This is a genomic window from Streptomyces sp. NPDC001532 (assembly GCF_040298625.1).
Taxonomy (GTDB): Bacteria; Actinomycetota; Actinomycetes; order Streptomycetales; family Streptomycetaceae; genus Streptomyces.
Genome location: NZ_JBEPAL010000008.1, coordinates 170,573 through 225,525, shown reverse-complemented (window position 1 = coordinate 225,525; position 54,953 = coordinate 170,573). Strand labels below are relative to the sequence as shown.

54 protein-coding genes (2 of these 54 running past the window's edge) are annotated in these 54,953 nt (G+C 73.9%); 30 read left to right on the top strand and 24 right to left on the bottom strand.

The window, feature by feature from the left end; genetic code table 11:
- Positions 1-264 carry the 3' portion of a carboxymuconolactone decarboxylase gene (locus tag ABT232_RS11030; RefSeq protein WP_351838871.1) on the top strand. 93 nt of this gene lie to the left of the window's left edge, so only the last 264 of its 357 coding nucleotides appear in the window; its start codon lies beyond the left edge, outside the window; the stop codon is at positions 262-264.
- A 203-nt stretch (positions 265-467) separates the two neighbouring features.
- A complete protein-coding gene (locus tag ABT232_RS11025; protein ID WP_351838869.1) occupies positions 468-689 on the top strand; it encodes a hypothetical protein in 222 nt (73 codons plus the stop codon).
- A gap of 228 nt (positions 690-917) precedes the next feature.
- Here the strand turns inward: ABT232_RS11025 and ABT232_RS11020 are convergent, their stop codons facing one another.
- The 4 genes from ABT232_RS11020 to ABT232_RS11005 form a co-directional block, all read right to left on the bottom strand.
- Complete coding sequence (locus tag ABT232_RS11020) at positions 918-1,400, bottom strand: MSMEG_6728 family protein (RefSeq protein ID WP_351838868.1); 483 nt, start codon at positions 1,398-1,400, stop codon at positions 918-920.
- Between the two features lie 49 nt (positions 1,401-1,449).
- Positions 1,450-2,859 carry a phosphatase PAP2 family protein gene (locus ABT232_RS11015; RefSeq protein WP_351838866.1) on the bottom strand — a complete coding sequence of 470 codons (1,410 nt, stop codon included), beginning with the start codon at positions 2,857-2,859 and terminating at the stop codon, positions 1,450-1,452.
- A 280-nt stretch (positions 2,860-3,139) separates the two neighbouring features.
- Positions 3,140-4,333 carry an NAD(P)/FAD-dependent oxidoreductase gene (locus tag ABT232_RS11010; RefSeq protein ID WP_351838864.1) on the bottom strand — a complete coding sequence of 398 codons (1,194 nt, stop codon included), beginning with the start codon at positions 4,331-4,333 and terminating at the stop codon, positions 3,140-3,142.
- A gap of 124 nt (positions 4,334-4,457) precedes the next feature.
- Positions 4,458-5,405 carry an RNA polymerase sigma-70 factor gene (locus ABT232_RS11005; RefSeq protein WP_351838862.1) on the bottom strand — a complete coding sequence of 316 codons (948 nt, stop codon included), beginning with the start codon at positions 5,403-5,405 and terminating at the stop codon, positions 4,458-4,460.
- Positions 5,406-5,558: 153 nt separating this feature from the next.
- On the opposite strand from ABT232_RS11005, the gene ABT232_RS11000 reads away from it, so the two are divergent.
- The gene (locus ABT232_RS11000) at positions 5,559-6,440 is read left to right on the top strand and encodes a DUF72 domain-containing protein (RefSeq protein WP_351838861.1); all 882 of its coding nucleotides are present in this window, start codon (positions 5,559-5,561) and stop codon (positions 6,438-6,440) included.
- A 457-nt stretch (positions 6,441-6,897) separates the two neighbouring features.
- Here the strand turns inward: ABT232_RS11000 and ABT232_RS10995 are convergent, their stop codons facing one another.
- A complete protein-coding gene (locus tag ABT232_RS10995; protein WP_351838859.1) occupies positions 6,898-7,575 on the bottom strand; it encodes a hypothetical protein in 678 nt (225 codons plus the stop codon).
- 495 nt (positions 7,576-8,070) lie between these two features.
- Between ABT232_RS10995 and ABT232_RS10990 the strand changes: the two genes are divergently transcribed.
- From ABT232_RS10990 to ABT232_RS10965, 6 genes are all read left to right on the top strand, one after another.
- Entirely contained in the window at positions 8,071-8,286 is a 216-nt protein-coding gene (locus ABT232_RS10990) for a hypothetical protein (RefSeq protein ID WP_351838913.1), read from the top strand.
- 229 nt (positions 8,287-8,515) lie between these two features.
- Positions 8,516-8,719, top strand: coding sequence for a cold-shock protein (locus tag ABT232_RS10985; RefSeq protein ID WP_351838857.1), 204 nt, complete (start codon positions 8,516-8,518; stop codon positions 8,717-8,719).
- 178 nt (positions 8,720-8,897) lie between these two features.
- Positions 8,898-10,586 (top strand): DEAD/DEAH box helicase, encoded by a 1,689-nt coding sequence (locus ABT232_RS10980; protein ID WP_351838856.1) that lies wholly within the window; start codon positions 8,898-8,900, stop codon positions 10,584-10,586.
- Positions 10,587-10,663: 77 nt separating this feature from the next.
- Positions 10,664-10,951, top strand: a complete 288-nt coding sequence (locus ABT232_RS10975) for a CBS domain-containing protein (protein ID WP_351838855.1) — start codon at positions 10,664-10,666, stop codon at positions 10,949-10,951.
- Positions 10,952-11,227: 276 nt separating this feature from the next.
- Positions 11,228-11,500, top strand: coding sequence for an SCO5918 family protein (locus ABT232_RS10970; protein WP_351838853.1), 273 nt, complete (start codon positions 11,228-11,230; stop codon positions 11,498-11,500).
- A gap of 141 nt (positions 11,501-11,641) precedes the next feature.
- On the top strand, positions 11,642-13,963 hold the full coding sequence (locus ABT232_RS10965) for an esterase-like activity of phytase family protein (protein WP_351838852.1): 2,322 nt from the start codon (positions 11,642-11,644) through the stop codon (positions 13,961-13,963).
- A 48-nt stretch (positions 13,964-14,011) separates the two neighbouring features.
- Here the strand turns inward: ABT232_RS10965 and ABT232_RS10960 are convergent, their stop codons facing one another.
- The gene (locus ABT232_RS10960) at positions 14,012-14,740 is read right to left on the bottom strand and encodes a flavodoxin family protein (RefSeq protein WP_351838850.1); all 729 of its coding nucleotides are present in this window, start codon (positions 14,738-14,740) and stop codon (positions 14,012-14,014) included.
- Positions 14,741-15,241: 501 nt separating this feature from the next.
- Here ABT232_RS10960 and ABT232_RS10955 point away from each other — a divergent pair.
- The 4 genes from ABT232_RS10955 to ABT232_RS10940 all read left to right on the top strand — a co-directional run bounded on the left by ABT232_RS10955 (position 15,242) and on the right by ABT232_RS10940 (position 18,937).
- Positions 15,242-16,114, top strand: coding sequence for an ABC transporter permease (locus ABT232_RS10955; RefSeq protein WP_450871982.1), 873 nt, complete (start codon positions 15,242-15,244; stop codon positions 16,112-16,114).
- Between the two features lie 68 nt (positions 16,115-16,182).
- Positions 16,183-17,238 carry a taurine ABC transporter substrate-binding protein gene (locus ABT232_RS10950; RefSeq protein ID WP_351838848.1) on the top strand — a complete coding sequence of 352 codons (1,056 nt, stop codon included), beginning with the start codon at positions 16,183-16,185 and terminating at the stop codon, positions 17,236-17,238.
- Positions 17,225-17,989, top strand: coding sequence for an ABC transporter ATP-binding protein (locus ABT232_RS10945; protein ID WP_351838846.1), 765 nt, complete (start codon positions 17,225-17,227; stop codon positions 17,987-17,989). The genes ABT232_RS10950 and ABT232_RS10945 overlap by 14 nt, the downstream gene beginning before the upstream one ends.
- A 54-nt stretch (positions 17,990-18,043) precedes the next feature.
- A complete protein-coding gene (locus ABT232_RS10940) occupies positions 18,044-18,937 on the top strand; it encodes a TauD/TfdA dioxygenase family protein (protein ID WP_351838845.1) in 894 nt (297 codons plus the stop codon).
- A gap of 97 nt (positions 18,938-19,034) precedes the next feature.
- On the opposite strand, the gene ABT232_RS10935 is transcribed toward ABT232_RS10940, so the two are convergent.
- From ABT232_RS10935 to ABT232_RS10925, 3 genes are all read right to left on the bottom strand, one after another.
- Positions 19,035-19,715, bottom strand: coding sequence for a response regulator transcription factor (locus tag ABT232_RS10935; RefSeq protein ID WP_351838844.1), 681 nt, complete (start codon positions 19,713-19,715; stop codon positions 19,035-19,037).
- On the bottom strand, positions 19,712-20,983 hold the full coding sequence (locus ABT232_RS10930; RefSeq protein ID WP_351838909.1) for a sensor histidine kinase: 1,272 nt from the start codon (positions 20,981-20,983) through the stop codon (positions 19,712-19,714). Before ABT232_RS10930 ends, ABT232_RS10935 begins: the two co-directional genes overlap by 4 nt.
- 117 nt (positions 20,984-21,100) lie before the next feature.
- Positions 21,101-23,305: an MMPL family transporter gene (locus tag ABT232_RS10925; protein ID WP_351838842.1), complete on the bottom strand. Its 2,205-nt coding sequence runs from the start codon at positions 23,303-23,305 to the stop codon at positions 21,101-21,103.
- Positions 23,306-23,744: 439 nt separating this feature from the next.
- On the opposite strand from ABT232_RS10925, the gene ABT232_RS10920 reads away from it, so the two are divergent.
- From ABT232_RS10920 to ABT232_RS10910, 3 genes are all read left to right on the top strand, one after another.
- The gene (locus ABT232_RS10920; protein ID WP_351838840.1) at positions 23,745-24,719 is read left to right on the top strand and encodes a helix-turn-helix transcriptional regulator; all 975 of its coding nucleotides are present in this window, start codon (positions 23,745-23,747) and stop codon (positions 24,717-24,719) included.
- Positions 24,720-24,937: 218 nt separating this feature from the next.
- Entirely contained in the window at positions 24,938-26,536 is a 1,599-nt protein-coding gene (locus ABT232_RS10915) for a right-handed parallel beta-helix repeat-containing protein (RefSeq protein WP_351838838.1), read from the top strand.
- A gap of 56 nt (positions 26,537-26,592) precedes the next feature.
- Positions 26,593-26,859 (top strand): hypothetical protein, encoded by a 267-nt coding sequence (locus ABT232_RS10910; RefSeq protein ID WP_351838836.1) that lies wholly within the window; start codon positions 26,593-26,595, stop codon positions 26,857-26,859.
- Here the strand turns inward: ABT232_RS10910 and ABT232_RS10905 are convergent.
- Together ABT232_RS10905 and ABT232_RS10900 are read right to left on the bottom strand one after the other, a co-directional pair.
- Positions 26,849-27,925, bottom strand: coding sequence for a hypothetical protein (locus ABT232_RS10905; RefSeq protein WP_351838834.1), 1,077 nt, complete (start codon positions 27,923-27,925; stop codon positions 26,849-26,851). The two genes, ABT232_RS10910 and ABT232_RS10905, sit on opposite strands and share 11 nt — an antisense overlap.
- Positions 27,926-27,983: 58 nt before the next feature.
- Positions 27,984-28,652, bottom strand: coding sequence for a flavin reductase family protein (locus tag ABT232_RS10900; RefSeq protein ID WP_351838832.1), 669 nt, complete (start codon positions 28,650-28,652; stop codon positions 27,984-27,986).
- Positions 28,653-28,709: 57 nt separating this feature from the next.
- Between ABT232_RS10900 and ABT232_RS10895 the strand changes: the two genes are divergently transcribed.
- The gene (locus ABT232_RS10895; RefSeq protein ID WP_351838830.1) at positions 28,710-29,459 is read left to right on the top strand and encodes a helix-turn-helix domain-containing protein; all 750 of its coding nucleotides are present in this window, start codon (positions 28,710-28,712) and stop codon (positions 29,457-29,459) included.
- Positions 29,460-29,465: 6 nt separating this feature from the next.
- On the opposite strand, the gene ABT232_RS10890 is transcribed toward ABT232_RS10895, so the two are convergent.
- The gene (locus ABT232_RS10890; RefSeq protein ID WP_351838828.1) at positions 29,466-29,828 is read right to left on the bottom strand and encodes a DUF952 domain-containing protein; all 363 of its coding nucleotides are present in this window, start codon (positions 29,826-29,828) and stop codon (positions 29,466-29,468) included.
- A 136-nt stretch (positions 29,829-29,964) separates the two neighbouring features.
- On the opposite strand from ABT232_RS10890, the gene ABT232_RS10885 reads away from it, so the two are divergent.
- Both ABT232_RS10885 and ABT232_RS10880 read left to right on the top strand, forming a co-directional pair.
- Positions 29,965-31,410, top strand: a complete 1,446-nt coding sequence (locus ABT232_RS10885; protein ID WP_351838907.1) for a condensation domain-containing protein — start codon at positions 29,965-29,967, stop codon at positions 31,408-31,410.
- Between the two features lie 391 nt (positions 31,411-31,801).
- The gene (locus ABT232_RS10880; protein ID WP_351838826.1) at positions 31,802-32,341 is read left to right on the top strand and encodes a hypothetical protein; all 540 of its coding nucleotides are present in this window, start codon (positions 31,802-31,804) and stop codon (positions 32,339-32,341) included.
- 177 nt (positions 32,342-32,518) lie between these two features.
- On the opposite strand, the gene ABT232_RS10875 is transcribed toward ABT232_RS10880, so the two are convergent.
- Positions 32,519-32,995 (bottom strand): DUF7144 family membrane protein, encoded by a 477-nt coding sequence (locus tag ABT232_RS10875; RefSeq protein WP_351838824.1) that lies wholly within the window; start codon positions 32,993-32,995, stop codon positions 32,519-32,521.
- Between the two features lie 166 nt (positions 32,996-33,161).
- On the opposite strand from ABT232_RS10875, the gene ABT232_RS10870 reads away from it, so the two are divergent.
- Positions 33,162-33,650 carry a hypothetical protein gene (locus ABT232_RS10870; protein WP_351838822.1) on the top strand — a complete coding sequence of 163 codons (489 nt, stop codon included), beginning with the start codon at positions 33,162-33,164 and terminating at the stop codon, positions 33,648-33,650.
- A 1-nt stretch (position 33,651) separates the two neighbouring features.
- Here the strand turns inward: ABT232_RS10870 and ABT232_RS10865 are convergent, their stop codons facing one another.
- Positions 33,652-35,298 carry a glycoside hydrolase family 13 protein gene (locus ABT232_RS10865; RefSeq protein ID WP_351838820.1) on the bottom strand — a complete coding sequence of 549 codons (1,647 nt, stop codon included), beginning with the start codon at positions 35,296-35,298 and terminating at the stop codon, positions 33,652-33,654.
- Positions 35,299-35,549: 251 nt separating this feature from the next.
- Here ABT232_RS10865 and ABT232_RS10860 point away from each other — a divergent pair, with 251 nt between their 5' ends.
- A complete protein-coding gene (locus ABT232_RS10860) occupies positions 35,550-36,503 on the top strand; it encodes an LAETG motif-containing sortase-dependent surface protein (RefSeq protein ID WP_351838818.1) in 954 nt (317 codons plus the stop codon).
- Between the two features lie 24 nt (positions 36,504-36,527).
- On the opposite strand, the gene ABT232_RS10855 is transcribed toward ABT232_RS10860, so the two are convergent.
- Positions 36,528-37,502 (bottom strand): nucleoside hydrolase, encoded by a 975-nt coding sequence (locus ABT232_RS10855; RefSeq protein ID WP_351838817.1) that lies wholly within the window; start codon positions 37,500-37,502, stop codon positions 36,528-36,530.
- Positions 37,503-37,710: 208 nt separating this feature from the next.
- On the opposite strand from ABT232_RS10855, the gene ABT232_RS10850 reads away from it, so the two are divergent.
- Positions 37,711-38,490: a hypothetical protein gene (locus ABT232_RS10850; RefSeq protein ID WP_351838815.1), complete on the top strand. Its 780-nt coding sequence runs from the start codon at positions 37,711-37,713 to the stop codon at positions 38,488-38,490.
- Positions 38,491-38,548: 58 nt separating this feature from the next.
- Here the strand turns inward: ABT232_RS10850 and ABT232_RS10845 are convergent, their stop codons facing one another.
- Positions 38,549-39,277 carry a GAF and ANTAR domain-containing protein gene (locus ABT232_RS10845; protein WP_351838813.1) on the bottom strand — a complete coding sequence of 243 codons (729 nt, stop codon included), beginning with the start codon at positions 39,275-39,277 and terminating at the stop codon, positions 38,549-38,551.
- A gap of 75 nt (positions 39,278-39,352) precedes the next feature.
- Complete coding sequence (locus tag ABT232_RS10840; RefSeq protein ID WP_351838812.1) at positions 39,353-39,631, bottom strand: hypothetical protein; 279 nt, start codon at positions 39,629-39,631, stop codon at positions 39,353-39,355.
- Between the two features lie 124 nt (positions 39,632-39,755).
- Between ABT232_RS10840 and ABT232_RS10835 the strand changes: the two genes are divergently transcribed.
- From ABT232_RS10835 to ABT232_RS10825, 3 genes are all read left to right on the top strand, one after another.
- The gene (locus tag ABT232_RS10835) at positions 39,756-41,099 is read left to right on the top strand and encodes a helix-turn-helix domain-containing protein (RefSeq protein WP_351838810.1); all 1,344 of its coding nucleotides are present in this window, start codon (positions 39,756-39,758) and stop codon (positions 41,097-41,099) included.
- 67 nt (positions 41,100-41,166) lie between these two features.
- Complete coding sequence (locus tag ABT232_RS10830) at positions 41,167-42,174, top strand: permease (RefSeq protein WP_351838808.1); 1,008 nt, start codon at positions 41,167-41,169, stop codon at positions 42,172-42,174.
- Positions 42,171-42,851 carry a TIGR03943 family putative permease subunit gene (locus ABT232_RS10825; protein ID WP_351838806.1) on the top strand — a complete coding sequence of 227 codons (681 nt, stop codon included), beginning with the start codon at positions 42,171-42,173 and terminating at the stop codon, positions 42,849-42,851. The genes ABT232_RS10830 and ABT232_RS10825 overlap by 4 nt, the downstream gene beginning before the upstream one ends.
- On the opposite strand, the gene ABT232_RS10820 is transcribed toward ABT232_RS10825, so the two are convergent.
- The 4 genes from ABT232_RS10820 to ABT232_RS10805 form a co-directional block, all read right to left on the bottom strand.
- Positions 42,833-43,030 (bottom strand): DUF397 domain-containing protein, encoded by a 198-nt coding sequence (locus ABT232_RS10820; protein ID WP_351838804.1) that lies wholly within the window; start codon positions 43,028-43,030, stop codon positions 42,833-42,835. The two genes, ABT232_RS10825 and ABT232_RS10820, sit on opposite strands and share 19 nt — an antisense overlap.
- Positions 43,014-43,838 carry a helix-turn-helix domain-containing protein gene (locus tag ABT232_RS10815; RefSeq protein WP_351838802.1) on the bottom strand — a complete coding sequence of 275 codons (825 nt, stop codon included), beginning with the start codon at positions 43,836-43,838 and terminating at the stop codon, positions 43,014-43,016. The genes ABT232_RS10820 and ABT232_RS10815 overlap by 17 nt, the downstream gene beginning before the upstream one ends.
- 50 nt (positions 43,839-43,888) lie before the next feature.
- Entirely contained in the window at positions 43,889-44,953 is a 1,065-nt protein-coding gene (locus ABT232_RS10810; RefSeq protein WP_351838800.1) for a hypothetical protein, read from the bottom strand.
- A gap of 70 nt (positions 44,954-45,023) precedes the next feature.
- Positions 45,024-46,202, bottom strand: a complete 1,179-nt coding sequence (locus ABT232_RS10805; RefSeq protein ID WP_351838798.1) for a PP2C family protein-serine/threonine phosphatase — start codon at positions 46,200-46,202, stop codon at positions 45,024-45,026.
- Between the two features lie 252 nt (positions 46,203-46,454).
- Here ABT232_RS10805 and ABT232_RS10800 point away from each other — a divergent pair, with 252 nt between their 5' ends.
- Positions 46,455-46,805 carry a hypothetical protein gene (locus tag ABT232_RS10800; protein WP_351838796.1) on the top strand — a complete coding sequence of 117 codons (351 nt, stop codon included), beginning with the start codon at positions 46,455-46,457 and terminating at the stop codon, positions 46,803-46,805.
- A gap of 81 nt (positions 46,806-46,886) precedes the next feature.
- Here ABT232_RS10800 and ABT232_RS10795 read toward each other — a convergent pair whose 3' ends face one another.
- Positions 46,887-47,309: an SH3 domain-containing protein gene (locus ABT232_RS10795; protein WP_351838794.1), complete on the bottom strand. Its 423-nt coding sequence runs from the start codon at positions 47,307-47,309 to the stop codon at positions 46,887-46,889.
- A 180-nt stretch (positions 47,310-47,489) separates the two neighbouring features.
- Between ABT232_RS10795 and ABT232_RS10790 the strand changes: the two genes are divergently transcribed.
- A complete protein-coding gene (locus ABT232_RS10790) occupies positions 47,490-48,404 on the top strand; it encodes a hypothetical protein (RefSeq protein WP_351838793.1) in 915 nt (304 codons plus the stop codon).
- A 115-nt stretch (positions 48,405-48,519) separates the two neighbouring features.
- Here ABT232_RS10790 and ABT232_RS10785 read toward each other — a convergent pair whose 3' ends face one another.
- Positions 48,520-49,881, bottom strand: a complete 1,362-nt coding sequence (locus ABT232_RS10785) for an aminotransferase-like domain-containing protein (RefSeq protein ID WP_351838906.1) — start codon at positions 49,879-49,881, stop codon at positions 48,520-48,522.
- A gap of 81 nt (positions 49,882-49,962) precedes the next feature.
- Here ABT232_RS10785 and ABT232_RS10780 point away from each other — a divergent pair, with 81 nt between their 5' ends.
- Genes ABT232_RS10780 through ABT232_RS10770 form a run of 3 tightly spaced genes read left to right on the top strand, consistent with a single transcriptional unit; the run spans position 49,963 to position 53,117 of the window.
- Positions 49,963-50,748: an alpha/beta fold hydrolase gene (locus ABT232_RS10780; protein ID WP_351838791.1), complete on the top strand. Its 786-nt coding sequence runs from the start codon at positions 49,963-49,965 to the stop codon at positions 50,746-50,748.
- A gap of 44 nt (positions 50,749-50,792) precedes the next feature.
- Positions 50,793-51,137 carry a hypothetical protein gene (locus tag ABT232_RS10775; protein WP_351838789.1) on the top strand — a complete coding sequence of 115 codons (345 nt, stop codon included), beginning with the start codon at positions 50,793-50,795 and terminating at the stop codon, positions 51,135-51,137.
- 30 nt (positions 51,138-51,167) lie between these two features.
- Positions 51,168-53,117 (top strand): FUSC family protein, encoded by a 1,950-nt coding sequence (locus tag ABT232_RS10770; protein ID WP_351838787.1) that lies wholly within the window; start codon positions 51,168-51,170, stop codon positions 53,115-53,117.
- Between the two features lie 61 nt (positions 53,118-53,178).
- Here ABT232_RS10770 and ABT232_RS10765 read toward each other — a convergent pair whose 3' ends face one another.
- A protein-coding gene (locus tag ABT232_RS10765; RefSeq protein ID WP_351838785.1) for a PhoX family protein crosses the window boundary here: on the bottom strand, positions 53,179-54,953 show its 3' portion. 295 nt of this gene lie beyond the right edge of the window; the window shows 1,775 of its 2,070 coding nt (coding positions 296-2,070); its start codon lies off the right edge, out of view; its stop codon occupies positions 53,179-53,181.

Sequence of the window (54,953 nt, the reverse complement as noted above, 5' to 3'; positions counted from 1 at the left end):
ATCCAGGCCCGCATCGCCGCACTCGTGGCCATGGACGCGCCCGCGATCTCCTACCTGGCCCACATCGACCCCGCCATGAAGTCCGACTTCACGATCGAGCAGTTGCAGGACCTGCTGGTCGCCATCGCGCCCGTCGTGGGAACAGCACGCGTGATGTCGGCCGCCGGCCACATCGCCGAGGCCTTCGGCGTCGCGCTCGCGCTGGTCGAGAGCGAAGCCGTCGCAATGGCCCAGGCCGAAGCCGAGACCCGCAGCGATTCCTAGAGCACTACGGTCCGGAAGTCACAGCCGGCCTGCGACGGGCACCGCCTGTAACGGAGGCCGGCCGGGTCGGGGAAGTCACCTCAGGTCGTTTTTTGGTTGGCATTGTGTTGAAGTGCCAGGTCAGAGGCGTGACGTGAAGGCGGGGTTCCGGATCTGTGCCCGTGGCCACAGCGGGCGGGAGACGTGGCGGGTCATACTGAGCCATGACAAAGCCTGCGGCACCCAAGCGTCACCTGCCCACCAGCCCCTTCAAGGCCCCGGTCGCACCGGCCCCGAAGCACTTCGCCATAGGCGATCAGGTCACCCACGACGTGTACGGCCTCGGCCGGGTGGTCGGTATCGAGGACGGGATCGCGGCGCTCGTGGATTTCGGCTCGGCACAGATGCGGATCTTGAGCCCGTACGCCAAGATGACCAAGCTGTAGGTTCTCGCCGTGCCCGCTCGCGGCACGCCAGGTTCCGTCCGGGACCTGTAAGGAAAGGCAGACCTCTCATCGACTCGACGTCGCTGTTCTCCGCCCTGGAAGGGCAACCCCGCCGTTCCACCGCAGTACCGCCGCCCCCGGCGACCAATCCGTTCCAGGACCCGGACTTCGGGGAGGACGAGAACTTCTCACCGGAGGACGACGCCCAGGCGGCCGCCTAGGGGTCGTTCAGGCGTCTTCCCCGGCCGATCCCCTGTCCGACTTCGGCCAGACGTAGGGCAGGTCGTCCGGGACGCCCGGGAACGGTTCCGCGTACGTGTCCGGGTCCTTGCGGAGCAGGGCCGAGCGGTGGCTGCGGTGGAAGGGCTCGTCCCCGAGCCACGGGGGCAGTTCGCCCGCGGCCGCCAGGTGCTGCTGGTCGCGGATCCGTGTGCCGGGGCGGAACGCCTCGAGGTCGGCGATGAGGGTGGTCGCGCACGTGTCCTTGCGGCCCTGCTGTGACCACACCTTGCAGATCTCCAGGCCGTAGCGGACCAGGGCCTCCTCGTACCCCGCCCACATGCGTACGGCCGGGTGCCGGCGCCAGCCGTAGCCGGGTACGACGAGGCCGCGGAGCACCTGAAGCGCCTCGACGCGCTGCTTGCCGAGCCGGCGCGTGTCCAGCACCAGTGCGCTGGCCCGGAAGTCGGGATACGGCAGGAACGTCTGCATGCCTCGCCCCTCTCGGTCACCCCGCCGGGTACCCCTGTGCGGGAGGGGCCTACGCGTCCGCCGTCGCCTGGGGCGCGGTCCGCGGCTCGGGGGTCCGTGCCGCGGGTACGGCGCCGGCGGTGAGGGCGGTCTCCCGGTCCCAGCGGCGGGTGGTGCGTACGTAGCCGTAGATCACCGAGGCCGTGGCCAGGAGCAGGAGCGGGCCCGCGAGCCAGGGGTGCCGGGCCATCTCCAGGGGCAGGTAGCGGTACGACGCCAGGAGCGCGGCGAACACCGTCGTGCCGTAGGCGACCAGCTGGATGCCGGAGCGGTCCCAGCCGCGGTCCAGGGAGCGCAGCGCCGCCTCGATGGTGAGGACGAAGACGACGCCGGCGATGAGGTCCGCGCCGTAGTGGTAGCCGAAGCCGAGGGTCGCGCAGAGGGTGGCGATCAGCCAGAACGTGCCCGCGTACCGCAGGACGCGAGGGGCCTTGCGGGTGTGGAGGAAGATCGCCGTCGCCCAGGCCGTGTGCAGGCTGGGCATGCAGTTGCGCGGCGTGAGGGTGTCGAAGGGTATGGGGTGCGGGGCGGTGAGCTGCGGCGGCGTCGTCGGCCAGATCTTGGCCACCGCCCACTGCTCGGTGGGCCACGCGTCCGCCCAGATGCTGACCGACGCCCAGTGTTCGGTGCCGGTGCCGTAGGCGAAGATCGGGCCGACCACCGGGTAGATCATGTAGATCGCCGGGCCGAGGAGGCCGATCATCAGGAAGCTGCGCACCAGGTGGTGGCGGGGGAAGCGGCGCTCGACCGCCACGTGGCGCAGCTGGTACAGGGCGACGATGACCGCGGCCACCGGCAGCTGGCCGTAGACGAAGTCCAGAGTGTTGAAGCCGATCGAGCCACTGGCCTCGACGAGCCGGCCCACCACCCATGACGGGTCGCCCAGCGCGTGATCGGCGGTCGCCACGTACGGGTCGAGCACGTCCGGGCGGGTCTTCGCGGTGATGAGCAGCCAGGTGTCGCCGGTCTTGCGGCCGGTGATGAGCAGCAGGCCCAGGCCCACGCCCTTCAGCAGCAGCGCGCGTTCCCGGCCGGTACGGCGGGTGACGGCGATGACCGCGCAGCCCAGCATCACCCACAGCGCGCCGTTGCCGAACGGGTGGCCGCCGGTGACCTCGGTGCCGGTCGCCCAGCGGACCAGCAGGAAGGCGAGGTCGACACCGATCGCGGTGGCGAGCGCGATGAGCCGCTGGCGCCAGGTGAGCACCACCATCATCAGCGCCATGCTGGCGTACAGCAGACCGCCTGATTTCGGCGGGAACAGCACCTCACGCGCCTGGTTGGTGACCGGTCCCGGCAGGCCGTAGTGGCGTGCGGCGCTCTCCAGCGCGACGAGGAATCCGAGCGTCACGACGCCCGCCGTGGCCCACAGCACGGTTCTTCCTGTTATTCGCGAAAACACCCGCGATGCGTGAGTCATCAATGATTTGACCGCTTTTTCGGTGAGTGGTGGGCGGATAGAGGCGGATAGGGGCGTTCGTCGCGAAGTTCGAACATGTTAGCGGAGTGGAAACGGCGGGCGACGGCATGGCGGAGACGAACGGCCCCCGGGGAAAAGTTCCGGGGGCCGTTCGGTGTCAGGGGTGGCGAGTGCGCGTCGAGTGAGGGCAAGGGGTGGGTGACCGGCGGGCGGGACCGGGCGGTCGCAGATGGTGTTCGGGGATCGGTTTCCCGGGTGGGCCGGCCGGCCTCCTGAGGGGTCAGGAGGTGGCCTCCGCCGGGGTGGCCGGCCGGGTCGGCCGCTGGACGACGCGGCGGCGGCGGGACGGCACGGGCAGCGGGTTGGCGACGCCCCAGGCCGCGCCCTTGCAGATCAGTTCCTTGTAGGTGGCGGCCAGGCGTCCCGTCAGGGCCGCGCGGACCGCGCGGTCGTCGGCGGTCACGTACTGGATCAGGCCTTCCTTGCGGCCCAGCGAGATGCACTGGTTGAAGTAGCGCAGCGGCACGTTCGGGAGCTTGCCGCCGGTCAGGCGGGCCGCGATGGCGTCGGCGGCCTGCCACGCGGTGGGGACGCCCGAGGCGCAGGACATCCGCAGCGGCTTGTCGCCGGGACCGGCCACCAGGGCCGCGTCGCCGATCGCGTACACGTCCGGGTGGGAGACCGAGCGCATGGTCCGGTCGACGACGATCTGGCCGGTGTCGGTGACGTCCAGCGCGGTGGCCCGCGCGATCGGGTGGACGGCGAAGCCGGTGGTCCACACGGTGACCGCGGCCGGGACCGACGTGCCGTCCGCGACGGTGACGTGGCCGGCCGCGACCTCGGTGACGGCGGTGTGCTCGTGGACGGTGATGCCGAGCTTGCCGAAGACCTTCCGCAGGTGCCGGCCGCCCTTGGGCGAGAGCCAGTCGCCGAGGCCGCCGCGCGCGACGAGGGCGACGTCGAGGTCCGGGCGGGACTCGGCGATCTCGGTCGCGGCCTCCAGGCCGGTGAGGCCGCCGCCGACCACCACCACGGGCTGCCCGGCGGCCAGGCCGGCCAGGCGTTCGCGCAGGCGCAGCGCTCCGGCGCGGCTCGCGACCTCGTGGGCGTGCTCGGCGGTGCCGGGGACGCCCTGGTCGTTCCAGCCGCTGCCGAGGGCGTACACGAGGGTGTCGTACTCCACCTCCCCGGCGCCCCGCTCGTCGACGACGGCCACGGTCCTGCGGTCGACGTCGACGCCGGTGACCTGCGCCAGCCGCAGTTCGACGCCGGTGTCCGCGAACATCTCGCGGAACGGGCGGGGCTTGAGGTCCTGGCCGGCGGCGAGCTGGTGCATCCGGACGCGTTCGACGAAGTCGGGTTCGGCGTTGACGACGGTGATGGCGACGTCCTCGCGGTGCAGTCGCCTGGCGAGGCGGCCGGCGGCGGTGGCTCCGGTGTATCCGGCCCCGAGAACGACGATGCGGTGCTGCATGTCCGTACTCCTGTCTCCAGCGGGTTCTTCAGCGGTTCTTCAGCGGGTTCGCCTCTTGAACCGGGCAGCCCTCGGATTCCTGACAGGAGTGCGATGTGAAGCAGGTCACATAGGTTCACATGGGTCAGAAGGCGCGGAGGACGGGCTCGCCGTGGCCGGAGTCCGCCGCCCACCGCCGGGTGGCGCGTTCCAGCTTGTCGGGGTTCACCTGGCTGCGGAACGCGGCGATGCCCGCGGCGGTGATCTCCAGGCACATCACCCCGACGACCCGGCCGTCGACGACCGCCACGACGGCGGGCTCGCCGTTGGCGGTCGTGGCGTACATCTCCGCCGTGCCCCCGACCAGCGCGCGCTTGGCCTTGCTGGGCCGGAACAGGCCCCGCATGAACTTCGCGACCGCGAGCGCGCCTTCGAAGGCCCGGGCGCGGGCCGGGACCTTCCCGCCGCCGTCGCCGATCGCGACGGCGTCCTGGGTGAGCAGCCGTACGAGCGGCTCGGTCCGGCCGCTGGCGGCGGCCGCGAGGAACTCCTCGACGATCCTGCGGGCGGTGGCCTGGTCGATCTCGGTGCGGGCCCTGCCGTCCGCGACGTGCTTCTTGGCGCGGTGGTAGATCTGCTGGCTGGCGGCCTCGGTGAGATCGAGGATCTCGGCGATCTCCCGGTGCGGGTAGGCGAACGCCTCCCGCAGGACGTACACCGCCCGCTCGTTGGGGGAGAGCCGCTCCAGCAGGACGAGGACGGCGTACGAGACCGACTCGCGCTGTTCGGCGGTGTCGGCCGGGCCGAGCATCGGGTCGCCGGGGAGCAGCGGTTCGGGCAGCCATGCGCCGACGTAGGTCTCGCGGCGGGCGCGGGCCGAGGTGAGCTGGGTGAGGCACAGGTTGGTGAGCACCTTGGTCAGCCACGCCTCGGGGACCTCGATGCGGTCGACGTCGGCGGCCTGCCAGCGCAGGAACGTCTCCTGCACGGCGTCCTCGGCCTCGCCGGCGGAGCCGAGGAGGCGGTACGCGATGGCTTCCAGGCGGGGCCTGGACGCCTCGAACCGGTCCACGTCGATCCTGGTGACGGCCATGACCCGGATCCTAGCCCGCGGGCCCGCCCCTGGCCCCCGAGTTGTCGTCCCTCGCCGGACGGCGGGCCCTGGCGGACGGCGGGCCTTGGCGGACGGCGGGCCTCGGCGGACGGCGGCAGGGGAGGCGGCGGGCGGCGCGGGTAACCGGAGGCCATGGCAGAGATCCTCGTGGGCACATGCTCGTGGACCGATCGCGCGCTGGTGGGCAGCGGTTGGTATCCCAAGGGGCGGCGGGACGCCGAGGGACGGTTACGGCACTACGCCGAACGGTTCCCGGTCGTCGAGGTCGACGCCGCGTACTACGCCTTGCCGAGCGAGCGCAACAGCCGGTTGTGGGTGGCGCGGACGCCGGACGGGTTCCAGTTCGACGTGAAGGCGTTCTCCCTGCTCACCGGGCATCCCACCCGTGCCGCGGTGATGCCGGACGGGCTGCCCGCCGACGCCCGTGACCCCGGAGTGCTGCGCGAGGTGTGGGCGCGGTTCTCGGCGGGGATCGCGCCGCTGCGGCGGGCCGGGCGGCTGGGCGGCGTGCTGTTCCAGTTCCCGCCCTGGTTCCGGCCCGGCGCGCGGTCCGAGGCGTTCCTGGCGGAGACCGCCCGGCGGACGCAAGGGTGGCCCGTCACCGTCGAGTTCCGGCATCCCGAGTGGTGGTGCGAGGAGCGGGCCGAGGCCACCCGCGGGCTGCTCGCGCGGTACGGCATGGCCGCCGTCGCCGTCGACATGAACCGGCACCTGCCCACCTCCGTCCCGCCCGTGCTTCCCGTCACCTCGCCGCGGCTGTCCGTCGTGCGGTTCCACGGACGCAGCACCGCCTGGGGCACCGGCAGCAAGGAGGACCGCTTCCGGCACACCTACGGCGACGACGAACTCGCCGAGTGGCTGCCGCGGTTGCGGTCCCTGGCCGATCGGGTCGAGCGGGTCCACGTGCTGTTCAACAACTGCTGCGGCGACGCCGCCGTACGGGCCGCCGAGGCGATGACACGGCTGCTGGGACAGCGGGCCGGGGCGGTGACGGCCGAGCGGCCGGGACGGTGACGGTGGGGGGGTGACAGCCGGGGCGGTGGCGGCCGAGGCCGTGACAGCCGGGGCCGTGACGCCCCAGGCCGTGACAGCCGAGGCGGTGACGACCGAGCGGCCGGGACGCCCCAGGCGGTGACAGCCGGGGCGGTGACGCCCGAGGCGGTGACAGCCGGGCGACGGTGACGCCCGAGGGGGGTGACAGCCGAGGACGTGACAGCCGGGCGGTGACGCCCGAGGCCGTGACGCCGCCGAGGTCGTGACAACCGAGGCCGTGACAGCCGAGGCGGTGACGACCGAGCGGCCGGGACGCCCCAGGCCGTGACAACCGAGGCCGTGACGCCCCAGGCCGTGACAACCGAGTCGGTGACACCCGAGGCCATGACGCCCGAGACGCTGACGCCCGAGGCCATGACGCCCGAGACGCTGACGCCCGAGGCCGTGGCGGCCGAGGCCGTGGCGCGGGGCGTGGCGTTCATGTTCCCGCGGTCAGCAGCAGGATTCGGTACGGGACAGCCGGAGAGGGCGGAGGAACGTCGTCCACGGGGTTCCGCCACCCCCACGACCTCAGCACCGCCACGGTCGCCCGGTCCCGGCGGTCCACCAGCGTGATGCCCAGCGCGGCGCCGTGGTCGGCGAGCAGCCGCCGCTGGAGGCGCCGGGCGAGGTTCCAGGCGCGGTTCTGGTACTCCTGGCGCACCCGGGGCGGGACGACGATCCCGGACACCACGAAGAGCCGCCCGGCGGCCGCGCGGCTCAGCACGCTGCCCGGCAGCGGGCCGTCGTAGCCCTCCCACCACGGGCCGGGGCCGCACACGGGGAAGCCGTAGGCGCAGCCGGTCAGGGTGGTGGTCTCCGCGATCAGCAGCGAGAACCCCGGCCGCCGCGCGTCGGCCGCGAGATGCCGCAGGAAGGCGGCGCGCGCCTGGTTCCAGGCCCAGGGTCCGCCGCCGGACACCTCCGCGAACAGATCGCCCAGCTCCTGGACGCGGTCCTCCACCTGGCCGCGCGACAGCGGGCGGACCCGCTCGCCCACCTGGGGCGACGATCCGCGCTCACGCGCCCGACGGCCCGGCGTGCGGGGGCGACCGACCTCGGCGGGCCGGAGCGTACCGGCGCTCGGGGTCGGCTCCACGGAGATGTACGCGGTCATCGGGCGGGCCCTGTCCCGGGCGCGGCCCTGATGCCTGTCCGGCGCGCCCGGCGTCGTCGATCGCCGAGAACGGCACCGGTGCCGGAGCCGGTGCGCGGCTTGCCCTCGGTGCCTCCACCGTACTCCGGGGCGGGCGCTCGACGGGGCGGCCGAAGGGCCCGGGCCGCGGCCGGCCACCGCCGTGCCGCACCGGCGCGGCTTAGCCTGGAAGGGAGGCGCCGGGCGAGCCGGCGGGCGGCGCGTGCTCTCCCCGCCCGTGCCTCCTCCGTCCGCCGGGAGGTCCGTATGGAGCACGAGCCCTTGCCGTCCGAAGCCCTCACGGACAGCCCCGTCGAGGCCCTCACCGAGACCACCGACGAGTCCCGTGCCGACGCCTCGGGCGGGACCCGTTCCGCCGCCTCCGGTTCCGAGGCCTCCGCCGCAGCGGTCGGCGGCGACGCCGGCGTCGACGCGCCGGTCGAGTCCCGTGTCGCCGGGACGCACGCCGAGGTCCGGATCGTCGCCGCGACGCCGGAGGCGGCCCGTCGCGTGGCCGAAGTGCTCCGCCACTGCTTCTCCTCGTCCGAGCAGCGCAGCTACCCGGCCGGCGACGAAGGAGGGACCCGGCTGCACCTCACCCTCGACACCGCGCACGCCGCCGAACCCGCGCGGTCCTGGCTCGCCGCCAGTGAATCGGTGGATCAGGACGGGGCACACACCGACGAGGTGTGATCTGCGACCGACAACTTTGCGGAAATAACCGTGGGACACGGTGAATATTCCCCAACCGGCGGGTGGATCTGGATTTTTTCACCCCGCACGGCCCGGCACGGCGTGCTACTGTCGATACCAGTTGCAGTTTTGGTTGCCAAAAGGTTCATTTCCCGACGGGCTGATCATCTCGGCGACACGGACTCCGCACAGTGTGGACTCCGAGCACCGTTCCCGAAGGAGAAAAACTATGGCCACCGGTACCGTGAAGTGGTTCAACGCCGAAAAGGGCTTCGGCTTCATCGCGCAGGACGGCGGCGGCCCCGACGTCTTCGCCCACTACTCGAACATCGCCACCCAGGGCTTCCGTGAGCTCCAGGAAGGCCAGAAGGTGACCTTCGACATCGCGCAGGGCCAGAAGGGCCCGACGGCCGAGAACATCGTTCCCGCCTGATCGCGCAGCGAAGCAAACTTCACAGCTGGGGCCCGCACCTTGGGGTGCGGGCCCTGGCTCGCTTCATTTCCAGGGCGATTCGACCCTGTGGTTTCCGGCCCGTTCTCGTGTTTCCCTGCGCTGTGTTCTCTCGCTGCGGAAATTCCTTGATACGTGCCCGCATCGAGGAAGGTTCCGCATGAACCGAGCACGCGCTCCCCGCTCCACCCGCACCGACCGCACCGGCGGTCGCGCCACCCGCACCTTCAGCCGTTCCGAGGGTTCCTCGGCCGGCCGCTCCGGCGGTCAGCGCCGCTACAAGGGCAGCACCGGCGGCAGCCGCCCGTCCGCGCCCCGCGGCGAGTTCGCGCTGCCGAAGACGATCACGCCGGGACTGCCCGCCGTCGAGTCGTTCGCCGAGCTGGCCATGCCGGCGCCGCTGCTGGCCGCGCTCGGCCAGGAGGGCGTGACCGTGCCCTTCCCCATCCAGGCGGCGACCCTGCCGAACTCCCTGGCCGGCCGTGACGTGCTCGGCCGCGGCCGGACCGGCTCGGGCAAGACCCTCGCCTTCGGACTCCCGGTGCTGGCCCGCACGGCGGGCAAGCGGGCCGAGCCGCGACAGCCGCTGGCCCTGGTCCTCGTCCCCACCCGTGAGCTCGCCCAGCAGGTCACCGACGCGCTCACCCCGTACGCCCGTGCCGTGCGGCTGCGGCTGGCCACGGTGGTCGGCGGCATGTCGATCGGCCGGCAGGCGAACGCGCTGCGCGCCGGGGCCGAGGTCGTCATCGCCACGCCCGGACGTCTCAAAGATCTCATCGACCGCGGCGACTGCCGCCTCCAGGACGTCGCCGTCACCGTCCTCGACGAGGCCGACCAGATGACCGACATGGGCTTCATGCCGCAGGTCACCGCGCTCCTCGACCAGGTGGGCGCCGGCGGCCAGCGGCTGCTCTTCTCGGCCACCCTCGACCGCAACGTCGACCTGCTGGTCCGCCGCTACCTCACCGACCCGGTGGTGCACTCCGTCGACCCGTCGGCCGGTGCCGTCACGACGATGGAGCACCACGTGCTCCACGTCCATGACGCGGACAAGCACCGCACGACCACCGAGATCGCGGCGCGGGACGGCCGAGTGATCATGTTCCTGGACACCAAGCACGCGGTGGACCGGCTGACCAAGCACCTGCTCGCCAGCGGCGTCCGCGCCGCCGCGCTGCACGGTGGCAGGTCCCAGCCGCAGCGCAACCGCACCCTGGCCCAGTTCAAGAGCGGTCAGGTGACGGTGCTGGTGGCGACCAACGTCGCGGCCCGCGGCATCCACGTCGACAACCTCGACCTGGTCGTCAACGTGGACCCGCCCAGCGACCACAAGGACTACCTGCACCGCGGCGGCCGTACCGCCCGGGCCGGCGAGTCCGGCAGCGTCGTCACCCTGGTGACCCCCGATCAGCGCCGTGGCATCAGCCGGCTGATGGCCGACGCCGGCATCACCCCGGTGATCACCTCGGTGCGCTCGGGCGAGGCGGAGCTGACCCGCATCACCGGCGCCCAGGCGCCGTCCGGCATCCCGGTCGTCATCCCCGCGCCCGCCGTGGAACGCCCCAAGCGGGCCGCGGGCAAGGGGTCCGGTTCGGGCTCCTCGGCGCGTGGACGCGGCCGACGCGGCGGCCAGGGCCGGTCCGCTCAGGGGCAGTCCACTCAGGGACAGTCCGGTCAGGGGCAGTTCACTCAGGGCCGGTCCGCTCAGGGGCAGTCCGGTCAGGGGCAGTCCGGTCAGGGGCAGTCCGCTCCGGGCCGGTCGGCGCAGGGGCGGTCGGCGCAGAGCCGGTCCGTGCCCCGGCAGTCCGCTCAGGGTCAGCCGGCGGCCAGGCGACGCGCCGCCGCGTGACGGGTCGGCGGTCCGCCCGGCCCGCACGCCCACAAGGCCCACTCATCCCGCAGGAGGCAGCATTGACACCGGTTCACATGCAGCATCGGCAGCACCGCGCCCCGCGCGACCGCCCGACCGCGGTAGGCCACCTGGACCCGGCCGGGCCCCGGGTCTCCGACGACATGACCGTCGAGGTGGCCCTGTCTCTCATGGCGGGTGCCCGCGTGGAGTACCTGCTCCTGTGCGACGGGGACGACGTGTGCACCGGCTCGGTCACCCGCGCCGAACTCGCCGCGCACCGCGACAGTTCCGCGTACACGGACCGGATGCGGCTGCGGGACGTCCTCGGCGGGCCGCTCCCGCGGATCCACGTCCCCAGCTGAACCGAGCGGCCGCTTCCCCGAGCGGCCGCTTCCGCGTGCGGCCGCTTCCCGCCGCGCGAGCCGCTTTCCCGCTCGACCGCTCCCCGTTCTGCTCGCTTTCCCCGTATTCCCGTATTCCCGTATTCCCCGCTGACCCGTATTCCCGTATCCCCGTATCCCCGTATTCTCCCGCGTTCGCATTACGCGCTCGGTGGTCTCCCGCATTTCCCCGCTCGACGGTCAGCCGCATTCCCCGCGTTCCCCGTTCTCCGCTCCCTCCTTCCCCAGTGAGGTGTCATGCGCTGTGTCATTGCCCGGTATCCGTTCGACCTGACCAAGCACGAAGTGGTCGCCGCGATGGCGGGCGTGACGCCCGAACTCGTCGTGGGAGAGTCGGTGACCATCGGCCGCCGCCGGTATCCGGTCAAGCAGGTCGGCGAAGTCATCACCCGCCAGGACCGCCGCGACTTCACCAGCGGGGAGGTCGTCCGAGCCATGACCCGCCTCGGCTTCACCTGCCACACCCACCCGGAGGTCACCGCGCCCCCGCCCCTGCCGGGAGCCTTCTAGGCGGTACGTGATCTTCGCCCGCTGTTCATCGTCCCGCCCGTCGGTCCTGGTTCGCGGGTGGGACGATCCGGCTCCGCCGCACACCGACGGCAGCGGACAGCGGACAGCGGACAGCGGACAGCGGAGAACACCGGAGGAACGATGCCGCCGAGGAGAACCCACGCCGCGCTCACGGCCCTGGCCGTGGTCACGGGCACCCTGGTGAGCGCGGGTGTGGCGAACGCGGGTCAGGACAAGGGCGCCGAGCACCGGCCCCAGCGGCCGGTCGCCTTCGAGCGCACCGCCACCTATCCGGTGTTCCAGAACCGTCCGGCCGGCGAGGACCCGGCCGCCCCGACGGTCGCGGAGATATCGGCGACCAGCGAGGACGGCCGCACCCTGGTCCACACGGACGCCGTCGCCAAGCGGATCGGCTTCCTCGACATCAGCGACCCCGACCGGCCCGAGGGCCTGGGCACGCTGTCCCTGGAGCGGCTGGGCGACGCCGATGACGAGCCGACGTCGGTGACCGTCGTCGGCCCGTACGTGCTGGTCGTCGTCGACACCAGCGCGAGTCACAGCAACCCCTCCGGCCGCCTCGACGTCATCTCGCTGCGGACCCGTGAGCGGGTGGCCAGCCATGAACTGGGCGGCCAGCCCGACTCGATCGCGCTCAGCAAGGACAAGCGGTACGCCGCCGTCGCCATCGAGAACGAGCGCGACGAGGAGGCCACCTTGGCCGGCGGTGCGGAGGGCGATCTGCCGCAGGCGCCCGCCGGGTTCGTGCGGATCGTCGATCTGAAGGGTGCCTCGCCCGCCGACTGGACGACGCGGAAGGTGCCGTTGACGAAGGCCGACGGTTCCGCGCTGCCCGCGCTCGTCGCCGCCGGCATCACCGAGCCGACCGACCCGGAACCGGAGTACGTCACCGTCAACGGCCGCGGTCAGCTCGCCGTGACGCTCCAGGAGAACAACGGCGTCGTCACCGTCGACCTGGCCTCGGGGCGGATCACCAAGGCGTTCAGCGCCGGTTCGGCCTCCGTCGACGGCGTCGACACCGTCGAGGACGGCGTGATCGACCAGAGCGGCTCCCTCGTCGACGTACCGCGTGAGCCGGACGCCGTCGGCTGGATCGACGACCGGTACCTGGCGACCGCCAACGAGGGCGACTGGAAGGGCGGTACCCGCGGCTGGTCCGTCTTCGACAGCCGTACGGGCGAGGTCGTCTGGGACGCCGGCAACAGCTACGAGCACATCGCCGCCCGCCACGGACTGCTCGACGACGACCGCTCCGAGAACAAGGGCACCGAGCCGGAGGGCCTGGCGATCGCCACGTACGACGGGGTGCGGTACGCCTTCGTCGGCTCGGAGCGCGGCAACTTCGTCGCCGTGTACGACATCGACGAGCCGACCGCGCCGGTGTTCCGGCAGGTGCTGCCCACCACCAACGGGCCCGAAGGGGTGCTGCCGGTCCCGTCGCGCGGACTGCTCGCGGTCTCCAGCGAGGAGGACGACGCCGACGCGGGCGTACGCGCCTCGGTGAGCCTGTTCCGGCTGGGCCGGGGCACGCCCTCCTTCCCCTCGATCGTCTCCTCCGACGACTCCACCGGCACCCCGATCGGCTGGGGCGCCCTCGGCGCCCTGTCGGCGGCACCGGGCCGCCCCGACCGGCTGTACTCGGTCACCGACGCGGCGTACGCCACCACCCGTGTCCTCACCGTCGACACCTCGCACCGCCCGGCTGTCATCGAGCGGGCGCTGACCGTCAAGGACGCCGACGGCAAGGCGACCGGCTACGACGCCGAGGGCGTCTTCGCCCGCCCGCGGGGCGGCTTCTGGCTGGCCGTCGAGGGCAGGACCGGCGCCGGCAACCAGCTGGTGCGGCTGGACCGGTCCGGTGTCACCCGGCAGGTCGTCCCGCTGCCGTCGGACGTCGCCGCGAGCCTCGGCGCACAGGGCTTCGAGGGTGTCACCGCCACCACCGGTGCCGACGGCCACGAGATCGTGTGGGCGGCCCTGCAGCGCCAGGCCAGGACCGATCCGGCAGGCGTCGTCCGCCTCGGCCGCTACGACGTCCGGGCCGGCACCTGGAGCTGGTACGGCTACCGGCTCGGCACCACCACCACGCCCGGCGACTGGATCGGCCTCTCCGAGATCACCGTGGTCGGAAACCGGCTGGCCGTCGTCGAACGCGACAAGCTGAACGGGCCGTCCGCCGCGGTCAAGCGCATCTACACGGTCCCGCTGCCCGCGTCCGCCGCCCCGGCCGGCACCCTCCCCGTCCTGCCGAAGACCCTCGCCCACGACGCGCTGCCCGACCTTCGCGCCACGAACGGCTGGACCCAGGAGAAGCTGGAGGGCCTCACCGTCGCCGGCGACGGCCACGTCTACGCCGTCACCGACAACGACGCCCTCAGCGACTCCACCGGCGAGACGGCCTTCCTGGACCTCGGCAGCCGCGGCGAGGTCCTCGGCCGGGGCTGACACCCGCCTGCCGTGTACCGCGGGCGCTCGTCCCGCGCCGCCGCCCCGTCAGCGGTGCTCCGGGTTGTGGGCGTCGGGGCGGCAGCCCGCGTCCCACGCGGTGCGCTGGTTGCCGTGGGCCGGGATGCCGCCGGAGCGCTTGAGGAGAGCGGCCAGGTGGAGGAGGTTCCAGGTCATGAAGGCGGTGTTGCGATTGGTGAAGTCGTTCTCCGGGCCGCCCGAACCGGGGTCGAGGTAGGAGGGGCCCGGGCCCGCCGCGCCGATCCAGCCCGCGTCGGCCTGGGGCGGGATGGTGTAGCCGAGGTGCTGGAGGCTGTAGAGGACGTTCATGGCGCAGTGCTTCACGCCGTCCTCGTTGCCGGTGATCAGACAGCCGCCGACGCGGCCGTAGTAGGCGTACTGGCCCTGTGCGTTGAGGACGCTGGAGCAGGCGTAGAGGCGTTCGATCACCTGCTTGGTCACCGAGCTGTTGTCGCCGAGCCAGATCGGCCCGCACAGCACCAGGATGTCGGCGGCCATCACCTGCTCGTACAGCCCCGGCCAGGCGTCGGTGGCGAAGCCGTGCTCGGTCATGTCCGGGTACACCCCGGGCGCGATGTCGTGGTCGACGGCCCGGATCAGGCCGGTGGTCACCCCCTGCCCGTCCATGATGGCGCGGCTCTTGTCGATCAGGCCCTGGGTGTGGCTGAGCTGCGGTGAGGGCTTGAGGGTGCAGTTGACGTAGAGGGCGGTGAGGTCGTCGAAGCGGTAGGCGGCCGGGGTGTCGGGGGTGGGCATGGGCGGTCCCTTCCGGGCGGGCGGCGGGTGGCGGGTGGGGCGCGGTGGGTGAGCGCCTTGTGCAGGGTCTCGCGCGGGTTCCGCTTTGTCCCGGTTCGACGCGCCTGCCCGTGCGCCGCCGCCCCGACCGACCGCCGACCGACCGCCGACCGCCCGCCCGACCGACCACCCGACCACCGGCGCCCTGACGCCATGGCCGTGTTCCATCACGTGGACCGCTGTTGGTGGCCGGCGCCGGCTGCTGTAGAAATGGGCCCCATGACTCACAAGCCCTTGGTGCGACGCCTGGTCATCGACCTGTGCCGGCGCCCGGCTTCGTGTTGTCGCTGAACCGCGTCCCGCTCGCGTGTCCCCGGTCCTTCTGACCGGCCGCCGCTGACGCCTGCCGCCGACCGGCGGCCCCTTCTCCCCTGTCGCACCTCCGGTGCTCTCCCCCAGGTCGTCCAGCCCCGCTGACCCGACCTCAGTCGCCCCTGTCCCGGCGCCCTTTGGAGGCCTGCCGTGTCCACGGCACCCCCGTCCCCTCACCCGACCCCGCACCCGACCCCGCACCCGACCCCGTACCCGTCCTCCGCGCGCTCCTCCGTGTGGCCGCGGGTACGCCAAGCAGGCCTGCCCGTCGGCTCGTTGCTGGTGTTCCTGCTGTTGTGGCAGCTCGTGGCGGCCGGCGGCACCTGGAGCGAGACGCTGGTCCCGCCGCCCGCGAAGGTATGGGACGCGTTCGTCGACGTGTCGTCCACGCACGACGGCGTACGGGGCTACAACGGGACCACCCTCGTCGAGCACCTGGGCATCAGCCTGCGGCGCATCGCGCTCGGCGCCGGGATCGGCATCGCCGCCGGTGTGCTGTTCGGGCTGCTGATGGGCACCGTCGGATGGCTGCGGTCGCTGTTCGAGCCGTGGATCACCTTCCTGCGGACGCTGCCGCCGCTGGCGTACTTCTCGCTGCTGGTCATCTGGCTGGGCATCGACGAGGAGCCGAAGGTGACGCTGCTCGCGGTGGCCGCCTTCCCGCCGGTGGCGGTGTCCGCGACGACCGCCGTGGCGGCCGTGCCGAAGCATCTGGTGGAGGCGGCCCGGGCGCTCGGCGCGTCGCGCTGGGCCGTCGTCAGGGACGTCGTCGTGCCGTCCGCGCTGCCCGAGACGCTCACCGGCGTCCGGCTGGCCGTCGGTGTCGCCTACTCCTCGCTGGTCGCCGCCGAACTGGTCAACGGGCTGCCCGGCATCGGCGGCATGGTCAAGGACGCCGCCAACTACAACAACACCCCGGTCGTGCTCGTCGGAATCATCGCCATCGGCATCTCCGGGCTGGTCATCGACGGGCTGCTGCTCCGGCTCGAACGGGCCGCCGTGCCGTGGCGCGGGCGCGAGTGACGCCGATCGCCCGCCACCGCCCGCACCCCGGCCCACCTTCTCCCCTCCCGCACAGAAACGGTTCCGCCATGTCCCCCTCCGCCGTTCACCGCCCCTCCCGCCGTCTGCTGCTCGCCGGTGCCCTCGCCGCCGTCGCCGGGGCCGTCACCGCCTGCTCCTCCGACAGTTCGGCGTCGGGCGGCGGCGGCTCGAAGCGGCTGCGCATCGGCTACTTCGCCTTCCCCAGCGGCGACCTGATCGTGAAGAACAGGCGGCTGCTGGAGAAGGCGCTGCCGGACCACACCATCACCTGGATCAAGTTCGACTCCGGCGCCGGCGTCAACCAGGCCTTCCTCGGCGGCTCCCTCGACATCGCCGCCCTCGGGTCCAGCCCGTTCGCCCGAGGTGTGTCCGGGTCCTCGCCCATCCCGTACAAGGTCGCCTGGATCCTCGACGTGGCGGGCGAGAACGAGGCGCTGGTGGCGCGCAAGGACACCGGGGTGACGGAGGTCGCCGGGCTCAAGGGCCGGAAGATCGCCACGCCGTTCGCCTCCACCTCGCACTACAGCCTGCTGGCGGCCCTGGACAGGGCCGGGCTGAGGGCGTCCGACGTGAAGCTGGTCGACCTCCAGCCGCAGGCGATCCTCGCCGCCTGGCAGCGCGGGGACATCGACGCCGCCTACGTCTGGCTGCCGACCCTCGACGAACTGCGCGCGACCGGCACCCAGCTCACCAGCAGCAAGGAGATCGGCGCCGGCGGCAAGCCGACGCTGGACCTGGCCGTCGTCTCGGACGAGCTGATCTCCAGGGACCCGGGGGCCATCGACACCTGGCGCGAGGTCCAGGCGGAGGCGCTGCGGCTGCTCAAGTCGGACCGGGCCGGCTCGGTCGAGGCGGTGGCGGCCGAGCTGGGCATCAGCGAGGCGGACGCCGAGGCGCAGCTGTCGCAGGGCGTCTTCCTCACCCCGGAGGAGGTCACCTCCGCCGACTGGCTCGGCACCGACGGCCGGCCCGGCGAGCTGCTGGCCTACGTCACCGACACCGGCCGGTTCCTGGCCGCCCAGAAGCAGATCGACGCCGCACCGGCCGAGGACGTCGTCCGCAAGGCCTTCTACCTGAAGGGGCTGCCCGATGTCCTCAAGTGAGAGCGCGGTCCGGCTCGACGGCGTGGCACACCGGTACGGGGGCGTCACCGCCGTCGGGCCCGTCGATCTGAGCGTCCCGGCCGGGGAGTTCCTGGTGCTGGTGGGTGCCTCCGGCTGCGGCAAGAGCACCCTGCTGCGGCTGATCGCCGGGTTCGAGCGGCCCTCGCACGGGTCGGTACGGGTGGCCGGGAGCGAGCCCCGGCCCGGTGCGACGGCCGGTGTGGTCTTCCAGTCGCCGCGGCTGTTCCCGTGGCGCACCGTGCGCGGCAACGTCGACCTGGCGCTGAAGTACGCCGGGGTGGAACGCGGCGAACGGGCCGCCCGGCGCGCGCGGTTGCTGAAGCGGGTCGGTCTCGCGGGCACCGAGGACCGCCGGACCTGGGAGATATCCGGAGGCCAGCGGCAGCGGGTCGCCATCGCGCGGGCGCTGGCCGCCGAGCGGCCCCTGCTGCTGCTCGACGAGCCGTTCGCGGCGCTGGACGCGCTCACCCGGGAACGGCTCCAGGAGGACGTCCGGCAGGTGGCCGCGCAGACCGGGCGGACCACGGTGTTCGTGACCCACTCCGCGGACGAGGCGGTGTTCCTCGGCTCCCGCATCGTGGTGCTGTCCAAGGGGCCCGGCACGGTGGCCCTGGACCTGCCGATCGACCTGCCGCGCGGTGACGTCGACGCGGAGGAGCTGCGCGAGTCGCGGGAGTACGCGGAGCTGCGCGCGCGGGTCGCGCACGCCGTGAAGACCGCGGCGGCCTGACCCACTTTTCCCCCCGTCGTTCATCCCTCATTTCTCCAAGGAAGGACATCCCTGATGAGCGTTCTCAGCGAGCGGCCCGCCGTGGCGGCCGGGCTCCCCCTGACCCCGCTCGGCCCGCACTTCGGCGCCGAGATCCGCGGCATCGACCTGGGCCGGCTCGACGACGGCCAGGTGCGCGCGCTGCGGGAGGCGCTCGTACGCCACAAGGTGCTCTTCGTCCGCGGCCAGGACGGCCTCGACGACGCCGCGCAGATCGAGTTCGGCAGGCGGCTCGGCGAGGTCACCGTCGGGCATCCGGTGCACGACTCCGGTGACGTGGCGCCCGAGGTGTACTCCCTGGACAGCCAGGACAACGGCTTCGCCGACGTGTGGCACACGGACGTGACGTTCGTACGGCGGCCGCCCGCGATCTCCGTGCTGCGGGCCGTGGTGCTGCCGCCCACCGGCGGCGACACCAACTGGGCCGACAGCCAGCTGGCCTACGAGTCGCTGTCGCCGGGGCTGCGGGCGTACGTCGACACGCTCACCGCCGTCCACGACGGCACCCGTGAGTTCGGCTACTACCTGGCGCAGCGCCGGCAGGGACGCGGCAACCTGTGGGAGGGCGAGGTGTTCACGGAGCTGACGCCGGTCGAGCACCCGGTGGTGCGGGTGCACCCGGAGAGCGGCCGCAAGGGGCTGTTCGTGAACCCCGGCTTCACCTCGCACATCGCCGGCGTCTCCGAGCACGAGAGCCGGGGCCTGCTGGACATCCTCTACGCCCATCTGACCAAGCCCGAGCACGTCGTGCGGCACCGCTGGCAGCCGGGCGACGTGGCCCTGTGGGACAACCGCAGCACCGCCCATTACGCCAACCGGGACTACGGCGACCAGCACCGCGTGATGCACCGGATCACGCTGCGCGGGGATGTGCCGGTCGGCCCGGACGCGGTCACCGCCGGACGCTGAGCCGCACCCGGCCCGCTCCCGGCCCCCGCCCGGCCCGCGCTCGGCCCGCTCCCGGCCCGCGCCCGACCCGCGCTCAGCCCGCGCCGGGCCCGCGTGGTCAGGGCGTGGGCGGAGCCGGCTGCACCAGGCCCGACTGGTAGGCGATGACGACCAGCTGGGCCCGGTCGCGGGCGCCGAGCTTGGTCATGGCGCGGTGGATGTGGGTGCGCACGGTGAGCGGGCTGAGGAAGAGGTCCTCGGCGATCTCGGTGTTGGACTTGCCCTCGGCGGCCAGGGCCATCACCTCGCGTTCGCGGCCGGTGAGTTCGCCGAGGCGTTCCGGGGGCGCGAGGTGGGTGCCGGGGGCCGGGGCGGTGAGGAAGCGGGTGATGAGGGAGCGCGTGGCGCCGGGGGAGAGGAGGGCGTCTCCGGAGGCCACCGTGCGGATGCCGGCCAGCAGGGTGTCGGCGGTCACGTCCTTGCCGAGGAAGCCGCTGGCGCCCGCGCGCAGGGCCTGGGCGACGTAGTCCTCGGTCTCGAAGGTGGTGAGGATGAGGACGCGGGTGGCGGACAGGGCGGGGTCGGCGCACAGGACGGAGGTGGCGGCGAGGCCGTCCGTGCCGGGCATCCGGATGTCCATGAGGACGACGTCCGGGTGGTGGGCGCGGGCCAGGTCGACCGCCTCGGCGCCGTCGGAGGCCTCGCCCGTCACCGTCATGTCGGGGCAGGAGTCGATCAGGATGCGGAAGGTGGCGCGCAGCAGCGCCTGGTCGTCGGCGAGGAGCACTCGGATCGTCATGGCGTGCCTTCTCCTTCGTTCGCTTCGTCCGGTCGCGGCGCGGGCACCGGCGGGTGCAGGGGCAGGGCCGTCCGCACCTCGAAGCCGCCCTCCGGGTGGGGTGCGGCGGACAGGTCGCCGCCCACCGAGTGGGCGCGTTCGCGCATGCCGGTCAGGCCGAAGCCGTGGCCCGGGGCGCGGGTCGTGGCGCGGGTCGGGGCGGCGGCGGCCGGGGTGCCGTCGTCGGTGACGCTGATCGTCAGGCGGGTGGCGGAGTAGGCGAGGCGGATGTGGGCGGCCCGCGCGGAGGCGTGTTTGCTGACATTGGTCAGGGCTTCCTGCACGATCCGGAAGGCGGTCAGGTCGACGCCCGGTGACAGGGGCCGGGGGACGCCCTCGGTGGTGACGGCGACGCGCAGTCCGGCGGACTGGTGGGCGGAGACCAGCTCGGGCAGCCGGGCGAGGCCGGGGGCCGGTTCGAGGGAGCCCGCGTCCGGGTCGTCCGGTTCGCGCAGCAGACCGACGGTGGCCTTGAGTTCGCGCAGCGCCGAGGAGGTGGTGCCGGCGAGGTCGTCGAGGATGCGCCGGGCCTGCTGGGGGTCGGTGCGGGCGAGGTGGGCGGCGGTGCCCGCCTGGGCGTTGGCGAGGGCGAGGTGGTGGGCGACGACGTCGTGCAGCTCGCGGGCGATGCGCATGCGTTCCTCGGCGACGCGCAGCCTGGCCTCCTCCTCGCGGGTGCGTTCGGCGTGCTCGGCGCGGGCCTGCACCGCCTGGAGGTAGGCGCGGCGCAGCCGTGTCATGTTGCCCGCGGCGAGCGGCAGCAGCAGCCAGAAGAACGGGCCGATGGTGCGCAGCAGCACCGAGAAGTGGCCCATGGTGTCGGAGAACGCGGCGGTGACCATCAGTCCGGCCATCACCGAGACGCCCCACACGCGGGTGGTCTTGTGGTCGGAGAGGGTGGCCAGCCAGTAGAGCGCGGCCATGAGGGGCGCCAGCAGCAGCGGGGTGAGCAGGTAGCCCAGCGCGATCGCGGTCATGGTGCACCCGGCGGTGACGACGACGGCGGTGCGCGGATGGCCCCGGTACTTGAGCAGGGCGAGGCAGGACAGGCCCATCAGGGCGGCGGCGGGTTTCTCGTGGTCGGGCGGGTCGGCGCCGGGCAGGCTGAGCCAGCTGCCGAGCAGCGCGCAGCCCATGAGCGCCGCGACCAGCGCCACGTCGACGGCGACGGGGTGGCGGTCGGCGTACTGCTCGAAGCGGTCGGTGTAGCGCTCCAGGCTGCTGCTCATCTCGGGTTTCTCCGGTGGGTGGGCTGCGTCCATCGTCGCCGTGGTGGCGGGCGGACGGCCGAGGGGACCGCCCGTGTCGTTGCTCACGGGCGGTCCCTGGGGAGGGGCGGGGTGGGTTCAGGTGCGCGCGGGCTCCGGGTCGGCGGCGGTCTCGGGGGTGGCGCCGGGGGTCGCGGGCCGCCGCAGCGCCTCGCCCTCGACGTCGACGCGGGGCAGGATGCGCTCCAGCCGGGCGGGCAGCCACCAGGCCTTGTCGCCGAGCAGGGCGAGGACGGCGGGCACGATCGCCATCCGGACGACGAAGGCGTCGAAGAGGACGGCGGTGGCCAGCCCGAAACCGATCATCTTGATCATGGAGTCGCTCTCGCCGACGAACCCGGCGAACACCGCGATCATGATCAGTGCGGCGGCCACCACCACCCGGGCGCTGTGCCGGAACCCGGAGACGACCGCCGCGCCGGGTGTCTCGCCGTGGACGTACGCCTCCCGCATCCGCGAGACGAGGAAGACCTCGTAGTCCATGGCGAGCCCGAAGACGATGCCGACCAGGAAGATCGGCATCAGGCTCATGATCGGGCCGGTCTGCTCCACGCCCAGCAGCTCCGCGCCGTGGCCCTGCTGGAAGACCACGACGACCGCGCCGAGGGAGGCCAGCACCGACAGCAGGAAGCCGAGCGCGGCCTTGAGCGGGACCAGCAGCGAGCGGAAGACCACCATCAGCAGCACGACCGCCAGGCCGACCACCACGATCAGATACGGCACCAGCGCGGCCTGCACCTTGTCGGCGATGTCGATGTTCATGGCGGTGGTGCCGGTGACCTCGTAGGTCGCCCCGGTCTCCGCCTCGGCGGCCGGCCGCTCCTCGCGGATGGTCTGAACGAGCCGCTTGGTCCGCTCGTCGGTCGGCGCGGTGGCGGGCACGGCGGAGAAGACCGCGGTGTCGCCCGCCTCGTTGAAGCGCGGCGGGGAGACGGAGACGACACCGTCGGTGGCCGCCATCCGCTCGGCTATGCCGGTGGCCGCGGCCCGCGGGTCGGCGTCGCCGCGGGCGTCCACGACGATCGTCAGCGGGCCGTTGAAGCCCGGTCCGAAGCCGTCGGCGAGCGCGTCGTAGGCGCGGCGTTCGGTGGTGGCGGTGGACTTGGCCTCGTCGCCGGGCATGCCCAGCTGGAGGCCGGTCACGGGCACCGCGAGCGCGCCGAGGCCGACCACGCCGAGCAGCAGCACGGGCAGCGGGCGGCGCAGCACGAACCGCGCCCAGCGGGTGCCGCCGTTGTCGGCGCCGGGCCGTGCGCCGGCGCGGCGGGCCCGGCGGGACAGCACGGCGTCGGGCCAGAAGCCGAGGAACGCCGGGACCAGGGTGAGCGCGATGAGGACGCCGACGACGACCGCGCCCGCGGCGGCCAGGCCCATCTTGGTGAGCATCGGGATGCCGACCACCGCGAGCCCGGCGAGCGCGATGACGACGGTGAGCCCGGCGAAGACGACCGCGGACCCGGCGGTGCCGACGGCGAGGCCGGTCGCCTCCTGCGGGGTGCGGCCCTCGGCGCGTTCCTCGCGATAGCGGGAGACGACGAACAGGGCGTAGTCGATGCCGACGGCGAGGCCCAGCATCATCGCCAGGGTGCCGGTCGTGGTGGACAGGCCGAGCGCGTCGGACAGCGCGAGGATGGTGGCCATGCTGACGCCGACGCCGATCACCGCGGTGAGCAGCGGCAGTCCGGCGGCGGCCAGCGAGCCGAAGGTGATGAGCAGGACGACGGCGGCCACCGAGACGCCGATCAGCTCGGCCGCGCCGCCCGGTCCGGTCTCGGCGGCCAGCGCGGTGCCGCCGGCCTCGACCCTCAGCCCGGAGTCGCGGGCGTCCTCCAGGGCGCGCTCCAGGTGTTCGCGGCTCGTGTCGGTGAGGTCGCTCGCGCCGACCCGGTAGGTGACGGTGGTGTAGGCCGTCCTGCCGTCCCGGCTGACCGCCTTCGCCCGGTACGGGTCGACGGCGCCCGCGACCTGGCTGCCGTCGGCCAGTTCGGTCACGGCCCGTTCGACGGCCTCGCGGTGCCCGGCGGCGGTCACCTTCTCGCCGTCCGGCGCGACGAAGACGACCCGGGCGGTCGCGCTGTCGGCGGTGGCTCCGGGGAAGCGCTCCTCCATCAGGTCGAACGCCTGCTGGGACTCGATGCCCGGCATGGAGAACTCCTCGTCGGCGGCGCCCGGGGCCTTCAGGGCGCCCAGTCCGACGGCGGCCAGGACCGCCGCCCACATCAGGGCGACGTACCAGCGTCGCCGGAAGGCCAGACGGCCCGTTCGGTACAGGAATTCAGCCACGGCAGGAGGTCTCCCCATCAGACGCCGACTCTCGGATGCCGACTCGCAGATGCCGACTCTCCGTCCAGGCTCTCCGGCAGGGCCCTGTCCTGTCGTCGTGCGCCTGCCGACAATCCGCGCTACTGAATCCGCAGTACGGAGGCGCCGGCGGGTCGGCCCCGGGGAGGACGGCCGCCGCGGACGGCTCCGCCTGAGGTCTGCCCCCCGGGAGTACGGCGGGGCGCCGGAGCGGCGGCCGACACCGGGTCAGGACGCAATGGGCCTGGGACGGTTGCGTCCATCCGATCTCTCTTCTCACGCCCCTGACCTGCGGCGAGAGTAGTTCTCACCACCGGGCGACACATCCGCCGCACGGCCTCACAGCTGCACCTGCAGGGCAGCTGTCCAGGTCGAGGACGTGCCTTTCGCCCGCTCGCCTTCCATGCCGCAGGAGCAGTCCATGAAGCTGAGCAACGCCGTCCGCCGTACCTCCGCCGCCCTCGCCGTGGGCGCGATGACCCTCGGTCTGGTCGCCGTGACCGGTGAGGTCGCCCACGCCGCCGCGCAGTGCACCGGCGATGTGTCGGTCTACGGCACGCTGGCCGACGGCCGGCTGACCTACACCCAGATCGCGCCGAACACCGGCGACCGTGTGAAGACCCTCGTCGGCCCCGACCTCGGCTTCGAGCCGAAGGCGATGGCGACCCTCAACTTCAACACGATCCTGGTCACCTCGACCGCCGGTGACCTGTACCGGGTGGACGTCCAGACCAACAACACCAGCCTGGCCCTGGCGAACGCTCCGGTGAAGATCCGTGACCGGCTGGCGGTGCTCACCCGGGAGGTCACGGAGGAGTTCCTGGCCTTCGCGCCGGGCGGGCCGCAGACCGCGGAGAACATGGCCGCGTTCCGGCCGCTCAACCAGGATCTGCTGGTCCGCGGGGTGCGGATGCGCACCCTCTACCTCGACAGTGTGCGCAGCCACCGCCCGACGGTCGAGCACGCCACCTGGCTGGCCGGGCTCGGCGGTCAGGTGCGCACGGTGCCGTCCCTGCCGACCCGCATGATCCTGATGGACCGGCGGGTGGCCATGATCTCGGTGAGCAGCGACGACACGGCGGCGGGCGCGGTCCTGCTCACCGGCCAGGGCACGCTCACGCTGCTGTACGCCCTGTTCGAGACCACCTGGGAGTCCGCCCAGCCGCTCGGCGAGGTGGTCCCGGTCGATCCGCACGGGCTCACGGCCCAGCAGACGACCGCGCTGCGGCTGCTCGCGGAGGGGCACACCGACGAGGCGATCGCCAAGCGGCTCGGTGTCTCGCACCGCACGGCCCGGCGGATCGCGTCCGAGCTGATGGACCGTCTGGACGCCCGCAGCCGCTTCGAGGCGGGTGTCCGCGCGGTGCAGCGGGGCTGGCTCCCGGTCGGCGGCTGACGCCGTACGACGTCTTCGGCGCGTGGTACGCCGTCGGCCTGGCAGGTTCATGTTTCTGAACACCGATCATGTACGCGCGTCTTGACGCGTTCACAGCAAGCGCTTACCGTCCCGTCGACAGCCAGTTCCCGGCGCCGCGGCGGCACCCGCACGCACGACCGGTTCACGCACTCGAACGCTCCGCCGCAGGTTGCCGTACAACCCCTGGAGACGCCCCGATGCACCCGAGAGCAGTCGTCCGACCCGTCCTCCCCGTCCTCGCGTCCGCCGGCCTGCTGGCCGGCGCGCTCGTCGCACTCTCCGGCACCACAGCCCAGGCCGCGACCGTCCGCTACGAGGCGGAGACCTCGCCGGCGGTGTGCACCGGCACCGTCGAATCCGACTGGGCGGGATACTCCGGCAGCGGCTTCTGCAACGGCACCAACGCCACTGGCGCGTACGCCCAGTTCACCGTGAACGCCCCCGCCGCCGGTACGGCCGCCCTGCGGATCCGCTTCGCCAACGGCACCACCTCCGCGCGCGCCGCCACCCTCACCGTGAACGGCGCCGCGGCGACCTCGCAGACCTTCGAGTCCACCGGCACCTGGGACGGCTGGACGACGAAGACGCTCACCGTGAGCCTGGCCGCGGGCGGCAACACCGTCCGCCTCAGCCCCACCACCTCCGGCGGTCTGCCCAACATCGACTACATCGAGGTCGAGACCAGCGGCGACACCACCCCGCCGCCGACCGGCACCACCCTGTACGTCGCCCCGAACGGCACCGACGGCGCGGCCGGCACCCAGACCGCCCCGACCACGCTCACCTCGGCGATCAGCCGGATCACCCCCGGCGGCACCATCTACGTCCGCGGCGGCACCTACGCGTACGCGCAGACCGTCACCATCCCGCCGACCAACAACGGCACCGCGAGCGCCCGCACCAAGCTGACGGCGTACCCCGGCGAGAAGCCGGTCCTGAACTTCTCCGCGCAGGCGGAGGACCCGGCCAACCGCGGCCTCGCCCTCAACGGCTCGTACTGGCACGTCCAGGGCCTGACCGTGGAACGCGCCGGCGACAACGGCATCTTCGTCGGCGGCAGCAACAACGTCATCGAGCGCACGGTGACCCGGTACAACCGGGACACGGGCCTTCAGCTCTCCCGGATGGCCTCCACGACCCCCGCCTCCCAGTGGCCGTCCAACAACCTCATCCTCAGCGCCGAGTCCCACGACAACGCCGACTCCGACGGCGAGGACGCGGACGGCTTCGCCGCGAAGCTGACCTCCGGGCCCGGCAACGTCTTCCGGTACGCCGTCGCCCACAACAACATCGACGACGGCTGGGACCTCTACACCAAGCCCGACACCGGCCCCATCGGCGCCGTCACCATCGAGGACTCCCTCGCCTACGAGAACGGCACCCTCAGCGACGGCTCCCAGGCCGGCGCCGGCGACCGCAACGGCTACAAGCTGGGCGGTGAGGACATCGCCGTCAACCACGTGGTCCGCCGGTCCATCGCCTACGACAACGGCAAGCACGGCTTCACGTACAACAGCAACCCGGGCTCGATGACCGTCTCCGACAACGTGAGCGTCGACAACGCCCAGCGCAACTTCAACTTCGACGCCGGCACGTCGGTGTTCCGGGGCAACACCTCCTGCCGCAGCTCCAGCGGCACGAACGACCGCATCATCGGCAACGCCGACGCCACCAACCAGTTCTGGTCCGGCACCAACGGCTCCCGCTGCGCCTCCTACACCGGCGCCCTGGGCTGGTCCTACGCCTCGGACGGCCGGCTGGTGGTGACGTTCGGCGGCAAGCAGGTCACCCTGTGACGGCCGAACGGACGCCACCCGCGTGACGACGAGGGCGGCGGGGCGTTTCCCAGGGCATGCGAAAGATCATCACGTGCGGCCTGCTGGCCGCCACCGCGGCCCTGGCCACCTCGTCCCCCGCCTTCGCCGACAACGACAGCAACTTCGGCGGCGGCGTGAACGCCGCCGACAACTGGAACTTCACCGCCGCCGCCGTCTGCCTCATGGAGGTCGCCGTCGTGCCCGTCCTCGGCGACTGGGTCTCCGACCACACGAACAACTGCTCCAACGGCAATGTCATCGACCACACCGGAACCGCCGTCCGGTCCCTGCTCAGCCCCTGAGACCGCCGCCCGGCTGCCGCAAGGCGCCCAGGACCCAGCGCATCTGCTTGTGGTGGGTCACCACCAGCACCGGTACCCCCTCGTCCCGGCACTCCAGGACGAGGGCCCGGCCGCCGTAGTACGGGAACTCGGGGTCCGTCCGGTAGGGCGGGCGGACCCTGACGGGGGTGAGGGTGGCGGGCGCCGGGCGGCGGTAGGAGACGCCGGACGGGTCGGGGGTCTCCGCCAGCCCGGAGGGGCCGGCGACCAGGAATCCGCCGCCGCGGGCGTACGGCACCTCACCGACGAGCGCCCCGGGGAAGACCCGGTCGGTGGTGGGCACGGACGCCGTCACGGCGACGGTGTCGTCGCCGCGCTCCCGCCGCCGGGCGAGGAGCACGCCCGCCCAGGAGCCCGCCGCGACCACCGGCAGGGCCACGCCGACGGCCCGGAAGGCCGCGGCGGGACGGTCGGTGCCGCCGGGCGCGAGCGCCCCGACCGCGGTGAGCACGCACACGCCGACCAGGGGCGCGCCCAGCTGCCAGGAGTAGGCCCGGCGGGCGGTCCGCGCCCGCCGGCTCCACCAGGCCACGGTCGCCGCGGTGCCCGCGGTGTAGAGGCCGAGGCCGAGTCCCCAGGCGCAGTACGGCCGCCAGTCGTCGCGCGGGTCGGCGGTCGTGAACCGGCGTCCGTCCGGGAAGCCGACGTACCGGATCTGGTCCCGCCAGTAGGTGACGTCGACGCGCTGCCCGGCACGCGCGGCGGGGTTCTCCCCCGGCACGCCCGGCAGCCGGGTGCGGCTGTGCGTCCCGTCCGCCTCGTCGAGGTACAGCCAGTACGAGGCCGACCGGCGGCCCGACACCTCGTCGATCCCCTCGATCCGCGCGGCGGCCGTACGCAGGCAGTCGTCGCCCCGCTCGCCCGGCGCGCACGCCTCCGCCGCGCGGAAGGCACGCGCGTCGTCGAGCGCGCCGCGCATCGGGAACAGCAGCAGCCAGGCCGAGGCCAGCAGGCCGACGACGCCGATCGCCGTGGCGGCACGCCGGTGCGCGAAGGTCCTGGACGGGCGGGTGGGTGTCTGCGTCACGCGTCCATACTGCGGGGCGGGAGGCGGGGGGTCACCGGCGCCCCCGCGCCTCTTTCCGTCACCGGTGGGCCGCCGGGGCCGCCGTGCCCGCGTCCGCGCCCGCCGTCTCCGAGCGGAAGCCGTGTCCGAGTTCCGGGGTCAGGCCGTGGTAGTGGCGGAAGTTGTAGACCAGGGGGCTCCAGGCCGCGGGGTCCACGTGGTCGGTGCCGGGGACGACGATCGCCGGGTCGGCGTGGACCCGGGTCACCGCGCACTCCACGACGCGGAAGTGGCCGTCGGGACCGCCGGGGTGGTTCGCGCGGACGGTGGCCTCCAGTTGGAGGGGGCACTCGGCGACGCGCGGCGGCCGGACCGTCCGAGCGGGCTGCGGGGTGAGCCCGGCGGCGGCGAACTTGTCGGGCTCGTGGCGGTACACGGCCCGCTTCCCCGGCGGAACCGGGTCGGCGCCGGTGAGCGGGGCGAGGGCCTCCACCGAGCGCCACATGCCGGGCGACGGCAGGCTGATCACCAGCTCCGGACGCGCGGCGAGGTTCTCCGCCGTACGGCTCTCCCCGCCGATGCCGAGGACCACGGTGTGGCCCAGCGCCCACACGGAGGAGACCGGGGCGAGATTGGGGCTGCCGTCGGGGTTGACGGTGGTCAGCAGGGCGACCGGGGTGCCGAAGTAGAGGATGCTCGGGGATATCCGGACGTGGCGGCCGGCCCCCGTTCCGTGCGAGGTGCTCATGGCCGGAACGCTAGGCGCCCGACGCTTCGGCGACGGCCGAAGCGTACGGTCCCCACCATGGCGGACATGACCGAGACCACGCCGCCCGACGGCGTCATCGACAGCCCCGACCTGGCGTCCCTCGCCGGGCTGCTCGCCGACGCCACCAGGGCCGCGATGTGCCTGGCCCTGCTGGACGGGCGGGCGTGGACCGCGACCGAGCTGGCCCGGCACACCGGGGTCGCCGCGTCCACCGCGACGGAGCATCTGCACCGGCTCGTCGCGGGCGGGCTGCTGACGGAGGAGCGGCGCGGACGGCACCGGTACGTGCGGCTGGCCGGGCCGGACACCGCCGAGATGATCGAGAGTCTCGCCTCGCACGCCCCGCTGCGGCCGGCCCGGGTCCGCTCGCTGCGCGACGCGCACCGCCGGCGCGCCCTGGCCCACGCCCGCACCTGCTACGACCATCTCGCGGGCACGGTGGCCGTCGCCATCACGGACGCGATGACCGAACGGGCCCTGCTCGCCTGGGACTACGGCCCGTCCCTGACCGCTGAGGGGCGGCGGTGGCTGCGCGGCCTCGGCGTCGGCGGGCCCGCCGGTCCCGTGTCGTACCGCGCGCATGTCCGCACCTGCCTCGACTGGACCGAGCGGCGCGAGCATCTGGCGGGCGCCGTGGGCGCGGCGCTCTTCCGGCACGCGCTGGACCACGGCTGGGTGGCGGCGCGGGGCACGACCCGGGTGGTCACGGTCACGGACGCGGGGCGGGACGCGCTGCGCGAGCGGCTGGGCCTGCCGGAGTCGGTGCTGCTGCCGCCCGCGGGCTGACCGGGTTCAGTCGAGGTCCGCCAGCCCGGCCGCCCGGTCCTCCTCGTCCCAGGTGACGCGCTGGACCCGGACCACCGCGTCCCGGTCCAGGGGTCCGAACACATGGGGGAACAGGGTGCCTTCGGGGACACCGGGCGGGGGTGCGGGTGCGGCGGCCTCGTGGACGCAGCGGGCGGTGAGGCGCGCCTCGTCGATGTGCAGGGCCAGCAGGGGCCGGGGCGCGGTGCGGTAGAAGGCGTTGACGACGGCCAGGGCGACCTCCTCGTCGGGCGCGCAGTGCACGAAGCCCTCCTCGGCCAGGGAGGCGGGCGCGTAGGGGCGCTCGGGCTCGGCGTTCCAGTCGGCGCTCGGTACGACGTGATAGATCATGGCCCGGTTATATCGCACATATGTCCTGTACCGACCGCTCCGTCCGTACCGTCCGTTGCCATGTGAACCGCCGGTCGTTGGTCTCTTCACGCATTGTCTGCGCTGATCGCGCCGAAGAACGGAGGCCCCCGTGCGCATGACCGACCTCCAGCGCTGCGAGATCCGACCCGGACGGCTGGTGGAGTGGGCGCTGCATCCGGCGGCCGTCGCGGCGGCCGGAGCCCTGCCGGACGACTCCCGTCCGCCCGCCTATGTGCAGGAGTCCCATCTGCGCACCTCCCGGTCGATACGCCGGGACGGGCTGTTCGTGCCGACCTGGCTCGGCACGGCGTTCGACGTGCCGGGGCCGGTCGACCTGGACGCGCTCCAGGAGGCGCTGCGCGGCTGGACGCTGCGGCACGAGACGCTGCGCAGCGGCTTCCGCTGGTGCGGGGAGGAGATGCGGCGGTTCACGCTGGACGCCGAGGCGGTCGCCCTGCACCGCGAGGACATCGGGCACTTCGCCGACGCGGCGGTGCTCACCCGGTATCTGCGGGATCGTTTCGATGTCGCGGCGGACGCGCTGACCTGGCCGAACTTCCTGTTCGCGGCGGTCGTCCGGGACGACGGGGCGAGCCTGTACATGGCGTTCGACCACAGCAACGTCGACGCGTACTCCATCCACCGCATCGCCGCCGAGGTGCACGAGCTGTACGCCGCGGCCCTCGCCGGCCGCCCGGCCGACGAGGCCCCGGCCGCCAGCTACATCGACTTCTGCGCGGCGGAACGCGACGACGCCGACCGGATCGACGACTCCCACGAGATCGTCGCGCGCTGGCGGGAGTTCATCGCCCGCTGCGACGGCCGGCTGCCGAACTTCCCCGTCGACCTCGGCCTCGACCCCGAGGGCCCGCTGCCCGAGCAGAAGTTCCTGCACGAGATGCTGGTCGACGACACGGACGCGGCGGCCTTCGAGGCCTACTGCCGTCCCTACGGCGGCAGTCTGGTCGGTGTGCTGGCGGCCACCGCGCTCGCCACCCACGAGATGACCGGGCTGGACGTGTACCGCACGGTGGTGCCGTTCCACACCCGCGCGACCTCCCGCTGGGCCGAGTCGGTCGGCTGGTACGTGGGCGGCGCGCCGGTGGAGATCCCGGTGGCGCAGGCGCCCGACTTCGACCGCGCGCTGGAGCTGGCCCGCACCGCCCTGCGGCACAACCGGCAGCTGGCCCGGATGCCGCTGGCGCGCGTGCTGCACCTGCTGGGCGCCGACTTCCGGCCCACCTCGCCCGACCTCTACTCGATCGTGTCGTACGTCGACACCCGCGGCACCGCCGGCTCCGAGCGCTGGCAGGAGCTGAAGGCGTACGGGCTGATCCGGGTCTCCTACGGCGACCAGGTGTGCCTGTGGGTCACCCGGCTGCACGAGGGCCTTCAGTTCGCCTGCCGCTACCCGGACACCGACAGCGCGCACAAGAGCCTGCGGCGGTACGTGGAGCGGCTGCGGGAGCTGATCGTGTCGGCGGCGCGGGAGGGAACCGGAGGGGCGGGGCGGCACGGGGCCGGGCTCACGGCGCGGGCGGCGGTGACCGCCCCGCCGTGAGCCGCCGCCGGGTGTCCCGGCGCACCGGACGCCGGCCGGATGCTCGCCGGATGCTCGCCGGACGGTGACCGGACGCCCGCCGGACGCCGACCGGATGCCCGGCGCACAGGCGTCAGCGTCGGGGCGCCGGGGGCCGGCCGGGCCGGGGCGCCGGGAGTCGGCCGGGCCGGGGCGCCGGGGGTCGGCCGGGGCGGTGCGCCGCCCCGTAGTCCAGGCGGCGGGCCGTCTCGACCAGGGAGTCGAGGGGGTCCGGCCGGCGGAAGGGGCGCGCGAGGCGGCGTAAGGGGCGCGAGAACCGTACGCACCCTTTCGCCATGGTTCGCCACCCCTTCCGCCACTTCGGAAGATCTACCAGCATGAGCACCCCTGTTCCGGAACCCGGAGGTGCACCATGCGAGGCGCCCAGAGACGGGCCGAGGAATGGCTCTCCGCCGCGGCGGCGGACCCACGGGCCTGCAAGCGGCAGTGGACCGGCGAGAGCGGGACAGCCATGCTGGCCTGCGGACGGTTCTGGGATGTGCTGACCGTCCCGGAGGACCTGGGCGTCCTCGCCCTGGACGCGCTGCTCTGCGTCCCGCAGCCGCCCGGCCCCGCGCTCGCCGACACCGGGGCCCGCCGGGTCGGCTTCTTCCTGCCGCCGGATCCGCACGGCCGGTGGATCGGCCCCGACATCCGGTACGCCGGCAGCGGCTCCTGGATCGCCGTACCCGCGCCGCACCGGGCCGCCGGACGGCTGCGCTGGCTGGTGCCGCCCGACGGCACCGGGGCGCTGTTCGTGCCCGCTGCCGTCGAACTCGCCCTCCAGCAGGCCCTCGGCACGCTGTCGGCGCTGGCCGACGCGCGGGGCCGGTGCCCGATGTGCGGATGCGCCGGCGGCGGCCGGACCAGCGCCGCGGACGCGGTCGGCGGCGACACCGTGCTGCGGGGGTGAGCGCGGGGGCCGTGGGGGTGGGGGCGGGAGTGCCCGTGGCGTGCCATGTCCGGTGGAACGCGGCCCCGGCCCGGGCGGTGCGCCCGCGGTGCCGCATCGCCCGCATCGGATGAGCCGGGGTCCCCCGATCGGGGCCATGCGATGACCGCACAAGCCGACCGCGCCCCCGGCGGACGCTCAGGCGCGCTGCCCCCGCGGCCGGTACACCGCCAGCGCCCAGATCACGAAGAAGTCGATGCCGACCATGATCAGGGACCAGAGCGGGGCGTACGGCAGGAAGAGGAACTGGGCGATCAGGCTGAGCGAGGCCAGCACGATGCCGGTGGCGCGGGCCCAGGCGGCGCCCTTGAGGATGCCGGCGCCGGTGACCGCGCAGACCACGCCGAGGACGAGCAGGATCCAGCCCCAGCCGGTGAGGCTGACCTCGTACACGTAGTCGCCGAGCCGGGCGTACACGTCGTCCTCGGCGATCGCGGCGATGCCCTGGAGGATCGCGAGGATGCCGTGCACGAGCAGCAGGACGCCGGCGAAGACGGTGCCGCCGGACGCCCAGCCGTCCTCCGCGGGCCGGGGGCCGCGGCCGGGCGTCGGGCCGGTGCCCTGGTGGGAGGGGTCCCACACCGGCTGCTCGGTGGAATGCGGCTGCTGGGTCATGGCCGTACCTCTGTCTCCGTCGGTTCCGTCCGGGCGGTGATGCCTCTCGACGATCCGCCGGGCCGACCGCCCCCACCAGGCGGAACCCTCCGTTCGGGTGACCCGGCATGCGGGTCGGCTCGAACAAGCCTTCACTGGAGGCAGGACCCGCAGGGTGGGAGGCAGCATGACCGGGCACTCCAGGACCTGGGCCGCGCTGACGGTGACGACGGCCGTCGCCGCGCTCGCGCTCAGCGGCTGCTCCGACGACAGCCCCGACAGCCCCGCCGACTCGGCCAGCGCCGCGGCCTCCGCCGTCGAGTCCGCCGCCTCACGCGCCGGTGACGTGGTGGCGTCGGCGACCGCCGAGGCGGGACGCCGGCTGGACGACATCACCGGTGGCCTCGACGTGCGCGGCGATGTCACGCTCGGCCGGCCCGACACCGCCGGTGACGGGCGGACCACCGTGCCGCTCACCGCGCGCAACACCGCGGACTCGACCAAGTCGTTCGCCGTGCAGGTCGACTTCACCGACCAGGACGGCAACGTGCTCGACACGGTCCTGCTCACCGTCCGCGACGTCCCCGCCGACGGCACCGGCACCGCCACCGCCCGCAGCCACCGCGACCTGACCGGCGAGGTGAAGGCCGTGGTGGCCCGGGCCGTGCGGATCTGACCTAGTCGAGCCAGACGGTGGTGTCCGCCGCCAGCACCCCCCGCTCCCGCAACGGCGCGCTGCTCAGCAGCGGCTCACCCGGCGGCAGGGGCACCGGCCGGCCGGAGAGGTTGGCCACGCACCGCCAGCCGTCCGAGCGGGCGAACGCGAGCACGCCTTCGGGGACGTCCTCCAGCCAGGTCAGCGTCTCCCCGTCCAGCAGCTTGCGGCGCAGCTTCAGCGCCGAGCGGTACAGCTCCAGCGTCGAGCCCTCGACCCCGTCCTGCGCCTCGACGGCGTACTCGGCGAACGTCTCCGGCTGCGGCAGCCAGGCGCCGCCCGCGCCGAAGCCGTACGACGGCCCGGTCGTCGTCCACGGCAGCGGCACCCGGCAGCCGTCGCGGCCCTTGCGGACATGGCCGGTCTGCTCCCAGATGGGGTCCTGGAGCACGGCGGTGGGCAGGTCGGCGACCTCGGGCAGGCCCAGTTCCTCGCCCTGGTAGAGGTACGACGACCCGGGCAGCGCCAGCATCAGCAGGGTCGCGGCGCGGGCCCGGCGCAGTCCGGCGGCGAGGTCGACGGCCGGTGCGTGGCCGCCGGACAGCAGCCAGGCGTCCAGGTCGGTGCCGGGCGGCAGCATCAGCCGGCAGGCGTGCCGTACGACGTCGTGGTTGGACAGCACCCAGGTGGCGGAGGCCCCGGCGGCGTGGGCGGTGGCCAGCGACTCGGTGATGACGCGGCGCAGCTCACCGGCGTCCCAGGGCGTCTTCAGATACTCGAAGTTGAAGGCCTGGCCCAGCTCGTCCGGGCGGGCGTACAGCGCGCGGCGGGTGCCGGGCACCCAGGCCTCGGCGACGGCCATGCGGGGCGGGGAGTAGGCGTCGAGGATCTTCCGCCAGTCGCGGTAGATCTCGTGGACCTCGTCGCGGTCGAAGAAGGGGTGGGTGCCGGGCGCGAACTCGGTCAGGTACTCCTCGTCGCTCAGTTCGGGTGCGCCGAGGTCGCGCAGCGGCTCGCTCAGGTCCTTGGCGAGGGCGTGCGCGACATCGACGCGGAAGCCGTCGACGCCGCGGTCGGACCAGAACTTCAGGGTGGTGCGGAAGTCGGCGCGGACCTCCTCGTTCTCCCAGTTGAGGTCGGGCTGTTCGGGGGCGAACAGGTGCAGGTACCACTGGCCGTCGGGCACCCGCTGCCAGGCGCTGCCGCCGAAGACGGACTGCCAGTCGGTGGGCGGGAGTTCGCCGCCGGGGCCGCGGCCGTCGCGGAAGACGTACCGGTCGCGGGCGGCGGAGCCGGGTCCGGCGCGCAACGCCTCCTGGAACCAGACGTGCTGGTGGGAGCTGTGGTTGGGGACGAGGTCGACGATGACCTTCAGGCCGAGCCGGTGGGCCTCGGCGGCCATCGCGTCGAAGTCGTCGAGGCTGCCGAGGCGCGGGTCGACGTCCCGGTAGTCGGCGACGTCGTAGCCGCCGTCGGCCAGTTCGGACGGGTAGAAGGGGCTGAGCCACAGGGCGTCCACGCCGAGTCCGGCCAGGTGGGTGAGGCGCTGGGTGACGCCCTTGAGGTCGCCGAGCCCGTCCCCGTCGGCGTCGGCGAAGCTGCGGGGATAGACCTGGTAGATGACGGCCTGGCGCCACCAGTCGGGGTTCTTGGAGGAGAGGTCGGGCACGCGGTCTCCTTCGTGGCATCGCGGGCGTTGCGGGTGACAGGAAGATGACTGTCCACATCGCCGGAAAAGCGAACATTCCTTGCGCCGCAGCGGGGTGTCAGGGGAATTGACAGTCCTTCCGGCGGGACCGAACATGTGCTCACGCCGTACCGCGCTGACCAGCGAGCACGGCGTTCTTCACGACCATTCGAGGGGCCGCCTCTCCATTGCCGCGGCCTCCCTCACCCATGCACACGCAAGATGGGAAACACATGTCCATAGCGAGACGTGTCACCGCGCGCCGCCTGCTGGGGACGGGCGCCGCGACGCTCGCCCTGTGCACCGCCACCGTCGCCGCCGCCTCCGGCGCCTGGGCGCACGGCACACCCGGCGGCGACGGCTGGAAGTCGGGCGGCCAGTACCAGCCCGGCACCGGCGCCGGCACCGAGACCGGTACCGACCGCTGCCAGTTCTCCCTCGACGGGACCGCTTTCCAGGACTCGGTGAAGGTCGACGACCAGAGCCTGAAGCCGACCGGCGACGGCAAGGTGCACATCACGGTGCGCGCCGCCGAGGACGCCACCACCTGCACCGCCTCGCTCGCCTCCTACCTCGCCCACGGGCCGAGCTTCGCCACCTCCGGCGAGCAGGTCTTCGTCGACTTCGACACGGTGACGGTCCGCCAGGGCGCCACCGACACCCTCGACATCGCGGTGCCGGACGCCGGCTGCTTCGCGCAGATCGACCTCTACCGGGGTGCCGTGAAGTTCGACGGCAGGCTCGACGCGAACGACGGCCTGGTCCACGGCGAGCTGCCGGCGGGCCCGGACCGCCCGGTCATCAAGGACAAGCTGATCGCGGCCTGGAACGGCGGCACCAAGGACTGCGCGGTGTCGGAGTCGCCGGAGTCGCCGGAGCCGTCCTCCCCCGAGGCGACCGAGCCGTCGTCGCCGCAGCCGTCCTCCCCGGAGCCGTCGGCGACCGAGCCCGGCAGCCCCGAGCCGTCCGTTCCGGCGCCGAGCGAGTCCGCTCCGGGCGAGGCGACCACGGCCCCGGCGCCCGCCTCCTCGCAGCCGGGCGCGACGCCGAACGGCGGCGGCGAGGACCTCGCGGAGACCGGTGGCGGCGGCAACACCGGCGTCATCGCCGGCGGCGCGGCGGTGCTGCTGGCCGGTGGCGCGGCGATCGTGCTGGCGACGCGCCGGAAGCGCGCGGCGCGCTCCTGACGGTCCGTCCGCCCCGCCCTCCGGCTACCCGGCGGGCGGGGCGGTGACCGTCTCCAGGTACAGCTTCACGAACCGGTCCACGTCCACGTCCAACGCCACGTCGAGCAGGGCCGGTTCGCGGCCCTCGCCGTGGATCTCGGACTCGCCCGGCCGGGGGCGGCGGTCGACGACGGTCTGGCCGCGGGTGGGGCCCGGGGCGAGGGAGACCTCGACCGGCAGCAGCTCGGTGGTGATAGCGGCCGGGTCGGCGACCGCGCACACCGCGCCCGCGTCGCCGATGCCGCCGCCCGGGTCGTCGCCGTCCTCCTCGGGCGTGGCCGGGCGGTGGGCGAGCAGTTCGCCGGCGAGGCGGGCGCCGGGCTCGGTGCTCGCCCGCAGCCGCCGGACGTCGGGGCCGGGGACGACGACCCGCCGGAAGACGTCCAGGCCGTACATGGTGATCGGCACTCCGGCGGTGAGCAGCACCGCCGCCGCCTCCGGGTCGTGCCAGACGTTGAACTCGGCGACCGGTGTGGCGTTCCCGCAGGCCACCGCGCCGCCCATGAACACGATCCGCTCGATGTTGCGGGTGACGTCCGGGTGGGTGCGCAGCAGCAGGGCGATGTTGGTGAGCGGGGCCGTGGGGACGAGGGTGACCGGGCGGGGCGAGGCCAGGATCTCGCGGCGCAGCAGGGTCACGGCGTCCACGTCCGCCGGGGCGCGGGTGGGGGCGGGCAGGCCGAGGTCGCCCATCCCGTCCTCGCCGTGCACATGGCGGGCCGAGCGCGGGTCCTCGATCAGCGGCCGCTCGGCGCCGCGGGCGACCGGGACGTGGGGGGCGCCGGCCTGTTCCAGCACGGTGAGGGTGTTGCGTACGACGCCGTCCACGTCGGTGTTCCCGGCGACGCAGGTGACCGCGCGCAGGTCGAGACCCGGGTGGCGGGCGGCGAACAGCAGGGCCAAGGCGTCGTCGACGCCGGTGTCGCAGTCGATGATCACGGGGACGGGCCGACCGGGCACGGGACGCTCCTTCCGTCTGCGACGAACCCTATGCCGCTTCCCCCGACCCGGCACCGCACCCGGCCGCCCGCTCCACGAGCCCTTGGTGCCGACGCTCCATCTCGGTGATCACCCGGACGGCCCGGCTCGGTGGTGACCGGGGGCGCGGGGTGGTGCCGTGGACGTACCACCGTCGGCAAGCCGTCCGCTGTCCCTGGAGCCACCTGCGATGACCCGCACCCGCCTCGCCGTCTCCGCCCTCGCCGTGGGGACGCTCCTCACCGGCGCCGCGTGCTCCGCGATCGTGCAGGAGCGGCCGCCGAAGCCCTCGGCGTCACGAGCGGCCTCCTCGCCCGCCGGTGCCGCCTCCTCCTCCCCGTCCCCGGCCGCGCCGCCCGCCCTCACCGACGCCCAGGCGCAGGCCGCCCTGATCACCGAGGCGGACCTGGGCGACCCGTGGGCGCCGTCGCAGGGCGCGGCGACCTGGCGGGACGGCTTCCTCAAGGCGCGGGCGGCGCAGGGCGCGGCGCCGGACTGCCAGCGGCTGCTGGACGCGCTCTACTCCGACGAGCTGCTCGCCGCGCCCGCCCGCGCGGTGATCGGGCTGGACGACCTCGCCGACGGGGCCCAGCTGCGCTACCAGGTCACCGAGCAGCGCCCGGCGGCCGTGGACCGGTCCCTGGAGTGGATGCGGACGCTGCCGAAGCGGTGCGCGGCGTTCTCCGCCACCACCGCCGGAGGCACCCGGCAGCAGGTGGAGGTGGCCGACGCCCCGCTCCCGGAGGTGGGGGACGCCCGCCAGGGCCTGCGGGTGACGGTGCTGGCGGAGCACGGGGAGGAGGAGTACGCGCTCACCCTGGACGTGGTGGCGGTCCGGGTCGGCGAGGACGCGTTCACGCTGACCAACGGCGGATTGGGCGACGTCTGGCCCGAGGTCACGGCGGCGGCGACGGAGCTGGGCGCCCAGCGGCTGACGGAGGTGCGCAGGCAGGGCCGGGTGCAGGTGTGAGCGGCGGGTGACAGGGCCAGGGCCTGTCCGACCATTCGCATCTGCCGCGCGACGCCCCCTAGGCGCGGTCGAACTGCTCGCGCCGGGCGACCACGTCGTGGGCCGTGTCCCGGACGGTGCGGCCGTGCGCGAAGGCCCGCGCCCGCAGCCGGGCCATCGCCTCGTCGGAGCCGACGCGCAGCCGGGCCATGATCATGCCGATCGCCTGGAACACCTGGTCGTGGCCGCGGGCCAGCTCGGTCAGCCAGGTGCCGTCCCGCTGCTCGCCGTACTCGTCGGCGCACGGCAGGTACATCAGCGCCACGGTCGTCACGGTGGCCAGCAGGTGCGCGGTGTGCAGCTCGTGCGGGGCGAGGGTGCCGGGGGCGCGCCGGTACAGGTCGAGCGTGCCGACGCAGCCGGCGTCGTCGCCGAGCGGCAGCGCGTACACCGCGCGGACCCCGGCCGCGGTGGCCTGCTGGGCGAAGACCGGCCAGCGGGCGGCGTCCCGCGCGCCCGCGGTCAGATCGACGGCGAGCACGTCCGCGCCGGTGCGGAAGGCGTGCATGCAGGGCCCGTCACCGAGCGTGGCCTGGATCTCCATCAGCTCGGCCGCCAGGTCGTCCCCGGCGCTCAGCGGCACCGGCATCCCGTCCCCGCACAGGGAGACGCTCGCGCAGCTGACCGGCAGCAGCCGCGCCGCGGCCTGGCACAGCCGGCGTGGCACGTCTACGGGGCCCACTCCGCGCACCGACTCCGCGATCACGTCGGCGGCCCATGCCCGGTCCTGCTCGTTCCTGGGCCGCACGGTCACTCCTTCCGCCGCCACCGCCCCATGTGAACGACGCCCGACTACCCGACCGGGGTGTGCCGAAACGGACCGCTAGCGGGTCCGGACCGGCTCCACACCGGATTCCCGCTCCACGCCCGGTCCCCGCTCCACGCCCGGTCCCCGCTCCACGCCAGGTCCCCGCTCCACGCCAGGTCCGCGCTCCACGCCAGGTCCCCGCTCCGCCCCCGTCGCCTCGGCGGGGCCGGCGTTCGCGGCGGTGATCAGGGCGGTCGCGGCGACGACGGCGGCGGCGAAGGCTCTGGCGTAGCGGGTGGAGGCGGGGGTGGGGATGAAGGCTCGGCCGGGGTGGGCGGCGGGACGTCCGGGCACGGCAACCTCGCAACAAGCAGCGGATTAAGCGGGCTTACTTCTGGCCTTATCTTCTTCCAACCTAGGGGGTGCGCACTTCAACGGGAAGAGCGTTCCCGCCAGTTGACACTGGCATGATGAGCGCATGGCGAAGCGCGACGACCCGCAGACCATCGGGCGCAGGGTGCAGCGGCTGCGGCGGGAACGCGGGCTGACCCAGCGGCAACTGGCCGAACCGGTCTACACCCCCGCCTACATCTCCACCCTGGAGGCCGGCCGCGTCCGCCCCTCCGACGACGCCCTGCGCCACCTCGCCGGCCGCCTCGGCGTCGCCTTCGACGAGCTGGCCACCGGCCGCCCCGCCCACCTCGCCACCGACCTGCGGCTGCGGCTGACCGAGGCGCAGCGCACCCTCGCCACCGGAGCGGCCGAGGAGGCGGCCGCCCAGTACGCCGCCCTGCTCGCCGAGGCCGACACGCACGGCCTCACCGAGGCCCGGTACACCGCCCTGCTCGGCCTCGGCGACTGCGCCCTCGACACCGGCGACCTCAGCACCGCCCGCCGGCACTTCGAACACGCCGAGCAGGTCCTCGCCGACGCCCCGCTGCCCGCCCGCGTCCCCGCCCTGCGCGGCCGGGCCGTCGCCCACTACCTCGCCGGCGAGCTGCGCTACGCCGTCTACCTGCTGGAAACCGCCCTGGACGAGCTGAACCGCGGCGGTCTGCACGACCCCGACGCGCTGCTCCTCCTCTACGCCAGCGTCATCGGCCCCTACATGGACATGGGCGCCCACGTCCGCGCCGCCCAGGCCGCCGAGTTCGCCCTCGCCCTCGCCCCGCAGGCCGCCGACCCCGCCCTGGTCGCCCGGATGCACCGCTCCGTCGCCCGCACCCTGCTCGCCGAGGGCCGTATCGCCGAGGCCGACGCCTCCCTCGCCAAGGCGGCGGAGATGTACCGCCAGCTCCAGCTCCGCACCGAGCTGGCCAACTGCCACTGGATGCGCGGCTACGTCCACGCGCAGAACGGCGACCTGGAGCGCGCCGAGGCCGCGCTGCGCCTGGCGCAGACCATGCTCTCCGCCACGCGCGCCGACCTGTACAGCAGCCAGGTCGCCGTCGAGCTCGCCGACGTGCTGCACCGGCGCGGCAAGTCCGACGAGGCCGCCGGCCTCCTCCAGGGCGTCCTCGGCGACCTCTCCTCGGAGCGCGGCGCCGTCCACGCCGCCGCCGCCCACCGTCTGCTCGGCCGGATCGCCGAGGCCGCCCGCGACACCGAGGCGGCGGAGGAGCACTACGTGCGCGCCCTCAGCCTGCTGGAACGTGCCGGGGCCGCCGGCGACCTCGCCGACCTGTGCCGTCTCCTCGGCGACCTGCTGCGCCGCACCGGCCGGGTCGAGGCCGCCCTCGACGCCTACCGCACCGGACTGGGCCACCGCACCGCCCCCGGCACCACCACGCTCGGCCCGGCCCCCGCACAGCCGCCTCTCTGACCGCGCAGGGCTCCCGCACAGCCGCACCGGCTAGCCTTCCGACGGCAGCGGCTCAGAGGCGGGACACGTGCGGAACCAGAACATACGAACAGTGGGCGACGGCCTGCGCCTCACCGTCCGCGCGCTCCTCCACGCCGGTGTCGGCGGCGCGGCCCTGATCGCCATCGCGACGGTCGTCTCCGTCCTCGGCCCGCTGGTCGCCCTCGACGTGTACACCCCGCCCGTGGCGGCCTGGTGGACGATCTTCACCGCGATCACCGTGCAGGCCGTGCCCTTCCTGCTCCTCGGCACCCTCGTCTCGGCGGCGATCGGCGCGTTCGTCCCGGAGCGCGTCTTCACCCGCCTCCTCCCCCGCAACCAGGCCCTCGCCGTCCCCGTCGCCGGCGCGGCCGGGATCGTCCTGCCCGGCTGCGAGTGCGCGTCCGTCCCGGTCGCCGGCAGCCTGATCCGCCGCGGTGTGGCCCCGGCGGCGGCGCTGGCGTTCCTGCTGTCGGCGCCCGCGATCAACCCGGTGGTGCTGGTGGCGACCTCCATCGCCTTCCCCGGCCAGCCGCAGATGGTCCTCGGCCGCCTCCTCGCCTCCCTCGCGGCGGCGATGGTGATGGGCTGGCTGTGGGCCCGCTTCGGCCAGGAGCGATGGCTGCGGCCACCGAAGACGCACGCACCGGCCGCCACCGGCCCGCGCGCCTTCGCCGCCGGCCTCCAGCACGACTTCCTGCACGCCGGCGGCTTCCTCGTGGTCGGCGCGGCGGCGGCGGCGACGTTCGACCTCGTGGTGCCGCGCGCGTTCCTGGACGTCTTCACCGGCTCGCCGTGGCTGTCGGTGCTGCTCCTCGCCCTGCTCGCGGTCGTGCTGTGCGTGTGCAGCGAGGCCGACGCCTTCGTCGCCGCGTCGCTCAGCGGCTTCTCACCGACCGCCCGGCTGGCGTTCATGGTCGTCGGCCCCATGGTCGACTTGAAGCTCATCGCGCTCCAGACCGGCACCTTCGGGCGCGCCTTCGCGGTCCGCTTCGCGTCGGCGACCTGGGTGGTCGCGGTGGTGTCCAGCGTGCTCGTCGGGTGGTGGCTGCTGTGAGGGCACCGGCGGTGCTGCTGGGACTGACGGGGGCGGCGATCCTGCGGATATCGCTGTTCGGCGAGCTGTACCTGCGGTACGTGCAGCCCGGACTACGGCCCTACCTGATCATCTCGGGCTGCGCGCTGATCGTGCTGGCGCTCGCCTCGGCGGTCCTCAAGCGGGACGCCCACGACCACAGTCCCCGCGTGGCCTGGCTCCTCGCCCTCCCCGCCCTGGCCCTGCTCCTCTTCCCGCCGCCCGCGCTCGGCTCCTACAGCGCGGAACGCGAGGCGGAACAGCGGGCGGCACAGGGCGTCGGCACCTTCCCGGCGCTCCCGTCGGACGAGGTCGTGGACCTCACGCTGGCGGAGTTCAGCTCCCGCGCGATCTACGACAGCGAGCGCTCGCTGAAGGGCCGCACGGTCCGGCTCACCGGCTTCGTGACAAGGGACGACGACGGCACGTGGTACGTCACCCGGCTCCTGGTCGCCTGCTGCGCGGCGGACGCGACGACCAGCAAGGTCGAGATCCGGCAGGGCGGTGCCGCTCCCGCGGAGGACACGTGGGTCACGGTGACGGGGGTGTGGCATCCCGAGGGCGGCCTCGGCACGGAGGAGGCGTGGCCACCCGTCCTCGACGCGTCGGACGTGAGGACGGTACGGCAGCCGGCGAACCCCTACGAGAAGCGGACGTGATCCACGAGCGCGGTGAACGCCTCCGGCGAGACGGTGAGGACACCGGCACCGGGGTTCTTGGAGTCGCGGAGGGCGATGTGGGGGGTGAGGTCGGCGACCTCTACGCAATCACCGCCGTTGCTGCCGCTGTACGACGACTTACGCCACTGCGCGCGCGTCAGGTCAAGGTTGCTCCCCATAGCGTTCCTCCATTACGCGAGCGATCAGTGCCGCGGACTCCTTGGGGGAGAGGGCGGCGGCCTGCAATCGAGCGTATCCGACCGAACGCTCCCTGATCACTTGCGGATTGGCGGTCATGTGCCCCTGGTCGTAGCTCTCGCTGTAGTGCAGGTCGGGGTGATCGCTGAATTGCAGCAGATTGAAGGAGCCCATCATCCCGGAGTGCTCACCCAGGGAAAAGGGCAGCACCTGAAGTTCCAGCCAGGGGCGCCCGAACAGGTCGAGCAAATGGCCCAGTTGCTCCCGCATGACCTTGCGGCCGCCGATCGGCCGGTACAGCGCGGCCTCGTCCAGCACCACCCAGACCACCGGCGGCTGCTCGCGGTTCAGGATGCGCTGGCGGTCCATCCGCGCGGCAACCACCTGGTCGAGCTGGTCCGTGTGCTCCACAGCCAGGATCGCGCGGGCGTACGCCTCCGTCTGAAGAAGGCCGTACACCAACTGGCACTGATACGTGGAGATCCACGTCGCCTGCGCCTCCATCTCCGCGTACGGCTGGAACCACGTGGGCAACTGGCTCCGCAGGACCAGTCCCACCAGCCGTGAGAAGAACCCGTCCGTCCCCAGCGCCGCGTCCAGCCGTTCGGACAGGTCCCGTTGGGGCACCTTCCGCGCCGTCTCGATCTGGCCGATCAACGAACCCGTGCAGAACACGACGTTCGCCAACTCCCTTTGCGTGAGCCCCGCTTCCTCCCTCTTTCTCCTCAGCTCGAAGCCGAAATAGTCGAGCGGGGACGCGCTGGAGTCGAGCTCGCGAATGTGGGCCATGTGGCCCAGAGTAAGCGCGCGGGCACTCTGAGGTGACCGAAGTCACCGACTCACGCCTGCGTCTGGAGGTCCAGCCGCCGCAGTTTGCGCTGTACGTGATCCAACGCGCCCTCTCTGCGCCCCGGCACGCGGGCGCGGAGGTCCGCCAGCGCCGGGCCCAGTTCGCGGGCGCGGGCCGGGTCGGTGACCTCGGTCCACTGGTGGTGGGCGCGGTCCGCCGCGGCCTCGACGGCGGGCGCGTCCACCGGCTGCCCGGCGGCCAGCCGCGCCGCCGCGACACCGAGCCAGGTGCGGCAGCTGCGGGCCGCGTCACCGGCGAACATGGCGAGGTCGGCGCGGACCTCGGCCCAGTGCAGCGCTTCCTCGGAGCCCGGCCCGTGGGACCGTACGGCGGCCTGTTCCCACTGGGCGGCCAGCCCGTCCGCGTCGGTGTGGCGGCCCGCCTGCACGGCGGCGGCGATGGCGGCGTGGGGGTCGTCGACGGGCAGCGGTGCGGCGGTGAGGACGAGGTCTGCGGTGGCGCCCTCGGTGCGGTACAGCGCCTGCTCGTGGAGCCGGCCCGGCGGGGGACGGTGGCCGCTGCGCAGTATCGTCGCGAGCGCCTTCATGTAGCCGGGGGCCGCCGGGGTGCCGCGGCGGCCGGGCGGCGGGGCGATGCGGCCGTAGACGGCGCTGGTGCGGCCGGTGTCGAGCGGTGTGGTGCGCAGCAGCTCCCAGGTCTCGGCGTCGGCGTGCAGGTCGACGAAGAAGGTGGTGCTGCCGGGCGCGCGCAGCCGCAGTTCCTCGCGGAACCAGTGCCAGGGGAAGGCGGTGTAGCGGACGGTGGCGGGGGTGGTGCGGGCGAGCGCGAGGTGGGGCAGGTGCTGGCGGCGGTCCAGCTGGAGCTGGCCGGTGACGTAGACGGTGAGCGGGCCGGGCGCGCCGGCGGCGGCGCGCAGCCGGGTGAGGACGGCCTGCGGCTCCAGCGGTTCGGCCAGCTCGACGACGTTCGCGGTGTCGGTGCCCGCCAGCACGGCCGGGTCGACGGCCGCGAGCACGGGGAGCACCGACGCGGCGTCCACCAGCCGGCCCCTGCCCACGGGCGAGGCGGCGAGCAGCAGCACGGTTCCGGGCATCGGTCCCTCCCCTGTCGATCACGTACGCAAAGCACGGTAACGGGTGTTGGGGGAGAGCGGGGTGCGGTGGTCAGACCCCGGTGGTTCCCACCCGTCGTACCGCGAACACGGTGGTGTCGTCGTCCAGCCGTCCTCCGGTGTGCCGCAGCACGCCGTCGCGGACGTACCCCGCGAGCCGCCGGGGCCCGGTGAGGCGGGCGTCGGCGGCCAGTGCGCGGGTCACCGCCTCGGCGAGCGGATAGAACACGTCGGCGGTGTCGCGGGCCTCGGTGACGCCGTCGGTGGTGAGCAGCAGGGTCTCGCCGGGGCCGAGCGGGAAGCGGCGGACGGGGGGCGGTCCGGCGCGGGCGAGTTCGCCGAGGCCGAGCGGGAGGCAGTCGCCGGGCGGCAGGGTGCGCACCCCGGACGGGCCGGCGATCAGCGGGGGCTCGTGGCCGAGGTTGACCACGTCGACGGCGCCGGGGGCGTCCACGGGGAAGTCGAGGAGGACGGCGGTGGCGAACCGGTCGGTGTCGGTGCCGCCGCGGCCCAGTTCGGTGAGGTGGCGGCGGTGCCGGTGCACCCGGGTCTCCAGGTGCTCGGCGACCGTCGACAGCTCCTTCTCGTGGTAGCCGACCTCACGGAACGTGCCGAGCAGCGCCGCCGCGGTCTCCACCGCGCCGAGGCCCTTGCCCTGCACGTCGCCGACGAGGACGCGGGTGCCGTGCAGGCCGGGCTGGATGTCGTAGAAGTCGCCGCCGACGCGGGCCTCGACGTCGGCGGCGAGGTAGAAGCCGGCGTGTTCCAGGCCGCCCCACACGGGCGGCAGCGGGCGCAGCAGGGTGCGGCGGACGGTCTCGGCGACGTCCTGCATCCGCAGCATCTGCTCCTGGGCGCGGACGCGCACCGCGCAGGCGAGGACGGCGAGGACGCCGCCGACGGAGACCAGGATGAAGTCGGGGAGCCCGGCCTGGTAGGCGTCCGGCCACAGGCCGTCGACGGCGACGTACGTCACCACGGAGAGCACCGCGAACACGGCCGTGCCCCGCACCCCGCAGATCGCGGCGGCGATACCGGGCACCAGCACGATCCAGGAGACGATCCGGAAGTCCTCGCTGGTGTACACGTCGACGACGGCGATGGTCACGAGCAGCAGCAGCGGCGGCAGCCAGGCGACACTGTGCCCGCGCACCCGGAGCACCTGCTGGCGCGGCAGCCCCCGGCGGGGTCGGCCGCCGCCTCGGCCACCGCGCACGCTCACCGGCTCCATGAGGCCCAGCGAAGCATGGCGTCGGTCGCCCCGCATCCGTTGCGGGCCGTGCGGGCCACGCTCGGGCACGCGGCGTGACCTGCCGAGTTGCCGCCGCCCGCGGGCCGGTGTGCCCTGGAAGGTGGCGGGGGGCGAGGAGAGAGGAGTTCTCCGATGGCACATGCGGCACCGGTCCCCCGAAGGACCCGTGAGGTCACCCGAGACACCGGCCTGCCCGATGTCTTCAGTGCCCGCACACATCGCATCGCGAGCATGGCGTGGCCGGTCGGCCTCGGGCTCGTCTACGGCTACTGGGCGGCCGCCAACAGCCGGTCCGGCGGGCCCGTCACCGGCTGGAACCTGCTGCTCGGCTTCGTGTCGGCGCTCGTGTTCATCGTGCTGTACATGGCGGTGCGCGCGGTGGCCTCACGAGCGCGGCGGGAGGTGCACGCGCTGTTGTGGGCGGCGTTCGCGGGCTGCGCGGTCGGCTTCCTCTTCGCGCAAACCCACAACACCGTGCTGCGCTCCGCATGGGTGGGGCTGGTGGTCGCGGCGTCGTTCTTCGTGATGCTGTTCTACTGGTACTCCACACACGAGGACGCGGAGGGCCGTCGTGCGGTCTGACGCGTGAGGTCGTACGCGTTCAGGCGCGCGGGCCCCGGCATGGTGACCGGGACCCGCGCGTCTCCCTCATCCCTCCACTCGTCAGCCGGCGGGCGACCAGACCCAGCCGTCCGACGAGGTCTCGGAGCATTCCGGCGGCGGAGCCGCGCAGACCGGCACACGGTGCCTGCCGGTCTCGACGAAGGCCGCGCTCGCCCACGCCCGTGTGCCGGCGAGCCAGTACCAGTCGCGGTCGCCGTTGACGTACTGCCCGTGCACCTTGCACATCACCTTCACCCGGCTGCCCGGAGCCAGGCGGTCGACCGCGGGTGCCCGGGTGGTGGGCGCCGCGCGGACATCGAGCGGGGTGCGGGAGACGACGGTGCCGCGGACCGGGCCGTCACCACCGCGTCCTTCGGAGTGGGCCGGCGGGGCCGCCGCCGCGGTGCCGGCCGCCGTGGCGGCGAAGGTGCCGGCGGTGAGCAGGGCCGCGGTCAGGATCCGCAGGGCCGGAGTGGTGCGCATGATCGGCTCCCTTCTCCCATGACCAGGAAACACCCGTTCGGGTGATCGCTCCACCGGAGGGGTGAATCCGCAGTTCCGAGGGGGTGCACGGCCGTTCGCCGGCCGTGCGACCGCGCGTCCGGCCACCCGTACGGCCGCGCAGTGCTCGCGCACCGCACGCGCAGACCGTTGCCTGGAGGCGTGTCCCCCCGTGTCCCGTCCCGCGTCCGAGGCGGCCTGTCGGCCGCTCTCATCGCCCTGGCCTGCCTGCTCACGCCGTTCGGGGCGCTGGCCGCCTGGGCGGCGTACGGGCTGACGGACACCGGCCGCTATGTGCGCACCATGGCGCCGCTCGCCGGTGATCCGGCCGTGCGGGAGGCGGTGGCGGACACCCTCGGGGCCGAGGTGATGCACCAGTTGGGGCCGCCGCTGCGCGGCATGATGCGGCCGTTCGTACGCGACGCGGTGCGCTCCTTCACCCGCACCGACGCCTTCCGCGCGGGCTGGGACGCCGCCAACCGGGTCACGCACACCGCCGTCCTGCACGCCGTCCGGCAGGGCGGGGAGGGTCCGGTCACCGTCGACATCGCCCCGGTCGCCGCCGAGGTCCGCCGCCAACTCACCGACGACAACGTGCCGTTCGCGCATCGCATCCCGGTCGCGCACACCGAGGTCGCCGTGATTCCCGCCGCCGAGGCGCGGCGGCTGCGCAAGGGGTACGACGTGCTCGAAGTCACCGCTTTCTGGCTGCCGCTGACGGCCGCCTCGCTCGCCGTCGCCGGGATCGCGGTCGCCGCCCGCCGCCGCCGCGCGGTCACCGCCACCGCGCTCGGCACCGCCCTCGGTGGCGCGCTGCTCGGTCTCGCGGTCGCCGTCGGCCGCCGGCTGACCCTGGGTGACCTGCCCGCCGGCCTGTACCGCCCGGCCGCCGCGGCCGTCTACGACGCCCTCACCGCCACCCTGCGCACGGTCTCCTGGCTGCTGCTGGCCCTCGGCCTGACGGTGGCCGCCCTCACCTGGTGCACCGGCCGCTACGGCCCCGCCGCCCGCCGCCGGCGCATCGCCGCGCCGTCCGCGCCCGACCACCCCGCGGAGCCGACCCGCGCCGGGGCCTGACGGCGCCGGCGGCGGGCCACCGCGTCGGCCGAGCCGGACACCTCTGGACGCGTCCGTCGCCGGATCCGGTGCGGCCGGCGCCTCGGGCCGGTGCGGGCGCCGCTAGCCCGCCGCCTCACCAGCCGGTGGCGCCCTCCCGGGCGATCCCGGCCAGCGTGCGCAGCGCCCGCTCCAGTTCCGCCTCGGGAGCGGAGGCGAGACCGAGTCTGACGGCGTCGGGGGTGCGGGCCGGGTCGACGGCGAAGGCCGGGCCCGGGGTGACGGCGATGCCGTGGGCGGCGGCGGCCGCGGTGAAGGTGTCCGCGCGCCACGAGGCGGGCAGCTCCCACCAGGCGTAGCAGGCGTGCGGATCGGACCGTACGGCGAACCCGCGCAGCCGGGTGGCCAGCAGCCGCTGCCGGCGGTGCGCCTCGGACCGCTTGGCCGCCACCAGCCGGGTCACCGTCCCGTCCGCGATCCACCGCGCCGCCGCGTCCAGCGCGAACCGCCCGGCGCTCCAGCCGCCGGAGCGGATCGCGGCGGCCACCGGGTGCACCCGCTCGGCCGGTACGACGAGGAAGCCCACGGTGAGGCCGGGCGCGACCCGCTTGGACAGGCCGTCGACGACATGGGTGAGGGCCGGGGCGAGGGCCGCGAACGGGGGTTCGGGACGCAGGAAGGACCAGATGCGGTCCTCGACCACGGGCACGCCCAGGTCGGTGACGGCCCGGGCCAGTTGCCGCCGGCGGGGTTCGGGAGTGGTGAGCGAGGTCGGGTTGTGCAGGGTCGGCTGGAGGTAGAGCGCGGAGAGCGGGGCGCTGCGGTGCGCGGCGGCCACCGACTCCGCCAGCACTCCCTCGTCGTCCGTGGCGAGCGGCACCAGGGAGATGCCGAGCCGCGCCGCGATCTCCTTGACCAGCGGATACGTCAGCGGCTCCACGCCGACCCGGCCGCCGGGGCGGACCAGGGAGGCGAGGGCCGCGGCGATGGCCTGGCGGGCGTTGCCGGTGAACAGCAGCCGCGCGGGATCGGGCCGCCAGCCGGGCGCGGCGAGCAGCCCGGCCGCCGCGGCGCGGGCGGTGGCGGTGCCGGCCGCGGGGGCCGGGCGGAGCGCCTCGGCGAGGGCGGCGGGGTCGAGGAGGGCGGCGAGGGCGGGCGCCAGCAGCTCGGACTGGCCGGGCGCGGCGGGGTAGTTCAGCTCCAGGTTGACGGGGGGCCGGTCGGTTCCGGTGCCGGGTGCGGTGGCGGCGGCCGGCTCGGTGAGGGCGCGGCCGTCGTCGCCGCCGGGCGGGGTGGCGCGGACGAAGGTGCCGCGCCCGACCTCGCCGACGACCAGTCCGCGCCGCACCAGCTCGCCGTAGACCCGTCCCGCGGTGGACGCGGCGACCCCGCGCCGCCGTGCGAACGCCCGCTGCGGCGGCAGCCGCTGGCCCGGCTTGAGACGGCCGGAGGTGATGTCGGCGGCGATGCGGTCGGCGAGTCGGAGGTAGTCGTCCACGAGGTCCTCCAGGAAGGGCGATTGCACCGAGGGCAAAGATGTTATTGCACCGAGGAGTTGGCGGCCCGTACGGTCGTTCCCATGACGGCTTCCCTCGCCCACGAGGACCAAGGCGGCGACACCGGCAGCACCCTGACGCCGCTCGTCCTCCTCCACGGCCACCCCTTCGACCACACCATGTGGGCCCCGCAGCTCGAGGCGTTCGCCCCCGGCCGCCGGGTCGTCGCCCCCGACCTGCGCGGCTACGGCGCCTCACCGGTGGTCCCCGGCATCACCCCGCTGTCCGCCTTCGCCGAGGACATCGAGGCCCTGCTCGACGGACTGAAGGTGGACACCTTCGTGCTCGCCGGTCTCTCCATGGGCGGCCAGATCGCCATGGAGTGCCACGCCCGCTTCGGCGACCGCGTGCGCGGCCTGGTCCTCGCCGACACCTTCGCGGAACCCGAGACCCCGGACGGCCACCGCGCCCGCAACGCCATGGCCGACCGGCTGCTGCGCGAGGGCATGCGCGGCTACGCCGACGAGGTCCTCGACAAGATGGTCGCCCCCTACGCCGAACCGTCCGTCAAGGCGCACGTCCACCGCATGATGACGGCCACCTCGCCCGAGGGCGCCGCCGCCGCGCTGCGCGGACGCGCCGAACGCCCCGACTACCGGCCGCTGCTCACCCGCGTCACCGTCCCGGCGCTGGTCGTCGTCGGCGAGGACGACACCTACACCCCGGTCCCCGTCGCCGAGTCCCTGCACGCCCTGCTCCCCGACTCCACCCTGCACGTCGTCGAGGGCGCCGCCCACATGCCGAACCTCGAACGCCCCGACGCGTTCAACGCCGTCCTCGCCGGGTTCCTCTCCCGGATCGACGGCTGAATCCGCCGGCCGCGGCCACGGCCACCCGGCTACCGTCACCGTCCATGCGTACGACGACGACCCTGTGGCGACCCACGGGACCCGAGGAGCCGGCCCTGGTCGAGGCCTCCGGCTGGACGGCCTGGCCGCCGCGCCTGCCCGAGCAGCCGATCTTCTACCCCGTCCTCAACGAGGACTACGCCGTGCGCATCGCCCGCGACTGGAACGTCCCCGCCTCCGGCGCCGGATACGTCACCCGGTTCGAGGTCGACTCCGCCTTCCTGGAGCGCTACCCGGTCCGCCAGGCGGGCGGCGAGACCACCCTCGAACTGTGGGTCCCCGCCGAGGAGCTGGACGAGTTCAACGCGCACATCGTGGGCCGCATCGAAGTCGTACGGGAGTTCCACTGAGGAGGCGGGCAAGGCGCCCATAATGGGCGCATGTCCCGAGAGTTCCCCATCAGCCTCACCCCGCCCGACTGGCTGGTCAGGAACCTCAGGCCCCAGCGAGCCCCCGTCAACCGCCCCGCCGCGGCCCGCGCCGCCATCGCCCTGGCACTCCCGATGGCGATCGGACTCGCCGCCGGCCGGCCCGCCTACGGCGCACTCGCCGCCATGGGCGCCCTCTCCGGCGTCATCGGCGACACCGCCGACGCCTACCACCTGCGCATCCTCAACATCGCCGTCCCCCAGGTCTTCGGCGCGATCGGCGTCACCCTCGGCGCACTCGCCTTCGGCGAGGGCTGGATCGCCGTCGCCGTGCTCACCGGCATCGCGCTGATCTCCGGGATGATCTCCACGATCGGCGCGGTCGCCTCCGTCTCCGGACTGCTCCTGCTGCTCAACGCCGTCGTCGGCGCCGGCCTGCCGATGCCCGGCCCCTGGTGGCTCGCACCCCTGCTGATGACCGCCGGCGGACTCCTCGTCCTCGTCCTCGCCCTGCTGTCCTGGCCGCTGCGCTCCGGCGTACCCGAACGCACCGCCGTCGCGGGCGCCTACCGGGCCGCCGCCGACCTGCTCGCCGCCTGCGGAACGGACCCCTCGACCTACGAGACCGCCCGGCACGCCGCCACCCGGGCCCTCGACCAGTCGTACGACGTCGCCCTCTCCCACCGGGCCCGCTATCACAGCCGCAGCCGCGAACTCACCCGCCTGCTGGCCCAGTTGAACGCCGTCACCCCCGTCATCGAGGCCGCCCCCGCCGCCCACCTCGCGGGCACCCCCCTGCCCCCCGAGATCCCGCAGGCCGCCCGGCACCTCGCCCAGGCCGTGGAGACCGGCTACACCGGCCCCATAGGCCTCGAACTGCCCCTCCCCCTCACCGAGACCGGCCGCGCCGTCGACCACGCCCTGCGGCACGCCGCCGACGTCGTCACCACCCCCGACATCGACCCCGCCGGCCTCCCCGACCGCCTCGGCCGGCCCGCCGCGCCCCGCGTCCGCGCCGCCCGCGCCACCCGCGCCGTCCTGCTCTCCGCCGCCTCCTGGCGCTACGGCCTGCGCCTCGCCCTGTGCATTGGCATCGCCCAGATCCTGGTGTCCACCGTCCCCGTCCCCCGCTCCTACTGGGTCGCCCTCACCATCACCTTCGTCCTCAAGCCCGACTTCGGCTCGGTCTTCTCCCGCGCCCTGCTGCGCGCCCTCGGCACGGTCGCCGGCCTGGTCGTCGCCGCGGCCGTCCTCGCAGAGGTCCCGCGCGGCTGGTGGGACGTCCTCGTCCTGCTCGTCCTCGCCCCCCTCATCCCCGCCCTCACCCCGCGCGGCTACGGCTACCAGACCGCCGCCATCACCCCGGTGATCCTGCTGCTCTCCGACGTCCTCAACCGCCAGGGCACCGCACTGCTGCTGCCCCGCCTCGTGGACTCCCTGATCGGCTGCGCGATCGCCCTCGTCGCCGGCTACCTGCTGTGGCCGGAGAGCTGGCGCACCCGCGTCGGCGACCGCCTCGCGGACGCGGTGGCCGACACCGCCCGCTACGTGGAGTGCGCCTTCGGCACCTCCACCGAACCGGCGGACCCCGCCGCCCGCGCCCGGATGCGCCGCCGCCTCTACCGCGACCTCTCCGCCATCCGCACCGAGTTCCAGCGCGCCCTGACCGAGCCCCCGCCGACCGGCCGCCGCGCCGCCGCCTGGTGGCCGCTGGTCGTCGCCGTGGAACGCATCGTCGACGCGACGACGGCGGCCCGGGTCCGCGTCCGGCAGGGCGCGGCGCCGCCGTCGTGCGCCGAGATCACCCAGGTGGCGCTGCAACTGCGGGAACTCTCCGAGGGCCTGCGCGAGGCGGAGACCCTCTACGAGGTGCGCACCGACCTCACCGGCCCGGCGGGCAGCGTCCTCGAACCGCTGCGCCAGGAGGTGGCGGCGGCGCGAGCGATCACGTCACCGCACTGAGCGCACACACGGCCGCGGGCACCCGGCCGTCGCCGGATGCCCGCGGAAAGGACCGTTCGGCTCAGACGCCGATGTCGGAGCCGTCCTTGCGCCACACCGCCACGACGGCCGGCCGCACGATCCGGCCCGCCCCGTCGGGCCACACGGACGCGGGCTTCTCCACGCTCGCCCCGTCGATCTCACCCGGGTGCTGCACGGCCACCAGCACCCGCCGGTCCTGGATCACCGGACCGCAGGTCTCCGCGCCCTTCGGCATGGTCGCGAACTGCTTCAGCTCACCCCGCCGCTCGCCGCGCGTGGCCACACCGAACAGCCCGTCGTGCGAGCCCAGCTGCGCGCCGTCGGTGGAGATCCACAGGTTGCCGTGCGGGTCGAAGGCCACGTTGTCCGGGCAGGAGATCGGGCTGACCTGGTCCTTCGGGAACCCGGCGAAGTAGGTGGCCGGGTCGTTCGGGTCACCGGCCACCAGGAACAGCGACCAGGCGAACTTCCGGCTGTCGGCGCGGTTCCAGCGCTCGGTCAGCTCCAGCACCTGACCGTGCTTGTTCAGGCTGCGCGGGTTGGCCTCGTCGACGCCCGGGTAGCCCGCCTTGCCGCGGTTGGAGTTGTTGGTGAGCGCCACGTACACCTTGCCGGTGTGCGGGTTGGGCTCGATGTCCTCGGGACGGTCCATCTTCGTCGCGCCGACCTTGTCACCGGCGAGCCGCGTGAAGACGAACACCTCCTCCGCGGTCATGCCCTCGACGTGCGAGACGGCCCCGTCGGCGGTGGCGGTGGCCAGCGGGATCCACTCGCCGCTGCCGTCGAACTCGCCGTCCGCGGGCAGCTTGCCGGTGCCGTCGATCTCGATCGCCGGGGAGTCGCCGGTCAGCTTCGCGACGTACAGCGTGCCCTCGTCCAGCAGCGACAGGTTGTGCTCGCGCACCGCCCGGCTCGACCCCTTCTTCATCCGCTTGCTGCCGACGAACTTGTAGAAGTAGTCGAAGCGCTCGTCGTCACCGCTGTAGACGACCGGCCGGCCGTCCTCGGTCAGCCGCACCGTCGCGCCCTCGTGCTTGAACCGGCCGAGCGCGGTGTGCTTGCGCGGCGTCGAGGACGGGTCGTACGGGTCCAGCTCCACGACGTAGCCGAAGCGGTGCGGCTCGTTCGGCTCCTGCGCCACGTCGAACCGCTTGTCGAAACGCTCCCACTTGCGCTCGGTGGCGCCGGTGCCCAGCCCGTACCGCTTGTCGGTGTCACGGGAGGCGTTGGCGAAGTACTGGTTGAAGTTCTCCTCGCCGTGCAGCGTGGTGCCCCACGGCGTGGTGCCGCCGGAGCAGTTGTTCAGCGTGCCGAGCACCTTGGTGCCGCTCGGGTCGGCGGACGTCTTCAGCAGCTCCGACCCGGCGGCCGGCCCGGTCAGCCGGAACTCGGTGGTGGCGGTGACCCGCCGGTTCAGCGGGTGGCGGGGCACGGCGACCAGCTTGCCGGTCCTGCGCTCGCCCTCCACGACGACGGCGGACAGCCCGTGCGCGGCCCAGGCGATCTCCACCTGCTCGCGGGTCGGGTCGGCGGCGTCGTAGCCGCGGAACATGAGCACCTCGTCGGTGTACTCGTGGTTGGCGACGAGGATCTGCCGCCCGTGCTCGCCCGGCAGCGGCAGCAGCGCCAGGAAGTCGTTGTTGTAGCCGAACTGGCCCGCCTGCGCCTTCGCCGTCTGCTTCTCCGGGTCGAAGGCGGGCGCGCCCCGCAGGATGGGCTCGCCCCAGCGGATCACCACGTTCTGGCCGTACCCGTCGGGGACGGTGACCTGGTCGGCGGTGTTCGGCGCGACCGGCGTGAAGCGCAGACCACGGG

Excerpts from the sequence above, each read along its gene's own strand:
- ABT232_RS11025 (WP_351838869.1), top strand. The coding sequence starts at position 468 with ATGACAAAGCCTGCGGCACCCAAGCGTCACCTGCCCACCAGCCCCTTC.
- ABT232_RS11020 (WP_351838868.1), bottom strand. The coding sequence starts at position 1,400 with ATGCAGACGTTCCTGCCGTATCCCGACTTCCGGGCCAGCGCACTGGTG.
- ABT232_RS11015 (WP_351838866.1), bottom strand. The coding sequence starts at position 2,859 with ATGACTCACGCATCGCGGGTGTTTTCGCGAATAACAGGAAGAACCGTG.
- ABT232_RS11010 (WP_351838864.1), bottom strand. The coding sequence starts at position 4,333 with ATGCAGCACCGCATCGTCGTTCTCGGGGCCGGATACACCGGAGCCACC.
- ABT232_RS11005 (WP_351838862.1), bottom strand. The coding sequence starts at position 5,405 with ATGGCCGTCACCAGGATCGACGTGGACCGGTTCGAGGCGTCCAGGCCC.
- ABT232_RS11000 (WP_351838861.1), top strand. The coding sequence starts at position 5,559 with ATGGCAGAGATCCTCGTGGGCACATGCTCGTGGACCGATCGCGCGCTG.
- ABT232_RS10995 (WP_351838859.1), bottom strand. The coding sequence starts at position 7,575 with ATGACCGCGTACATCTCCGTGGAGCCGACCCCGAGCGCCGGTACGCTC.
- ABT232_RS10985 (WP_351838857.1), top strand. The coding sequence starts at position 8,516 with ATGGCCACCGGTACCGTGAAGTGGTTCAACGCCGAAAAGGGCTTCGGC.
- ABT232_RS10980 (WP_351838856.1), top strand. The coding sequence starts at position 8,898 with ATGAACCGAGCACGCGCTCCCCGCTCCACCCGCACCGACCGCACCGGC.
- ABT232_RS10975 (WP_351838855.1), top strand. The coding sequence starts at position 10,664 with ATGCAGCATCGGCAGCACCGCGCCCCGCGCGACCGCCCGACCGCGGTA.
- ABT232_RS10970 (WP_351838853.1), top strand. The coding sequence starts at position 11,228 with ATGCGCTGTGTCATTGCCCGGTATCCGTTCGACCTGACCAAGCACGAA.
- ABT232_RS10965 (WP_351838852.1), top strand. The coding sequence starts at position 11,642 with ATGCCGCCGAGGAGAACCCACGCCGCGCTCACGGCCCTGGCCGTGGTC.
- ABT232_RS10960 (WP_351838850.1), bottom strand. The coding sequence starts at position 14,740 with ATGCCCACCCCCGACACCCCGGCCGCCTACCGCTTCGACGACCTCACC.
- ABT232_RS10950 (WP_351838848.1), top strand. The coding sequence starts at position 16,183 with ATGTCCCCCTCCGCCGTTCACCGCCCCTCCCGCCGTCTGCTGCTCGCC.
- ABT232_RS10945 (WP_351838846.1), top strand. The coding sequence starts at position 17,225 with ATGTCCTCAAGTGAGAGCGCGGTCCGGCTCGACGGCGTGGCACACCGG.
- ABT232_RS10940 (WP_351838845.1), top strand. The coding sequence starts at position 18,044 with ATGAGCGTTCTCAGCGAGCGGCCCGCCGTGGCGGCCGGGCTCCCCCTG.
- ABT232_RS10935 (WP_351838844.1), bottom strand. The coding sequence starts at position 19,715 with ATGACGATCCGAGTGCTCCTCGCCGACGACCAGGCGCTGCTGCGCGCC.
- ABT232_RS10930 (WP_351838909.1), bottom strand. The coding sequence starts at position 20,983 with ATGAGCAGCAGCCTGGAGCGCTACACCGACCGCTTCGAGCAGTACGCC.
- ABT232_RS10920 (WP_351838840.1), top strand. The coding sequence starts at position 23,745 with ATGAAGCTGAGCAACGCCGTCCGCCGTACCTCCGCCGCCCTCGCCGTG.
- ABT232_RS10915 (WP_351838838.1), top strand. The coding sequence starts at position 24,938 with ATGCACCCGAGAGCAGTCGTCCGACCCGTCCTCCCCGTCCTCGCGTCC.
- ABT232_RS10910 (WP_351838836.1), top strand. The coding sequence starts at position 26,593 with ATGCGAAAGATCATCACGTGCGGCCTGCTGGCCGCCACCGCGGCCCTG.
- ABT232_RS10900 (WP_351838832.1), bottom strand. The coding sequence starts at position 28,652 with ATGAGCACCTCGCACGGAACGGGGGCCGGCCGCCACGTCCGGATATCC.
- ABT232_RS10895 (WP_351838830.1), top strand. The coding sequence starts at position 28,710 with ATGGCGGACATGACCGAGACCACGCCGCCCGACGGCGTCATCGACAGC.
- ABT232_RS10890 (WP_351838828.1), bottom strand. The coding sequence starts at position 29,828 with ATGATCTATCACGTCGTACCGAGCGCCGACTGGAACGCCGAGCCCGAG.
- ABT232_RS10885 (WP_351838907.1), top strand. The coding sequence starts at position 29,965 with ATGACCGACCTCCAGCGCTGCGAGATCCGACCCGGACGGCTGGTGGAG.
- ABT232_RS10880 (WP_351838826.1), top strand. The coding sequence starts at position 31,802 with ATGCGAGGCGCCCAGAGACGGGCCGAGGAATGGCTCTCCGCCGCGGCG.
- ABT232_RS10875 (WP_351838824.1), bottom strand. The coding sequence starts at position 32,995 with ATGACCCAGCAGCCGCATTCCACCGAGCAGCCGGTGTGGGACCCCTCC.
- ABT232_RS10870 (WP_351838822.1), top strand. The coding sequence starts at position 33,162 with ATGACCGGGCACTCCAGGACCTGGGCCGCGCTGACGGTGACGACGGCC.
- ABT232_RS10860 (WP_351838818.1), top strand. The coding sequence starts at position 35,550 with ATGTCCATAGCGAGACGTGTCACCGCGCGCCGCCTGCTGGGGACGGGC.
- ABT232_RS10850 (WP_351838815.1), top strand. The coding sequence starts at position 37,711 with ATGACCCGCACCCGCCTCGCCGTCTCCGCCCTCGCCGTGGGGACGCTC.
- ABT232_RS10835 (WP_351838810.1), top strand. The coding sequence starts at position 39,756 with ATGGCGAAGCGCGACGACCCGCAGACCATCGGGCGCAGGGTGCAGCGG.
- ABT232_RS10820 (WP_351838804.1), bottom strand. The coding sequence starts at position 43,030 with ATGGGGAGCAACCTTGACCTGACGCGCGCGCAGTGGCGTAAGTCGTCG.
- ABT232_RS10815 (WP_351838802.1), bottom strand. The coding sequence starts at position 43,838 with ATGGCCCACATTCGCGAGCTCGACTCCAGCGCGTCCCCGCTCGACTAT.
- ABT232_RS10810 (WP_351838800.1), bottom strand. The coding sequence starts at position 44,953 with ATGCCCGGAACCGTGCTGCTGCTCGCCGCCTCGCCCGTGGGCAGGGGC.
- ABT232_RS10805 (WP_351838798.1), bottom strand. The coding sequence starts at position 46,202 with ATGGAGCCGGTGAGCGTGCGCGGTGGCCGAGGCGGCGGCCGACCCCGC.
- ABT232_RS10800 (WP_351838796.1), top strand. The coding sequence starts at position 46,455 with ATGGCGTGGCCGGTCGGCCTCGGGCTCGTCTACGGCTACTGGGCGGCC.
- ABT232_RS10795 (WP_351838794.1), bottom strand. The coding sequence starts at position 47,309 with ATGCGCACCACTCCGGCCCTGCGGATCCTGACCGCGGCCCTGCTCACC.
- ABT232_RS10780 (WP_351838791.1), top strand. The coding sequence starts at position 49,963 with ATGACGGCTTCCCTCGCCCACGAGGACCAAGGCGGCGACACCGGCAGC.
- ABT232_RS10775 (WP_351838789.1), top strand. The coding sequence starts at position 50,793 with ATGCGTACGACGACGACCCTGTGGCGACCCACGGGACCCGAGGAGCCG.
- ABT232_RS10770 (WP_351838787.1), top strand. The coding sequence starts at position 51,168 with ATGTCCCGAGAGTTCCCCATCAGCCTCACCCCGCCCGACTGGCTGGTC.